This window comes from Pandoraea sp., from assembly GCF_004297875.1.
In the GTDB taxonomy this organism is placed as follows: Bacteria; Pseudomonadota; Gammaproteobacteria; order Burkholderiales; family Burkholderiaceae; genus Pandoraea.
In genome coordinates this window covers 57491-113938 of record NZ_SCSK01000010.1, presented here as the reverse complement: position 1 = coordinate 113938, position 56448 = coordinate 57491, and the positions used below count along the sequence as shown (strand labels likewise).

The window sequence follows — 56448 nt, the reverse complement described above, 5'->3', positions numbered from 1 at the left end:
CTGCATGGTCATGGAGTTCTCCTCCATCAGATAGGCGATGCACGGATTCGAGTTGATGACGATCTCGTAGGCGAGCCCCATTTGGCCGCGCTTGTAGCCCCGTTCCGACGCCAGGAAATGCTTGCCGAACGACCAATGGTGGTAACCGACCGGCAAACCTACCGTGGCGTAGGCGTCGAGCATTTGCTCGGCCGTGATGATCTCGATTTGATTGGGGTAGGTATCCAGCCCGAAATTGGCGGCAATGCGCGCAATTTCGCTTTCATAGCGCTGAATCAGTTCAAAGGTCCATTCCGAACCGGTCGATAGATAGGCCATGATGATGCATCCGTGCGTGAGTCGTCGGCTGCCAGCAAGCGACACAGTTGACTAGGTCGCCTTTTTCCTGAACAGGTCGTGCAATACGGGATAGATTTCGGCAGCTTCCATGATGCGCTGCATTGCGAAATTCGGGTAGGCCTCCTTGACCGCCAGGTATTCGTTCCAAAGGTTCTGCGGCTCGACGCTCGCCACCTCGACGTAGGCGAAATATTGCACCAGCGGCATGATCGAATCGTGCAACAGCTCCCGACAGATCGGCGAGTCGCCGTCCCAGTTGTCGCCGTCCGAGACCTGTGCGCCATAGATATTCCATTCGCTGACGGGATATCGGTCATGGATGACTTCGAGCATCAGCTTCAACGCGCTGGAGACCACCGTGCCACCCGATTCGCGCGCATAGAAGAAATCGTCTTCGTCGACTTCCTTGGCGGTCGTGTGATGCCGAATCAACACCAGGTCGATGCGCTCGTAGTGATGCCGCAGAAACAGGTACAGCAACATGAAGAATCGCTTGGCCAGATCCTTGCGGCTCTGATCCATCGAGCCCGACACGTCCATCAGGCAAAACATCACGGCCTGAGCCTGCGGGCGCGGCTGAAGAATGCGGTTGGCATAGCGCAGGTCGAGCTTCTCGATATAAGGAATGCCCTCCAGGCGCATGCGCAGGCGCGTCATTTCGCGCAACAGGGACTGTGCTTTTTCCGACTCGCCGCCGGCTTCGGCCACGGCGGCAAGATATGCCTCCTCCACTTCGCGCAGGCGCTTGCGATACGGTGCCGACAGGGCAATGCGCCGCCCGATCGAGCTGCGCATGGTGCGGATGACGCTCAGATTGGACGGCGTGCCGTCGATCGAGTAACCGGCACGCACCTTGCGGAATTCCGGAATCTGCGCGAGCCGGCGCTTGACCAGGTCAGGCAGCGCCATGTCCTCGAAGAAAAACTTGAGGAATTCCTCGCGCGAGAGCGTGAAGACGAAGTCGTCCTCACCCTCGCCGGAGTCGCTCGCCCGGCTGCCGTTGCCGCCACCCTGCGGTGGCGGCCGCTCGAAATTGTCGCCGACAACGAATTCCCGGTTGCCTGGGTGCACCATCTCGCGCCGCCCGCCCTGGCCGTGATGGAACATTGGCTCCGAGATGTCCTTCACCGGAATGGAGACCTGCCCGCTGCTGTCGACATCGGTGATCTTGCGCCCGGCCACAGCCTTCGCTACCGCGCGCTTGATTTGCTCGCGGTAGCGTCGGATGAAGCGTTGCTGATTGATGGCACTCTTGTTCTTGCCGTTTTCCCGCCGATCCAGTATTGCGGACATAGTTTCCTCGGCATGGCGCAGTCGTCAGGAGGATTTTCGTACGCGCAGGTACCATTCGACCAACAGGCGAACCTGCTTGGGCGTGTACCCTTTCTCAACCATGCGATTGACAAAGTTGGCGTGCTTTTCCTGATCTTCCTTGGACGACTTCGCATTGAAGGAAATCACCGGCAGCAAATCCTCGGTGGTCGAGAACATGCGCTTTTCGATCACCGCGCGCAGTTTCTCGTAGCTGGTCCACAAGGGATTCTTGCCGGCATTGTTCGCTCGTGCCCGCAGTACGAAGTTGACGATTTCGTTGCGGAAATCCTTTGGGTTGGTGATGCCCGCCGGCTTCTCCACTTTCTCGAGCTCGTCGTTGAGCGCCGTGCGATCGAGAATCTCACCGGTATTCGGATCGCGGTATTCCTGGTCCTGAATCCACAGGTCGGCGAAATTCACGTATCGGTCGAAGATATTCTGGCCATATTCGGAATACGACTCCAGATAGGCGGTCTGAATCTCCTTGCCGATGAATTCGACGAATGGCGCGGTCAGGTACTCCTTGATGTATGCCAGGTAGCGCTTCTCGATCTCGGGCGCATATTGCTCCCGCTCGATCTGCTGCTCGAGCACATAGAGCAGATGCACCGGATTGGCAGCGACCTCGGTGTTGTCGAAATTGAAGACCTTGGACAGGACCTTGAAGGCAAACCGTGTCGACAGTCCGGTCATGCCCTCGTCGACGCCCGCGTAATCGCGATACTCCTGATACGATTTCGCCTTTGGATCGATGTCCTTGAGGTTTTCGCCGTCATACACGCGCATCTTCGAGAACAGGTTCGAATTCTCCGGCTCCTTCAGGCGCGTTAGCACAGCGAACTGAGCCATCATCTTCAGCACATTGGGCGCACGCGGTGCGTTGGCCAGCGAACTGTTCTTAACCAGCTTCTCGTAGATCTTGACTTCATCCGTCACGCGCAGGCAGTACGGCACCTTGACGATGTAGATCCGATCGAGAAACGCCTCGTTGTTGCGGTTGCTCTTGAACGCCTGCCACTCCGCTTCGTTGGAGTGCGCCAGCACGATCCCGTCGAACGGAATCGCACCAAAGCCCTCCGTGCCCTTGTAGTTGCCTTCCTGGGTCGCCGTAAGCAGCGGGTGCAACACCTTGATCGGCGCCTTGAACATTTCGACGAATTCGAGCAAACCGCGATTGGCCAGACACAGGCCGCCGGAATACGAGTAGGCGTCCGGGTCATCCTGCGGGAAGTCCTCGAGCTTGCGAATATCGACCTTGCCGACCAGCGCGGAGATATCCTGGTTGTTCTCGTCGCCGGGTTCGGTCTTGGCGATCGACAGTTGGGCCAGCACCGACGGACGCAGCTTCACGACCCGGAACTGCGTGATGTCGCCATTGAACTCGTGCAACCGCTTGACCGCCCATGGCGACGCGATCGTGTTCAGGTACCGCGACGGAATCCCATAGTCTTCCTCGAGGATCTTGGCATCCTCGGCGGCGGAGAAAAGACCCAGGGGCGACTCATGCACCGGCGAGCCCTTCAGCGCGTAGATGGGGATTTCCTCCATCAGCGCCTTGAGCTTTTCCGCCAGCGAGGACTTGCCACCTCCCGGCGGCCCGAGCAAGTACAGGATCTGCTTGCGCTCCTCGAGCCCCTGCGCGGCGTGCTTGAAGAACGATACGATCTGCTCGATCGTATCCTCCATGCCGTAGAAGTCCCGGAAAGCCGGGTAGATCTTGATGATCTTGTTCGAGAAAATGCGCGACAGGCGGGGATCGTGATGTGTATCCACCAGCTCGGGCTCACCGATCGCCTTGAGCATGCGCTCGGCCGAAGTCGCGTAAGCCGTAGGGTCTTTCTTGCAGATCTCGAGGTATTCCTGGATGGTGAATTCCTCCTCTCTGCGAGCTTCGAAACGCGTCGTGTAATGGCTGAAAATATCCATATACGTCACCCCGCCTCTTTAGTAACCCGCCGCATGCGGCGCGTGTCATGCTAATAGACCCGGAATGCAATACATTGGTTTCGCAAAAGATCGCTAGCCGCAAACGCTTTGCTCGACCTGCACTCCATCACATGAACGACTGAAAACCGCTTTAGGTTGACTTTAAACTTGTGCCGCAAAAAATCAACACTTAACTTCATCATATGCGCAAAAAAAAATCTTGTCTCGCGCATTTTCATCAAATTACAAATGCATGCATGCCCGAGCGCGACACACGTCGAATCCGCTCCGGCGCAAGCGGCTGGGCGCCGGCCGCACGAGTCATTTGGTTAGTTCGCCGGCTTGACATTACAGTGCTACGAAGCACTTAGGAATGCAATATGTTTGTCGGAATTCGACTGCGCCGGATTTTAATCGAAGCACTCGGCGCGATGATCATCGAGTCGAATGAAATCATCATGGCATGGGTAGCGGCCGAGAAAAAACGAGGCCTGATCGCGGGCTGACCGAGTACATCGGATCAGACCGGTGGGACGTCGATTGCTTCGCGAAAAACACCACCTTCAGGACATCGGCAACCTCCTCGTCGGATGGCATGGACCGGCCGGCCCAGCGGCTCCCTATTGCAAACTATGTTACGCCCGCCAGAAAAAATGTGTTGCCGGCGCAACGCTCCAAAACCCTGATATGGACGCGCATGCGCGGACACGGCGGGCGCGGGGCCCGGATGACGGAAATCCGCGCGCAAATGCAACTTTGTTGCATATTAAACATCCCGGTGTGACAGCCCTGCCGCTCTCAAAACCCGCGTGCCGCCCGGAGTAAGGGTAACGCTGGACCCCATCGGATCTGCCAGCCGATCAGCCGCAATCACATACAACGCGTTGCGCTCGGCGCCTATGCCGCTAGGAGTGGCGCCCGGCCACCCAGGGACGAGGTAACGGACGCGTTGATTTGACACATTGATGGCAGCGACAATTTCCGGAGACGACAGCAAGCAGTGTTACTCTGTCATGCTTTGACCAATCGAAGCCCGCTCCGCGGCTGCATGGTCACGCCCCCCGCCCTCCCGTTGCCGACAATGGGCGCCGGCAGGTGCCCCGACGACCCGGGGCCTGGCCGGGCGCCGGCAGGCACACGGGACGGCAGTGCATCAGGATTGACAAGGAGAGCAAGATGCAGCGTTTTCTGAAGCCCTGGCTGGTGGCCTGTCTGGCCATGCTGACCAGCCTCGCCCACGCCCAGGACAGCAAACTCCCGGTGGTGGCGAGCTTCAGCATTCTCGGCGACATCGTGCATAACGTCGGCGGCGATCGCGTCGAGGTGAGCACGCTGGTCGGCCCGGACCGCGACAGCCGCACCTACCAGCCCACGCCTGCCGACGCCGACAAGCTGGACCACGCGCGCCTGCTGCTCGTCAACGGGCTCGGGCTGGAAAACTGGTTGCCGCACCTGCGGGCAATCAGTCACTATCAAGGCCCCATCGCAGTCGTCACCGAAGGCATCAGACCCCGCATGATCCGGGAGCACGGCAAACTGGTGCCCGATCCCAACGTATTCCAGGACCCCGTGCTGGTCAAAACCGTGGTATCGCGCATTCGCGACGCGCTGATCGCCGCCGACCCGGCCGGGCGGGCGTATTACAGCGAGCGGGCGCTCAATTACACATTGGCGCTCGACGATCTGGTCACCTGGGCCCATAAGCAGTTGGCGCCGATCCCGCCGACGCGCCGGGTCATTTTCACCGCCCATGACGACTTCGGATATCTTGGCGAGCGCTTCGACATCCGGTTCATCACGCCGCCCAGCCCGACACGCACCCGCGAACTCAGCGCCTGGGAAATCGGCCGTCTGGCACGTAAGCTTCGCTACCTCGGCACTCAGGCAATCTTTGCGGAAAACACCACCAACCCGCAGGTCGTCGAGCGGGTCGCCCGCGACGCACACCTGAAAGTCAGCGGCAAGCTATACGCGGATGCGCTCTCGCAGACCCAGGAAGCCGTCACCTATCTGCAGTTGTTCCAGCACAATATCCGCGTCGCAGTCAGCGCGATGAAAAGCAACCGCTAGTCCGACCGGCTATAATATCGGGCTTGACGCGCCCCCGATCTCGCTGCCGGCATTTTGCCAGCGCGTGTCGGCGGCTCGCGGCCCGTGTAGTCTGCGGCCATCCCCTGAGTTTTCTCCCAAACGCCCCCAGGTCAACCACTGCGATCGGCGCTCGAAATGGCAAAAAAGAAGCTTTACATCAAGACATTCGGCTGTCAGATGAATGAGTACGATTCCGACAAGATGGTCGACGTACTCGATGCGGCCGAGGGCATCGAAAAAACCGACAATCCCGAGGATGCGGACGTCATTCTTTTCAATACCTGCTCGGTGCGCGAAAAAGCCCAGGAAAAGGTGTTTTCCGATCTCGGCCGGGTACGCGCGCTCAAGGAAGCAAAGCCGGATCTGCTGATCGGCGTCGGCGGCTGCGTTGCCAGCCAGGAGGGTGCCGCCATTGTGCAGCGCGCCCCCTATGTCGATATCGTATTCGGCCCGCAAACGCTGCATCGGCTGCCGGAGATGATGGCCAAACGCCGGGCGCTGGGTCTCGCGCAGGTCGACATTTCCTTCCCGGAAATCGAAAAATTCGACCATTTGCCGCCAGCCAAGGTGGAAGGCGCCACCGCTTTCGTGTCGATTATGGAAGGCTGCAGTAAATATTGCAGCTATTGCGTTGTGCCATATACCCGCGGCGAAGAGGTTTCGCGCCCGTTCGACGACGTCCTGACCGAAGTCGCCGGCCTCGCCGACCAGGGCGTGCGCGAAGTCACGCTGCTCGGCCAGAACGTCAATGCCTATCGCGGCGCGATGGGCCAGCGCGAGATTGCCGATTTCGCGCTGCTCATCGAATACGTGGCGGAGATTCCCGGCATCGAGCGGATTCGCTACACGACCAGCCACCCGAAGGAATTCTTGTCACGACTGATCGAGACCTACGCCAAGGTGCCCAAGCTGGTGAATCATTTGCACCTGCCGGTGCAGCATGGCGCCGATCGCATTCTCTCGGCCATGAAACGCGGCTATACCGTGCTCGAATACAAATCGATCATCCGCCGTCTGCGGCAACTCCGTCCCGCAATGTCGATGTCATCCGACTTTATCGTCGGGTTTCCGGGCGAGACCGAGGCCGATTTCGACAAACTGATGGCGCTGGTCGAAGAGATCGGCTACGACACCAGCTTCTCGTTCATCTACAGCCCGCGGCCGGGCACGCCGGCCGCCAATCTCGAGGACGACACGCCACGCGAGGTCAAACTGCGCCGCTTGCAGACGCTGCAGGCTACCATCGAGGAAAACGTGCAGCGCATCAGCCAGGCGATGGTCGGCAGCACCCAACGCATCCTGGTTGAAGGCGTCTCGCGCAAGGACGCACAGGAAATGCAGGGCCGTACCGAAAACAACCGGGTGGTCAACTTCCCCGCGCCAGCCGACGAGCGTGCGCGGCTGCCGGGCCAGATGATCGATGTCACCATCACCCAGGCGTTTCCGCACTCGTTGCGCGGTGAAATCGCCGCCAGGCCCTGACCCCCTCCCCATCACACCGCTGCCCCCGACAAAAATATCTTGAAAGCGCCCACCCACGAATTTACCGCGCCACGGGACGACAACAAGCGACTGGCCAATCTGTGCGGGCCGCTCGATGAAAATCTGCGCCAGATCGAGCAGGCGCTCGACGTCGCGATCAACCGGCGCGGCCACCGCTTTACGGTGCGCGGCGAGGCGGCCGCGGCAACCGTCCAGGTGCTCGAGGTTTTCTATAACCGCGCGTCGGACCCGCTCACGGTCGACGATATCCAGTTGGGCCTGGTGGAAACCCGCCAGGGAAAACGCCCGGCGATTCGCCTGGGCGCCGACGACAACCCGTTCGTGAGCGGCGATCTCGACGAGGCCGACTCTCCGGTCCTGCACACGCGGCGCGCCGACCTGCACGGGCGCACGCCGACGCAACGCGAGTATCTCAAGCAGATCCTGTCGCACGACGTAACCTTCGGGATTGGCCCGGCCGGCACCGGCAAGACCTATCTGGCGGTCGCCTGTGCGGTCGATGCGCTCGAGCGCGACGCGGTCAAGCGCATCGTCCTGACCCGGCCGGCGGTCGAAGCCGGCGAGCGGTTGGGTTTCCTGCCCGGCGATCTGGCCCAGAAGGTCGACCCCTATCTGCGGCCGCTGTACGATGCCCTGTACGACCTGCTCGGCTTCGACAAGACCCAGAAGATGTTCGAGCGGCAAATGATCGAGATCGCGCCACTGGCCTACATGCGGGGTCGCACCCTGAATCACGCCTTCATTATTTTGGATGAAGCGCAAAATACCACGCCGGAACAGATGAAAATGTTCCTCACACGGATTGGTTTCGGCAGCAAGGCCGTCGTCACCGGAGACACCTCGCAGGTCGATCTGCCGCGCGGCCACAAAAGCGGCCTGATGGAAGCCCAGCACATTCTGAAGAACGTCCGCGGCATTGCGATGACGCGCTTCTCGAGCGTCGACGTCGTGCGCCACCCGCTGGTCGCCCGGATCGTCGAGGCGTATGACGAGCACGCCCGCCACGCCGAAGCCGGTCTCGATGTGCCCGACGGCGTGGGCGACACCAAGCGCAGCCGCTGATGACTCGCGCTCACGCCCTGAAGCTTACCGTGCAGTTCGCCACTGCGGATTGGCCCGCGCACAAGGCGATACTGCCGCGCGCGACGCTGAGCGGCTGGGTCAAGGCCGCCCTGTTTGCCGACGCCGCGCTGACGCTGCGCTTCGTCGACGCCGACGAGGGCCGAACGCTGAACCGAACCTATCGTGGCAAGGACTACGCCACCAATGTCCTGACCTTCGCCTACGCGGAATCCGAGAGCGACCCGGTCAGCGGCGATATCGTGCTGTGCTGCCCGGTGGTCGAGCGCGAAGCCCGGGAACAGGGCAAGGAATTGCGCGCGCACTACGCCCATCTGATCGTCCACGGCGTGCTGCACGCACAGGGCTATGACCACCAAACCGAGGCCGAGGCCGCTGAAATGGAAGGCATCGAAACCGAGCTGCTGACCGGCCTGGGTTTTCCCGCCCCCTACCTCGAACCCGCGCCCGCAGATCCGAAAGGCCCCCCCGCAATACAGTCATGAATCGCCCGGCCTACCCACCCGATCTCGGTATTGCGCGCCACCTGAGCCAGGAAGAAATGGCCGCTTCGCTCGATCAAGCGCTGAGGCATTGGGACGGCAAAGACGATATCTGGTTATTCGCCTACGGCTCGCTGATCTGGAATCCGGGCGTTCCCGTGGTCGAAACCCGCCGCGCCAAAGTCTTCGGCTACCACCGCGGCCTCTACCTGTGGTCGCGGGTCAATCGCGGCACGCCCGAACAGCCTGGCCTGGTGCTCGCGCTCGACCGGGGCGGCTCCTGCAATGGGCTGGCGATGCGCCTGAGCGCCGATCAGGCGCGCAGCCATCTGTCAACGCTGTGGTACCGCGAGATGGCCATGGGGTCGTACAACCCCGCCTGGCTGCGCTGCACGCTCGCCACCGGACACGCCACACGCGCCCTGGCCTTCGTGATGCGGCGCGACGTCAAGACTTACGCCGGCCGGCTCAACGACGACCTGATCCGTCACGTATTCCGCCGCGCGCAAGGGCGCTACGGCACCACCCACGATTACGTCGCCCGTACCGTACAGGCCCTGCGAGAGGCCGACATGCCCGACCGGGCACTCGAAGCCATCCTGCGACGCTGCCGCTAGCGATGCCGTGACATGTGATTAGTGTATCCTTGAGACTCTCTTGTTAACGCCCGCGCCCGGAAGTGATGGACGCACAGTCATGACCGACCCCTACCCCAGTCGCAAACCCGTGGACAAACCGCGCTCCCTGCTGGAGCGCTTGACCGACCTCATTTCTCCCGAACCCGAATCTCGCGCCGAATTGCTGGAAATTCTCCAGGACGCGCACGAGCGCAACCTGGTGGACGCCGACTCCCTGGCCATGATCGAGGGAGTGTTCCAGGTCGCCGAGTTGTGTGCCCGCGACATCATGGTGCCGCGCGCGCAAATGGATGCGGTCAACATCGCCGAGACGCCCGACCAGTTCCTGCCCTTCGTGCTGGAACAGGCGCACTCGCGCTATCCGGTCTACGAGGGCAACCGCGACAACATCATCGGCATCCTGCTGGCCAAGGACCTGCTGCGCTGCTACGTCAACCAGGACTTTGACGTGCGCGACATGCTGCGGCCGGCCGTGTTCATTCCCGAATCGAAACGTCTGAACGTGCTGCTGCACGACTTCCGCGTCAACCGTAACCACATCGCCATCGTGGTCGACGAATACGGCGGCGTGGCCGGATTGATCACCATCGAGGACGTCCTCGAGCAGATCGTCGGCGACATCGAGGACGAATACGATTTCGACGAGGAAGAAGACAACATCATTGCCGCGCCGGACGGCAGCTACCGCATCCGCGCCCTGACCGAAATCGAGCAGTTCAATGAAGCGTTCGGCACCCAGTTGCACGATGACGAAAACGATACGATCGGCGGCCTGGTGACGCACCAGTTCGGTCGGGTACCCCGGCGCGGCGAGCGCATCCGCATCAACAACCTGCTGTTCGAGGTGCTGCGCGCCGACGGCCGGCAAGTTCATGTCCTGCTGATCCGAAAGACCCCGCCGGCCCAACCCGTGACACAGGAATAAAACATGCGCGTGACGACGGCGACACTGCCGCGCACCCGGCAGGGCTGGTCGTATGCCACGATCGGCGCGGCGTGCGGCGTGCTTCACATGCTGGCCTTCGCGCCGCGCGACTGGTGGTGGCTGGAAATCGCCGCCCTGGCCGGCCTCTATGCGCTGATCGAGCGCGGCGCCAGCGTGCGCCAGGCCATCGTCAGCGGCTGGGCCTTCGGCCTGGGCTGGTTCCTGGCCGGCATCTGGTGGTTATACGTCAGCATGCACACGTATGGCGCCATGCCGGCGCCCATCGCCGGCCTGGCGGTGGTGCTGTTCGCAATTTACCTGGCACTCTTCCCCGCGTTGGCCGCTGGCCTGAGCAGAAGCCTTGCGCCGCGTCCGGGCGTGCGCCGCATCCTGTGTTTCGCTGCCGCATGGCTGTTATCGGAGTGGTTGCGCGGCACCCTGTTTACCGGCTTCCCGTGGCTTGCCAGCGGCTACGCGCATACCGACGGCCCGCTCGCCGGCTACGCACCGGTGGTCGGCATGTATGGCGTGAGCGCCGCCGCAGCCGGCAGTGCCGCGCTGCTCGCCACGTTATGCCGCCCCGGCATGCCGCTCGCGCGGCGCCTGATGCCTTTGCTGGCCCTGCTGGCCGTGGGCGGGCTCGGCTCGGGCCTGTCGCATGTTGCCTGGACGCATCCGAGCCACCAGCCGATCTCGGTGCGCCTGCTGCAAGGCGACGTCCCGCAGGAAATGAAATTCGAGCGCAGCGGCGTCGAGCAAGCCATGCGCCTCTACCGCGACATGATCGTGGCCAAGCCGGCCGACCTGATCGTCACCCCGGAAACCGCCTTCCCGGTGCTGCTGCAACAGATTCCCGACGATGTCGCCACGCCGATACGGACGTTTGCCGACGCCACCGGCTCGCACATCCTGCTGGGTGCGGTCGGCGACACGCTCACGCCGCAGGGCCCGACCGACTTCACCAACAGCCTGTTCGGACTCAACCCTGGCAGCCAGACGCTTTACCGCTACGACAAGCATCATCTGGTGCCATTCGGCGAATTCGTGCCCTTCGGCTTTCGCTGGTTCGTCGACCTGATGAAGATCCCGCTGGGCGACTTCCATCGCGGCGACGCGATCCAGCCCAGTTTTGCCGTCGGCCCGAACCGCATTGCCGGCGACATCTGCTATGAAGACCTGTTCGGTGAAGAGATCGCGCGCACCTTGCGACACCAGGCCGAGCCCGCCGACGTGCTGGTCAACGCATCGAATCTGGCCTGGTTCGGCAACACCATCGCGCTCGACCAGCATCTGCAGATCGCCCGCATGCGGTCGCTGGAGACCGGGCGCCCGATGCTGATGGCCACCAACACCGGCGCGACGGCCATCATCGAGGCCAGCGGCCAGATCCAGGCGGCTTTGCCGCGCGAGACGCCCGGCGTGCTCGAAGGTTCGGTGCAACCCTACGCCGGTCTCACGCCATACATCCGTTTGGGCAACTGGCCGGCGCTGATTCTGGCCGTGCTGGTGCTCGGCTGCGCCGCCGGCATCGCAAAACGTAGCAAAACCCGCTAAAATTCAATGTTTTAGCAACAGGCGCCAGCCCGCGACCGCGGCCGGGCGAGCGCGCCTGAATCGACTTGCCGCGCGAACTCATCATGCTCACCTTTCAACAGGTCATCCTGACCCTCCAGGATTACTGGGACAAACAGGGCTGCGCGCTGCTGCAACCCTATGACATGGAAGTCGGGGCCGGCACCTCCCATACTGCAACGTTCCTGCGAGCCATCGGCCCGGAACCCTGGCGTGCGGCCTACGTACAGCCGTCGCGCCGCCCCAAGGACGGCCGGTACGGCGAAAACCCCAATCGGCTGCAGCATTACTACCAGTATCAGGTCGTGCTCAAGCCGGCGCCGGAAAACATCCTCGATCTTTACCTGGGTTCGCTGCGGGCGCTCGGGCTCGACCTGACGCAAAACGACGTGCGCTTCGTCGAAGACGACTGGGAGAACCCGACGCTGGGCGCCTGGGGTCTTGGCTGGGAAGTGTGGCTCAACGGCATGGAAGTCACGCAATTCACCTATTTCCAGCAAGTCGGCGGCATCGACTGCAAGCCCGTGCTGGGCGAGATCACCTACGGCCTCGAACGGCTGGCCATGTATCTGCAGAAAGTCGAGAACGTCTACGACCTGGTCTGGACGCAATGGGAAGAGAACGGCCAGCAGCGCCGCCTGACCTATGGCGACGTATTTCATCAGAACGAGGTCGAGCAATCGACCTACAACTTCGAATTTTCGAATGCCGAACTGCAATTCGGCTTCTTCGACAACTACGAATCCGAGGCCAGGCGGCTCATCGAAGCGCAACTGGCCTTGCCCGCCTATGAAATGATTCTCAAGGCGGCACACGCCTTCAACCTGCTCGACGCGCGCGGCGCCATTTCGGTCACCGAGCGCGCGGCCTATATCGGCCGCATCCGCGCCCTGTCGCGCCTGGTGGCGCAAGCTTATTTCGACTCGCGCGCCAAACTCGGCTTCCCGATGTGGTCGTGGGACGGCGCCGACGCCGACACGCTCGCGAAAGAATACGGTGACATCTACACGGCGGCCATGACGGTGCGCTCCGGAGCTGCAGTCGCATGAGTCATAACACCCCCCTCCCGCTGCTGGTTGAATTATTGACCGAGGAACTGCCGCCCAAGGCGCTGGCCCGCCTGGGTGACGCCTTCGCGCAAGGCATCGAGCGCGGCCTGAAAGAGCGCGGCCTGTTGCCGCCCGAGGCGCTCGCAACACCATTCGCGACACCGCGGCGACTTGCCGTGAGTTTCGATGCCGTGCTGGGCAAGGCCCCCGATACGGCGATCCGCGCCAAGGTGCTGCCGGTGTCGGTGGCACTCGACAAGGACGGCAATCCGGCGCCGCCGCTGGCAAAAAAGCTGGCCGCCATGGGCTTTGCCGATCTGCCGCTCGACGCCCTCGAGCGCGCCAGCGACGGCAAGGCCGAAGCTTTCTTTTACACCTATACGGCCCCTGGCCTGGCGCTGGCCGAGGCGCTGCAAGCCGCGCTGGATGAAACGCTCGGCAAGTTGCCGATCCCGAAGGTCATGAATTACCAGCGCCCGGATGGCAAATCCGTGCAATTCGTGCGCCCGGTGCATGCGCTGGTGGCCCTGCACGGCAGCCACGTCGTGCCGGTGCAGGCACTCGGGCTCGCCGCCGGCAACACCACCCTGGGACACCGCTTTCTGTCACACGGCCCGATCTCGCTGGACACGGCACAGAACTATGCCGGCCTCCTCGCCGAACAGGGCAAGGTAATCGCCAGCTACGCCGAACGCAAGGAGACGATTCGCCGCGAACTGCTGGCCAAGGCGGGCGGCGATCACGTGGTCATGCCCGAAGGCCTGCTCGACGAGGTGTGCGCGCTGGTGGAGTGGCCTGTGGTCTATGAGTGTCACTTCGAGGCGGCATTCCTGGAGGTGCCGCAGGAGTGCCTGATCCTGACCATGCAGACCAACCAGAAATACTTTGCCGTGACCGATCGCCCGCTCGAGCAGGGAGGGCGCCTGCGCAACCGTTTTCTGATCGTCTCGAACGTCGCGACCGCCACGCCGCAGCAAATCGTCGAGGGCAACGAGCGCGTGGTGCGCCCGCGCCTGGCCGACGCCAGGTTCTTCTTCGCGCAGGACCAGAAAAAGACGCTGGCCCAGCGGGTGCCGCAATTGGCCCAGGTGGTCTATCACAACAAGCTCGGCACGCAGCTCGAACGCACCCGGCGGCTCGAGAAACTGGCCGGCGCGATCGCCGCCGAGCTGGGCGCGGACCCGTCTCGGTGCGAGCGCGCCGCGCACTTGTGCAAAGCCGACCTGCTCACCGACATGGTTGGCGAATTCCCGGAACTGCAGGGCACCATGGGCACCTACTATGCCCGCCATGACGGTGAACCTGAAGATGTCGCGCTGGCCTGCTCGGAGCACTACCAGCCGCGCTTTGCCGGCGACAACCTGCCGGCCTCGCTGACCGGTACCGTAGTGGCGCTGGCCGATAAGCTCGAGACGCTGGTCGGCATCTGGGGCATCGGCCTGCATCCGACCGGCGAAAAGGACCCGTTCGCGTTGCGCCGCCACGCGCTGGGCGTGTTGCGCATCCTGATCGAAAAGCCGCTGCCGCTATCGCTGCCCGCGCTGCTGGACGCCGCTTACGCGCAGTTCACCGGCGGCGTCAAGGCGCCCGATTATCTCGCCGACGTCTATCAGTTTTTGCTCGACCGGCTGCGTGGATACCTCAAGGACAAAGGGTATTCTGCCAATGAGATCGAAGCGGTACTCAGTCAGAACCCCGCTCGCATGGACGACGTACTGATGCGCCTGGAAGCCGTGCGCGCTTTCTCCGCGCTGCCAGAGGCCGAGGCCCTGGCGGCCGCCAACAAGCGGATCGGCAATATCCTCCGGAAAGCCGGCGAAGAGCGCGAGAGCGGCGGCATGGCGGCGATCGTGGACCCGGCGTTGCTCAACGAGGACGCCGAGCGAGCGCTGGCCGCGGACGTCGCCCGGATCGCACCGGTGGTCGGCGAGCGTCTGAGCGAGCGCGCCTACGGAGAGGCGCTGGCCGCATTGGCGCAACTGCGCACCGCCGTCGACGCCTTCTTCAATGACGTGATGGTGATGGCTGACGACAGCGCGCTGCGCAACAACCGGTTGGCACTGCTGGCGCAACTGCATGCGCAGATGAACTGCGTGGCCGATATTTCCAAACTCGCCGCGTAGCGCGCTGCCCATCCCCGGAATCGATAACGCCATGGAAGCCCGCAAGGAAAAGACGCTGCCGCCGCACTCCCGCAAGCTGGTCATTCTCGATCGGGACGGCGTCATCAACGCCGACTCGGATCAGTTCATCAAATCCCCCGACGAATGGATCGCCATTCCGGGGGCACTCGAGGCGATCGCCCGGCTCAATCAGGCCGGCTACCGCGTCGTGGTGGCCAGCAATCAATCCGGCATCGGCCGCGGGCTGTTCGACATGGTCGCGCTCAACGCCATACACAGCAAGATGTATCGCGCCGCGGCCGCCGCCGGCGCGCGCATCGACGCGGTCTTCTTCTGTCCGCACACCGCTGAAGATCGCTGCGAGTGCCGCAAGCCAAAGTCGGGCCTGCTCGAGGAGATCGCACGGCGCTACGAGCTCGGCTTGAGCGGCGTGCCGATCGTCGGGGACTCGCTGCGCGACCTGCAGGCCGGTGTGCCGCTGGGCTGCGACCCGCATTTGGTCCTCACCGGCAAGGGCCGTAAAACGCTGGCTCATGGCAACCTGCCGCCGAATACCCAGGTGCATGACAGCCTGCACGCTTTCGCCCTGGATTTTCTTGCCGCCGGGCAGGACTGATAGGGACGCCCGCATGCTCTTTTTTCGCTCCCTGCTGTTTTTTCTGTTCCAGATTTTTTGGACCATTCCCTACGCCGTGGCGTGCATGCTCGCCTTTCCTTTCATGCGGCCGCAAAACCGCTATTGGTTCGCGGTCGGCTGGTGCCGCACCATGCTCAAAGCCGCCGACGTGTTGTGCGGCATTCGGTATACGGTCATTGGTAAGGAAAATCTCCCCGACAAACCGGCGATCGTGCTGTCCAAACACCAGTCCGCGTGGGAAACCATCGCCTTGCCGGCGATCATGCCGCGCCCGCTGTGCTATGTCTTCAAGCGGGAGTTGCTCTACGTCCCCTTCTTTGGCTGGGCCCTGGGCCTGCTCAGCATGATCCATATCAACCGCAAGGACGGCATCAACGCGTTCAACTCGGTCGTCACGCAGGGGCAGGCGCGTCTGGCCGAAGGTTCGTGGATCATTATTTTCCCGGAAGGTACGCGCACGCCGACCGGAAGCCGGCGCAAATACAAGTCTGGCGGCGCGCGGCTGGCGACCTCGACACAGGTACCGGTCATCCCGATCGCTCATAACGCGGGCCGTGCCTGGCCGCGTCAATCGTTCCTCAAATACCCGAGTCTCATCACGGTGTCGATCGGACCGTTGATCGAAACGGCTGGCTTGACGCCGGAACAGGTCGGCGGCAAAGTGGAAGCCTGGATCGAGGCCGAAATGGAGCGTATCGATCCGCAAGCCTACCGTTCCTGATCGGTTGAACACCATGCGGCCCGCCCCTGCTGTGCGCCCTGCCCCGTCGCGACGCTCGTCGCGGCAAGCCGGGCCCCAGTCGCAACTGGAACTGCCCCTTTTCGGCGCTGATGAAAGCACACGCGACGCCACGCCGATGCCCTCTCAAAGCCGGCCGCCGGCGGCCGGCCCAAGCACGCCGAGCCGGCATCAGCGTGTCCTGGCGCTCGAAGGACACGTATTGAATTACCACTTCAAACGATCGTCCCGCCGGACCATCGGTTTTATCGTCGACGAATCCGGGCTCACCGTGACGGCGCCACGCTGGGTGACCATCGCAGATGTCGAGGCCGCCATCGCCGAAAAACAGCGCTGGATTTTCGCCAAGCTGGCCGAGTGGCAGGAACGGGCCGTGCGCCGCCGTGTGCCACGCGTGACGTGGGTCGACGGCGCCAGCCTGCCTTACCTGGGCCAACCGCTGGTGCTGCGGCTTGGCCGCCCGGACCGCCCCGGTGGCCCGGTTCATGACGCGGCAAGCGGCACGCTTTGGCTGGACCTGCCGCCCCAGGCGCAGGCCCAGCAAATGCGCGATCGCGTCCAGGGATGGCTCCAGCAGCAGGCGCGGCAACTTTTTATCGAGCGCCTCGAACTCTACGCGTCGCGCCTGGGTACGCGTTACACGGCGCTGGCGCTGTCGTCGGCCGCCACACGCTGGGGCAGTTGCAGCGCCGATGGCCGGATTCGACTCAACTGGCGGCTGATCCACTTTCCGTTGAGCGTGATCGACTACGTCGTCGCGCACGAACTGGCCCATCTCAAGGAAATGAATCATAGCCCGCGCTTCTGGCAAACCGTGGCCTCGGTCTTTCCGGATTTCGAAATCGCACGTGCCAGCCTCAAGGAGCACGCGCCGGAGCTCGTGCCCGAGTTCTGAGCGCGCCGCACCCGATTGCCGTGTCGCGCCTGGCGAGCGCTGCAAAACACGGGGCGGGCCATTACAATGACGCTTTCCCTTTAATTAAGAATTAACTTAATTCAATGAATATTCTTCATACCATGCTGCGCGTGGGTGACCTGCAACGCTCGATCGACTTCTACACAAAGATATTGGGTATGCGGTTACTGCGTCAAAGCGAGAATCCGGAATACAAATACACGCTGGCTTTCGTCGGCTATGGCGGTGAAGGAGCGGCCGAGTTGGAGCTGACCTACAACTGGGGCGTCTCGACCTATGAGCTCGGTACCGCTTTCGGTCATATCGCGGTTTCCGTCGACGATGCCTATGCGGCGTGCGATCGCATCAAGGCGGCCGGCGGCAAGGTGACGCGTGAAGCCGGCCCGGTCAAAGGCGGCACCACCGTTATCGCATTCGTCGAAGATCCCGACGGCTACAAGATTGAATTGATACAGAGAACGTCGCCCGCCGTGACGTTGTGAGGCGCCCGCCCGACGCACTGGCCGTCGGCCTGATGATCGTGCTTTGTGCGATCTGGGGTCTGCAGCAAGTCGCCATCAAGGTCGCCGTGCCGACCGTGCCCGCTGTTCTGCAAGCGGGTATTCGTTCGACCATCGCCACCGTGCTGGTGATGGTTTGGATGGCCTCGCGCGGTCAACCGGTATGGCAGCGCGATGGCACCCAAGGCGCGGGGTTGCTCGCCGGTCTTCTGTTTGCTGGCGAGTTCGCTTGCGTCTTCATCGGCTTGACCCATACCACGGCCTCACGCATGGCCGTGTTCCTATATACGGCGCCGTGCTTTACCGCGCTCGGCCTGCACTGGTTCGTGTCCGGCGAGCGACTGCGCAAATCGCAATGGGTGGGGATAGGTTTGGCGTTCAGCGGCATGCTGCTGGCCTTCGCCGACGGCTTGAGCGTATCGCATACCGGCCATAGCACCTGGTTAGGCGATAGCCTCGGCATTCTGGCGGGCATCCTTTGGGCCGCAACCACCGTGCTCGTGCGCGCCTCCTCGCTGGCAGACGCCAGCCCCAGCAGAACCTTGCTTTACCAATTGGCGGTTTCATCGATCGCCTTGCTGGCGCTCGCCGGCATCGGCGGCCACTGGCAGATTCATGCAATGCCGTCGTTGGTGGCCGCAAGCCTGCTCTACCAGGCCGTGGTGGTCGCGTTTGTCAGCTACCTGGCGTGGTTTTGGCTCCTGACCCGCTACATGGCCTCACGTCTGTCGGTCTTCTCATTCCTGACGCCGCTGTTCGGCGTGACCTTCGGCGTGCTATTGCTGGGCGATCAGATCGGCCCGCGCTTTTTGAGCGCCGCCGCGATGGTGCTGACGGGTATCGCGCTGGTCAACCTGCGGCGCTAGCCGGCGGCATGCTCGCGGCGACCGCCTGGGCCAGCGTGACATATTCGGCTACCGGCACATCCTCGGCGCGACGCGTCAGATCGAAAGCAAGCGCCGCGAAATCGACGCGCTCGAGATAGTCGGCCAGCGTGTTGCGCAGCATCTTGCGCCGTTGCGAGAACGCGCTGGCCACCACACTCCCGAGCACGGCCGGATCGATCGAGGGCAAATCCTTCTGTGGCAGCGGAATCATCCTTACCACAGCAGAATTGACCTTGGGGGGCGGGTTGAACGACGTCGGAGGCACGTCCAGCACCTTGTCCATCCAGTAGCGAAACTGCAGCATGACGGACAGGCGCCCATAGTCCTTGGTGCCTGGCTCGGCCACCATGCGATCGACGACTTCATCCTGCAGCATGAAGTGCTGGTCGCGCACGCGGTCGGCAAACTGCATCAAATGAAAGAGCAGCGGGCTGGAGATGTTGTACGGCAGGTTGCCGACGATGCGCAATCCGCCGGCCGGCGCCAGCTGGTTGAAGTCGAACGCCAGTGCGTCACCCGCGTGCAGCGTGAGCCGGGCGCCAAAGCGCTTTTCCAGACGTGCCAGCAGATCGCGGTCGAGTTCGACCGCGTGCAGATGGTCCAGGTGCTCGAGCAACGGCGCGGTCAACGCGCCGAGCCCGGGACCGATCTCGACCATCAGATCCTGGCGTTGCGGCGCAATGGCCGCAACGATGGCGTCGATGATGCCCAGATCGACGAGAAAGTTCTGTCCGAAGCGCTTGCGCGCGATATGACCCTGATGGGCCGCCGGCCGTTGCGGGGGTTTGACCATACTGCGAAATTCCTCAGGCGGCGGGTTCGATCCGACGCACGGTTCGCGCCATATGAGCCGCCGTGCGCAGCGCCTCGATGAGGCTGCCGCAATCGGCACGGCCAGAGCCGGCCAGATCGAGTGCCGTGCCGTGATCGACCGACGTGCGAATGATCGGCAAGCCGAGCGTGATATTGACGCCGCGCCCGAAGCTGGCGTACTTCAGAACCGGTAGGCCCTGGTCGTGATACATGGCCAGCACACAGTCGGCATCGGCCAAATAGCGCGGCTGAAACAGCGTGTCGGCCGGATACGGCCCCATCGCTTCGATGCCTTCGGCACGGGCATCGGCCAAGGCTGGCGCAATGACGTCGATTTCCTCGCGCCCGAGATAGCCGTGCTCGCCGGCATGCGGATTCAGCCCCGTAACCAGGATGCGCGGGCGACGCTTGCCGAAATAGCGCGCCAAATCCGCGTCGATGATGCGCAGCGTGGCCAGCAGATCACCGCGCTCGAGCGCCGCCGGCACGCGGGCGAGCGGCAGGTGCGTGGTCGCCAGCGCAACGCGCAGGCCGCCGCCGGCCAGCATCATCACCACTTTGGCAACACCGGTGCGCTGCGCCAGGTATTCCGTATGACCGGTGAACGGCACGCCGGCGTCGTTAATGGTGCTTTTCTGCAGCGGTGCGGTGATCAGTGCGTCGTAGCGTCCGTGCAGCGCGCCGTCGATCGCGTCGTCGAGCAGTGCCAGCACATATGGACCATTGCGGGCATCGAGCTGCCCGGGCCTGGCCGGTACGGCCAGCGCGTGATGTGCCATGACGACGCGGCCGCCGGCCAGCATGCCGGCCCACTCGGCCTGCAGGCCGACCGCGCCGGCCCGCTGCGCCAGTAACCCGGCATCGCCCAACACGTGGCAACGGACATCGGTCAACTCGTTCTGCGCGTCGAGTTGCGCGAGCGCCTGAACCGTCAGCTCCGGCCCCACCCCGGCCGGTTCGCCGGAGGTCACGGCCAGTTGGAGCGGTCGGGCGGCGCTATCGGTCAGCATGGGTTTACGCGGTCAGTTCGGCTGATGCAGCCGGTTATCGACGTAGGCGCTGTCACGCAATTGCAGCAGCCAGTTGCGATAAGCCGCCTCGGCTTTGCGCGCGCGGATCTCCTGCAGCGCCAGATTGCGCTCCTGGTCTCCCGTGACACGCTCTTCCCGGTGACCCAGCACCTGGATCAGGTGGTAGCCGAACTGCGTGCGGACCGGATCGCTGATCTGCCCGTCCTTGAGGGTACTGAGGGCACGCTCGAACGCCGGCACGGTCTCGCCGGGAGACAGCCAGCCGAGATCGCCGCCCTGCGATGCCGATCCGTCCGCGGAATATTTCTTCGCATATTCAGCAAAGGTTCCGTCGCCGGCCTCGATCTTGTGCTTGATCTCGAGCAGTTGCTCACGTGCCTGTTCTGCCGTCACGCCATTGCCGATCTTGATCAGGATGTGGCGTGCATGAATCTGCGGCACGAGCATACCGGTGGGTGCGCCACCCTGACGAACGTCGAGCAGTTTGACGACATGAAAGCCGTCCTTGCCCTGCAGCACTTGCGGCACGACTTCGCCGCCTTTCAGGTTCTTGACCGCATCGAGCAGCAGGTCGGGCAGGCGTTCCGCGATGCGATATCCCAGGTCACCGCCCTTGGCGGCGGCTTCGCCGTCAGAATACTTTTCCGCCAACGTGGCGAAGTCCGCGCCGCTCTTGACCTGCGCGAGCAGATCCTCGGCCTTGCGCTTGGCCTGGCTCATTTGTTCGGCAGTGGCGTTGGCCGGCACACCGATCACGATTTGCGCGACGTGATATTCAGTCGGCTTGTCATTGGCCTGGCCATTGTTCTGGCCCGCCAGATAGGCATCGATTTCGGATTGCGACACTTCCACCTTGCTGTCGACTTCCGCTTCGCGCACCCGCGCAATCAGCATCTGCTCGCGCACTTCATTGCGGAACACGGGCCAGGACACGCCCATCGACGCCAGCCGCTGCCGGTACTGGTCGACTGACATCTTGTTGTCGGCAGCCACCCGCTGAATCGCCTGAGAGAGATCGGCGTCACTGACCGTGATGCCGTCGTCCTTGGCGCGCTGCAGTTGCACGTCGATCAGGATCATCTGATCAAGCACCTGCTGCTGCAACGTCTCGTCATCCGGAACCGGGCGCCCTTGCAGCGTGAGCTGCCGCTTGGTTTCCTTGACGCGCGCATCGAGTTGATTGCGTGTAATCACGGCATCGTTGACCACTGCGACGATCGAATCGACCGGTTTCGAGGCCGACGGCTGGTCTGCGGACCCTGCGCCGACCGCTTGTGCAAACGCGCCGCCGGTAACCAGCCACAGGCCGAGGCACAAGCACGAGAGCAGCGAGGCCGGGGCCCACTGTGCACGAATACGCTTCATGATGACGTCATTCATAGTTGGTGAATCGGGAAGGAATCGGTGTCGGTGTCTGAGGCGTATAGCCTGGTATTGCCTGCTGGAAAGCCCGTGTCACACTGGTACCGGTCTTGGACAGGCCTTTGAGTTCGAGTTGAGCGAAAACCCCGGTATTCGATGTATTGAGACTCGTGGTGTAGCGCTGGAAAGCGATCCGGAACGCCCAGCAATCGGCATCATACTCGAAACCTGCCAGTGCATCGACGACGTTATGCGTGTTGGGTGCATAAGTGACGCTGCCGGCCAGGCCGATCCGGCGCGTGAGCGGCCACTGCGCCGAGAGTTGAATCTGATCGACCTCGGTGTTGTTGAGCAGCGGCGAGACCGGCAGATAGTGGTAGTACGCATTGAACACGCGGCGCCCGCCCGGACGCCAGGTCAGGCCGACGTCGGTCTGGTTGACCTGGCGGCTGTTCGGGCTGTACTGCAGGTCGGAGGTGAATTGCCAGTTATAGGGCAACTGCGTCGACGCGCCGACCACCACATCGGACATCGTCGAGTCGTCGGGCTCGCCGCCGGGCAGCAGCGTCACCCGCGACGGCCTGAAGTTATAGCGCTGCGCAATCACGAAGCGGGCCAACTCGGCGCCGGTATCGGCATTGATGAACCGCGACGTCACGCCCACCGTGATGCGGTTGGCATCGGCGATCCGGTCGTTGCCGACAAAGGAGTTCTCGCTGAAGATCTCCGCCATATTGAAATTGGCCGCGGACGTATCGAACAGCGGAATCGCGTCCTGGTTGCGGTATGGCGTATATACGTAGAACAGCCTCGGCTCGAGCGTCTGGATCAGGTTCAGGCCAAACCAGTGCAGATTACGTTCGAAGTCGAGTCCGGTGTCGAAACTCAACGTCGGCACCGTGCGGTTGATGTTGTCCGGCACGCCGGTCGCCAGATTGCTGATCTGATACGACGTCGCGTTGAAGATGACCTTCGGGATCGCGTAGTAACCCGGCGTCAGGAACGGGTAACTGACCGTCGCCTTCGAGTAGATCCGCTGCCCGTCCGGTTGCAAAGTGGACGGCGTCGGCATGCGGAAATTCGTGTAGTCGTTGACGACGTTGATGTCGAATCCATGCCAATCGTACTTGTTGTATGTCGCCTGCAGTTCCGGCTTCATGTCATACGGCGGCGCGTTCGGCGCGAGCGTCTGATAATCCAGCACCTGCGTCATGAACGTCCAGTCGCCGATACCCCAGGCCAGGCCGGCCTGCTGCGTGTATTGGCTGGTCACGCCATACTGGAAGTTATTGGCGCCAAAATCCTGCGGGTAGGTCGAATCGGAGACCTTGGTGTAATTGACGAAGGCCTGCACGCCGAACGGCAAGGTCTGATTGTGCTGCAACGAATACAGATACCGGTTGGTGCCGGTCAGATGGTCGTTATTCAGGTACTCGACATGCAATTTGCCCGAGTAGGTCGGCTCGAGATAGCGGAATTCGGTGTTCCATTGGATGCCGCGCTTGGTCAGGATGCGCGGCGCAAAGGTCAGATCGCGGTTGGGCGCGATATTGAAATAGTACGGCTGCATGAACTCGAACCCGCTGGTCGAGCTCTGCCCGAAAGTCGGTGGCAGCAAACCGGAACGACGCGCGCTGGTGAGCGGGAACGTCAGGTATGGGCTGGCGAGAATCGGGACGTGTTGAAAGAACAGCACGCCGTTGTATGCCGTGCCCACGCCTCGATCGGTATCGAAATCCATCTCCTTGGCGCGGAAATACCAGGCGGGATCCTTCTGGCAACTGCAGCCGGAATAGGTGCCGTCGGTCACCTTGATCTGAGTCTGATCGGCGATGTCGATGCGCTTGGCCTTGCCGCCGCCATTGGTCGCGCCGATATGGTACGAGGGCGTGAGCATGAAACCGTCGCCGGCTTCCAGGTGCAGGCTCGCCTGCGGCCCGATAAAGCGGCTGCCGTTGTCGGTCAGCCGCACGCTGCCGGTTGCGCTGACGACGTCGCTGTCTTCGTCGTAATGGATATGGTCGGCCTTGACCACCGAGCGATAGTGCCGCATCTCGGCGGCGCCTTTGAGCGTGACGTCGCGATCGACCTGTCCTTGGGCGCTGTCGCTCCTGGTGAAAATCGCCACGCCCTGGTTCGGCCCGAGGGAGAAGTCCTGCAACGCGGGCACGCTCTGCAATTGCAGGCCACCGGCACCGGCCAGCACAGGGGGCGAGATTTCCTGCCCAATGGCATGTCCGGCCCACCACCCCGGCAAGGACAGGAGCAGCACGAGCGGTTTCAGCCTGAGCCCCAAGGGCGAATAAATGGATCTAGGCGGCATGAATGCAAATGGCGAGACAACCAGGGCGCCACCTGCAGGCGGCCAAATTCGCGTCCGATACGGTCAGGGCCGTAACGGGCGAAGCGGTCGGTCGGGTTCGAGAAGTAGGGCGTTTGGAAAACATCATCGGGTATTATATGGCAAGACGTTTTCACCCCCACATCATGACCGCACTTCCTGCAACCGCAACCCCCGATCCGCTCGCGAAAGCCCACGCCGAAGCACGGCAGGCCGCTCTCGAGCACTGGCTGGCCGGGGTCGAGGCGTCTTTCGCGCTTGACCTCGCCACCATCGCGCCAGCCTCCGCCGACGCGAGTTTTCGTCGTTACTTCCGGGTCTGCAGCGCCTCACCCGCACATCCGACCCTGATCGTCATGGATGCGCCGCCGCCCCAGGAGGATTGCCGGCCGTTCGTACACGTGAGCGGGCTGTTGCACGAGGCCGGCCTGAACGCCCCCAGGATACTGGCGCAAGACCTGGCGCAAGGCTTCCTGCTCCTGAGCGATCTGGGGCGGGCCACCTACCTGGACGTGCTCGACCAGGATAATGCCACGCGGTTGTATCGTGCGGCCTTCGACGCGCTGATCGCCTGGCAGCTTGCCAGCCGGCCGGGTCAGCTGCCGCCATACGATAACGCGCTGCTGCAGCGCGAACTGGATCTGTTTCCGACCTGGTACATCGAGCGCCATCTGGATATGGCTTTGTCGCCATCGCAACAGGAAGTACTGGCCAAAACTGGCGCTTTGCTGATCGACAGCGCACTGGCGCAGCCGCAGGTCTATGTGCACCGGGACTACATGCCGCGCAACCTGATGGTGAGTGAACCGAACCCAGGCATCCTCGACTTCCAGGATGCCGTATACGGCCCGCTGACCTACGATGTCGTCTCGCTGCTGCGCGACGCCTTCATCAGCTGGGACGAGGAACTGCAACTCGATTGGCTGATTTACTATTGGGAAAACGCCAAACGCGCAGGTTTGCCGGTGCGGCAGGATTTCGGCGAGTTCTACCAGGAATGCGAATGGATGGGCCTGCAGCGTCATCTCAAGGTGCTGGGCATTTTCGCGCGCATCCAATACCGCGACGGCAAGCCCCGTTATCTGGCCGACACGCCGCGCTTCATGCAGTATGCCCACAAGGTGGCCGCGCGCTACAAACCACTGCATCCGCTCGCGCGACTGCTCGATGCGCTGGACGGCAAGAGTGCGGCGGTTGGCTATACGTTCTGACCGATGAAAGCGATGATTTTCGCAGCCGGGCGGGGCGATCGCATGCGCCCGCTCACCGACACCACGCCCAAGCCGTTGCTGTGCGCAGGTGGCAAACCGCTGATTGTCTGGCAGATCGAGCAATTGGCCGCTGCCGGGTTCGTTCGTATCGTGATCAATCACGCATGGCTCGGCCAGCAGATCGAGGATGTGCTGGGCGACGGTCGGCGCTTTGGCGTCCAAATCGACTATTCGCCGGAGGGCGAGGCACTCGAGACAGCCGGCGGCATCGCCCATGCGCGCGATCTGCTGACTGGCGATGGCAATATATTTCTTGCCGTCAGCGGCGACATCCACACCGATTATGATTATGCGGGCCTGCGCCGGCACGCCGAGCGCCTCGGCAGGTGCGCCGAACCCGGCATGCACCTGGTGATGGTGCCCAACCCGCCGTTTCATCCCGACGGTGACTTTGCGCTGTGCGACGGGCGCCTGTCGCTCGACCCCGCCCTGGCGTCGCAGCGACTGACCTTCGGCAACATCGGGCTGTATGACTTGCGCCTGTTCGACGCAATGGCGCCGGGCGCACGCCAGGCGATGACGCCGTTCTACCGTGCCAGCATTGCCGCCGGCACGGCCAGCGGCGAATGCTGGCATGGCGCCTGGGACAATATCGGTACGCCCGCGCAACTGGCCGCGCTCGACCGGCGCCTGAGCGCGGCCGGCAACGCATCGCCACCAGCGCTAGAATTGCCCTGAGCAGCAGCGCATCCCCTTTACGCACGCCAATCCAACGGACCTCTCATGGACGCCCTTCGATACCGGCAACGCCGCGAACAGATTTTCGACTACATGACGCGCCTGGGCGGCGGAATCGCCATCCTCCCGACAGCCCCGGAGGTCACCCGCAATCGCGACAGCGACTTCCCCTACCGGCACGACAGCTATTTTTACTACCTGAGCGGTTTTGGCGAACCCGAGTCGGTGCTGGTGCTCGATAGCCGCAATCGCACCGCGACGCTGTTCTGCCGGCCCAAAAACGAAGAGCGGGAAATTTGGGACGGCTTCCGCTACGGGCCCGACGCCGCGCGCGAGACCTTCGGCTTCGACACCGCCCATGCCATCGATACGCTCGACGAGCGCATCGCCGCCATGCTCGCGGATGCGCCGGCACTCTTTTATCCGCTCGGTGTTTCTGCCCGCTTCGACCGACAGGTGCGCCATTGGCTTGCCGCCGTGCGCGCCCAGGCCCGTGCCGGGGTCAGCGCCCCGTCCGCCGCGCACGACCTGTGCGCCGCGCTCGACGAAATGCGGCTGGTCAAGGATGCCGACGAACTGGCCATCATGCGCCGTGCCGGACAAATTTCCGCGCAGGCTCACGTGCGCGCGATGCAAGCCTGCCGACCAGGCATGCGCGAATATCAGCTTGAGGCCGAGCTGCTGTACGAATTCCGTCGGCACGGTTCACAGTCCCCCGCCTACACATCGATTGTCGCGACCGGCGCAAACGCGTGCGTGTTGCACTACCGCGCGGGCGATACCGAATGCCGCGACGGCGATCTGTGCCTGATCGACGCGGCCTGCGAACTCGACGGCTATGCGTCCGACATTACCCGGACCTTCCCCGTCAACGGCCGTTTCAGCGCGCCGCAGCGCGAACTCTACGATCTGGTGCTGGCCGCCCAGCAGGCCGCCATCGACGCCACGCGCGCGGGAGTCAGCTTCAACGATCCGCACGACGCCGCGGTGCGCGTGCTGACCCAGGGCATGCTCGACACCGGACTGCTGCCTCGCGACAAGCACGGCACGCTCGACGACGCGATCGCCAGCAAGGCCTACACGCGCTTTTACATGCACCGCACCGGCCATTGGATCGGCATGGACGTGCACGACTGCGGCGACTACCGGGAGCCTGCAAGCGCCGGTCAGGCCGGCAGCGAGCGGCCCTCGCGAATCCTCAGGGCCAACATGGCACTGACGGTCGAACCGGGCATCTACGTGCGGCCCGGGCCCGACGTGCCGGAGCGCTACTGGCACATCGGCATTCGCATCGAAGACGATGCGGTGGTCACCCCATCGGGCTGCGAACTGCTCACCCGCGACGTGCCCGTCAAGGCGGACGACATCGAGGCATTGATGCGGCAATGACACAGCCAGGCACGACTCACGCGCAACCCGGCACGTTCGATCTGGCGATCGTCGGCGCAGGCCCGGTCGGCGCCGCGCTGGCGCTGATGCTGGCGCAGCGCGCGCCCGCGCTGCGCATTGCGCTGATCGATGCGCGCCGGCCGCCGCTGCTGCAGTACGATGCCGATCCGCGGGCACTGGCCCTCTCGCACGGTAGCCGCCTGTCGCTCGAGCGGCTGGGCGCATGGCCGTCCGGCCCGCGGGAAACGACACCAATACAGCACATTCATGTATCGCAGCGTCGTCACTTCGGCCGCGTCGTGATCGACCATCGCGAGCACGGCGTGCCGGCATTGGGATACGTGGTGCGCTACGGCACCGTCATGCGCGCGCTGGACGCGCGGCTTGACGTATTACCGACCGAGACCTTCTCGCACCTGCGGCAAACGCGCGCCACGGCGCATCGGCAGGACAACGACGCCGTCACGCTCACGCTCGAGCAAGATGCCGGGACGACTACCTTGCGCGCCGCCCTGGCGATCAATGCCGAGGGCGGGCTTTTCTCGACCCAGCAGCAAAAGCCGCGCACACGGGACTACCGGCAAAGTGCGCTGGTGGCCTTCGTCACCTGTGATCGGCCGCTGCCATCCTGGGCCTGGGAGCGCTTTACCGCCGAGGGACCGCTCGCGTTGCTGCCGCTTGAAAACGGCTACTCGCTAGTCTGGTGCTGCCCGCCGGCGCTGGCCGAGCAGCGCCTGCAGTTGCCCGACGACGCCTTCCTGACGGCCCTGAACGACGCCTTCGGCACGCGCATGGGCCGCTTTACCAGCGTCAGCGGACGGGCGGTTTTTCCGCTCGGATTGAACGCCCTGCCACACCTGGTCGACGGCCGCATTGCCGCGATCGGTAACGCGGCGCAAACGCTGCACCCGGTGGCCGGACAAGGACTGAACCTCGGCTTGCGCGACGCCTTTGCGCTGACCGAGGCGATTTGCCGCACCTCGCCACCCGACGTGAGTCCGGCGGCATTGTCGCGCTTCGCGCGGCAGCGCGCCATCGACCGGCAACTGACGATTGGCCTGACCGATCTGCTGCCCCGGCTGTTTTCGAACGATGCCACTCCACTGGCGACCTTGCGCGGCCTGGCGCTGGCGGGGCTGGAACTTGTCCCGCCGCTCAAGACCGCCTTTGCGCGCCAGATGATGTTCGGCCAGCGTCGCTAGCCGCCCATACCGGACCGAGCGCGGCGGGTATCGCAAGCGGCCGGGTCGAGCTCGGTCAGGGTCCGCCGTCATTTTTCGTGCCAGGTAAAACCGTACATATCCCGCCAATTTGCCGGACGGGGGGTGTTTTTCGCAGTAAAATACAAACTTTTTCCCGGCTTTCTTCGCAACGTGCGCATCGGCTCCCACGAACTCCGCAACAACTTGTTCGTCGCCCCCATGGCGGGGGTGACGGATCGCCCTTTTCGTCAGTTGTGCAAGCGCCTGGGGGCGGGTTATGCCGTGTCCGAGATGGTCGCGTCGAACGCGCAATTGTGGAAAAGCGAAAAGACCCAGCGGCGCGCCAACCATGAAGGCGAGGTGGCGCCGATCGCCGTGCAGATCGCCGGCGCCGACCCGTCGATGCTGGCCGAGGCCGCGCGCTACAACGTCGATCGCGGCGCACAGATCATCGACATCAACATGGGGTGCCCGGCCAAGAAGGTCTGCAACGTGTATGCGGGCTCGGCGCTGCTGCAAAACGAGGAACTGGTCACGCGCATTCTCGAAGCGGTGGTCGGCGCGGTCGGTTGTGGGCCGAACGCCGTGCCGGTGACGCTGAAAATCCGTACCGGCTGGGACCGCGCGCACAGGAATGCGCTCAACATTGCGCATATCGCCGAAGCCAGCGGCATCAGCATGCTCACCGTGCATGGCCGCACGCGCGCCGATCTGTACCACGGCGAGGCCGAATATGAGACGATCGCCGCGGTCAAGGCCGCCGTGCGCATCCCGGTGGTCGCCAATGGCGATGTCGACTCGCCCGCCAAGGCCAGGCACGTGCTGAGCGTCACCGGCGCCGACGCGATCATGATCGGCCGGGCCGCGCAGGGTCGTCCCTGGCTTTTCCGCGAAATAGCTCATTACCTGGAAACCGGCGAGACCGGTCCGGCGCCGCGCGTCGATGAAATCCAGCAGATCATGAACGAGCACCTGCTCGATCATTACGCGTTTTATGGCGAATTCACCGGCGTGCGCACCGCACGCAAGCACATCGCCTGGTACACGCGCGGGCTGCCGGGCGCGAATCTGTTCCGGCATCACATGAACACGCTCGACTCGAGCCAGGAGCAGCTCGCCGCCGTCAACGAATTTTTCGAACAACAGAAGATGTACTCGGAGCATCTCTGTTACGAACAAGAATCTCCGAGGGAGCTTTTAGCCGCATGAGCAAACACAATATCGAACAATGTGTGCGCGACAGTCTGGATTCGTATTTCCGCGATCTCGACGGCGCACATCCGCACGGGGTGTATGAGATGGTGGTCTCGGTGGTCGAGAAGCCGCTGCTGGAATTCGTGCTGCACAAAGCCGACGGCAACCAGTCGCTGGCAGCCGAGTACCTGGGCATCAATCGCAACACGCTGCGCAAGAAGCTGCAACAGCACGGCTTGTTGTAATCCCGTTATCCCGTCTCCTCCATTCCCGCCATGATCAAGCAAGCCCTCATTTCCGTTTCCGATAAATCCGGCATTGTCGAATTTGCCAAGTCGCTTGCCGCGCTCGGCGTGTCGATCCTGTCCACCGGCGGCACCGCCAAACTGCTGTCCGAGGCTGGCCTCGCAGTCACCGAGGTGGCGGACTACACCGGCTTCCCGGAAATGCTCGACGGCCGCGTCAAGACCCTGCATCCGAAGGTGCACGGTGGCATTCTTGCGCGCCGCGACCTGCCCGAGCACATGGCGGCGCTGGCGCAGCACGGCATTCCGACCATCGATCTGCTGGTGGTCAATCTGTACCCGTTCCAGCAGACCATCGCGAAACAGGAATGCTCGCTCGAGGAAGCGATCGAGAACATCGATATCGGCGGCCCCACCATGCTGCGCTCGGCCGCCAAGAACCACCGCGACGTCACCGTGCTGGTCGATCCGGCCGATTACGCCGCCGTGCTCGACGAGATGCGCGCGGCCGGCAATACCGTCAGCTACGCCACCAATTTCCGCCTGGCGACCAAGGTATTCGCCCACACTGCGCAATACGACGGGGCGATTACGAATTACCTCACGAGCCTGGGCGAAGATCTGCAGCACACCCAGCGCCAAACCTACCCGGCCACCCTCAACCTGCATTACAGCAAGGTGCAGGATCTGCGTTACGGCGAGAATCCGCACCAAAGCGCGGCCTTCTATCGCGACTTGGCGGCACCGGCCGGCGCGCTGGCGAACTACCGGCAATTGCAGGGCAAGGAACTGTCGTACAACAACATTGCCGACTCGGACGCCGCCTGGGAATGCGTCAAGACCTTCGATCTGCCCGCCTGCGTGATCGTCAAGCATGCGAATCCGTGCGGCGTGGCGGTCGGTGCCAACGCAACCGAGGCCTACGGCAAGGCGCTGCAGACCGATCCCACCTCGGCCTTTGGCGGCATCATTGCCTTCAATGGCGAAGTCGACGAAGCGACGGCCCAGGCCGTCACTCAGCAGTTCGTCGAAGTGGTGCTCGCGCCGGCCTTCAGCGAGGCGGCGCGGCAGGTATTCGCCGCCAAGCAGAATGTGCGTTTGCTGGAAGTCCCGCTCGGCAGCGGCGCCAATTCGTTTGATTTCAAACGCGTCGGCGGCGGCTTGCTGGTGCAATCGCCCGACGCCAAGAATGTGCAGCCCCATGAATTGCGTGTGGTCACCAAGCGCCATCCGACGCCCAAGGAAATGGAGGATCTGCTGTTTGCCTGGCGCGTGGCCAAATTCGTCAAGTCGAACGCGATCGTGTTCTGCGGCAATGGTATGACGCTGGGGGTCGGCGCCGGTCAGATGAGCCGCGTGGATTCAGCCCGCATCGCCAGCATCAAGGCGCAGAATGCCGGACTGTCGCTGGCCGGGTCGGCGGTCGCATCCGATGCGTTCTTCCCGTTCCGTGATGGCCTGGACGTCGTGGTCGACGCGGGCGCGACGTGCGTGATCCAGCCCGGCGGCTCGATGCGCGATGACATCGTCATCGCTGCGGCCGACGAGCGCAATGTCGCGATGATCGTCACCGGCACACGGCACTTCCGTCACTGAACGCGGGGGTGCAATCATGCAAAAGGCCGCACGATGTGCGGCCTTTTGCGTTTCGGCATCTCGCTCGTGCATCGGCAGATGAGCCGGAGCCGGCTTTGCCTATTCGCGAACCTGCCCGCTGCCCAGCACGATGTATTTCAGACTGGTCAAGCCTTCCAGTCCGACCGGACCGCGCGCATGCAGTTTGTCGTTCGAGATGCCAATTTCCGCGCCCAGCCCATATTCGAAGCCGTCCGCAAAACGCGTGCTGGCATTGACCATCACACTGGCCGAATCGACTTCGCGCAAGAATCGCATCGCAGCCGGGTAATTCTCGGTGACGATGGCATCTGTGTGGGCCGAGCCGTGCGTGTTGATGTGTTCTATCGCTTCGTCGAGTCCGGCGACGATCTTGAGCGCCAGGACCGGCGCCAGATACTCCGTTTCCCAGTCCTCGTCGGTTGCGCTGACCAGCGCGCCGATGCCGGCTGCCTCGAGGACCGCCCGCGAGGCGGCGCAGCAGCGCAATTCGACCTGCTTGGCCTGGAAAGCGCGCGCCATTTCCGGCAGGAAGCGCGGTGCCACGCTGGCCGCCACCAGCAGGGTTTCCATCGTATTGCAGGTGCCGTACCGGTGTGTTTTGGCGTTATCGCAAATCACCCGCGCCTTGGCCAGGTCGGCCAGATCGTCGACATACACATGGCAGATGCCATCCAGGTGCTTGATCATCGGCACGCGCGCCTCGTCGATCAGGCGGGCAATCAGGCTCTTGCCGCCGCGCGGCACGATGACGTCGACGTATTCGGTCATGGTCACCAGCGCACCGACCGCGGCGCGGTCGGTGGTGCCGACCACCTGCACGGCGTCAGCCGGCAGGCCGGCCTCGGCGAGCCCTTGCTGTATCAATGCGGCCAGCGCGGTATTGCTTTCGATGGCCTCCGATCCGCCCCGCAAAATGGTGGCATTGCCCGACTTCAGGCATAGTGCAGCCGCATCGATCGTCACGTTCGGGCGCGACTCATAAATGATGCCGATCACGCCCAGCGGCACACGCATTTGTCCGACCTGGATGCCGGTGGGACGAAATTTCAGGTTGGAGATCTCTCCGATCGGATCGGCCAGCGCAGCGATCTGGCGCAGGCCTTCGATCATGGTGGCGATGGCCTTGTCGGATAACGTCAGGCGATCGATAAACGCCGGGTCCTGGCCATTGGCCTGGGCGCGCGCCACATCCCGGGCGTTGGCCGCCTGCAGCGCCGCCTTGTCGCGGGCGATGCCGGCGGCGACCGCCAGCAGCGCGGCGTTTTTGGTCGCGGTCGAGGCCCTCGCCATTTCGCGCGATGCCCCGCGCGCGCGGCGCCCGATGTCCTGCATATAGTGTTGGATATCCATCATGCCTCCTGCGGCAAATCCTCGCATCTGTCAGTGCTTGCGCGCCGGCGATATCTTCATGGCCAGTTGCAGCAAGCCGTCCCATGGGTCGCCCGGCAGGCCCGCGACACGCAGCCCCTTGACTTGGCGATCGAGCCGCGCGGCCAACATCAGCGCCGCCTCGAGTTCGGCCTCGCTCACGCGCTTGAGCGCCTGCTCCATGAGGCGCTCGCGCGGCCCCCACACGCGATGCTCGCGCAGCAGCGCGGCCATCGGCTTGCCGGCAGCCAAGCCGCGGCGCATTTTGGCCAGCGTGCGAATCTCCTCGGTCAGCGCCCACAGCACCAGTGGCGCAGCCTCGCCCTCCCCGCGCAAACCGTCGAGCATGCGCACCAGTCGTGGCACGTCGCCAGCGAGCAAAGCCTCGTTGAGCTTGAATACGTCGTAACGGGCGACGTTGAGCACGACATCCTGGATCTGTTCGAAACTCAGAACCCCTGCCGGATAGAGCAGGCCGAGCTTGAGAATCTCCTGATGCGCCGCCAGCAGGTTACCCTCGACACGGTCGGCCATGAACTGCAGCGCGCGCTTGCCGCTCTCGCCGTTCTCGACTCGCTGTCCCTGCAGGCTCAACCGCTGTCCGATCCAATCGGGCAAGCGATGCCGCTCGACCGCGTCGACGCGAACCGCCGCCCCATGCTGTTCCAGGGCACCGAACCACGCGGATTTCTGGGTTGCAGCATCGAGCCTGGGGAGCGTCACGATGGTCAGCAGCTCGTCGGAGCGCAGCGCCGCATGCCGGGATAGCGCCTCGGCGCCATCCTTGCCGGGCTTGCCGGTCGGGATGCGCATTTCCAGCACTTTGCGCTCCCCGAACAAAGACATGGACTGCCCGGCAGCGCCCAACACCCCCCAATCGAAGCCGCGCTCGCAGGTCAGCACTTCGCGCTCGGCATAGCCGGCAGCGCGCGCCGCCGCGCGAATGCGATCGACAGCCTCCTGTACCAGCAGCGCCTCGTCGCCATAGACGGTGTAAAGCGGCAACAGCGATTTACCGAGTTGGGCCTCGAGGGAGTCCGCGCGCAGTTGCATGATGTCAGCGCGATTTGACGGCTTCGAGCCGACGGATGATCTGCTCGACCGTGTCCTTGATCATGTCGTTTTGCAACAGCACCGATTCGGAAGCGAATGCCTGCGCCAACGAGACGTTGTACGGCAGGCTGCGCGACAGGCTGATACGGGTCGGTGGAATCAGTACTTTGCCGTGCGCGTCGACCAGTTGAAAGGTCGTCACCGTCGTGAGATCGTATTCACCTGGCTGCCCTTGCGGGTTGATGCCGATCGGCGTGCTGCCGGTGGCAATATTCAGGACCTGAAGCTGGACATCGGCCTGCGCCGGGCTGTCCACCACGGTCGCATTGCTGCCATAGCGAATGTAGCGCTTGAGCCCAACCGCCATCTGCTGGTTGGGCGCCTGGATATAGATGGTGCTGAACGGAAACTCACTTGTGCCGCGCAACTGGAAGCCGCAAGCGCCAAGCAGCAGCGTCAATGCCATCACGAAGAATCCACGACGCCTCATCCTCGACTCCTTGCTTGGCAATCCGTCATCACATCACCAGGTTGACCAGTCGGCCTGGCACAACGATGATTTTTTTGGGCGTCCCACCGGGCGCGAATTTCGCGGTCATTTCGTGCGCCAGCGCGGCTCGTTCGATCACCTCGCGCGGCGCATCCTTGGCGACCGTCACGCTGCCACGCACCTTGCCGTTGATCTGCAGTACCAGTTCGATTTCGCTTTGCACCAGCGCTGCCTCGTCGACCTTCGGCCAGGCGGCGTCGAGCAGGTCTGCCTGCTGGGCGGCGTAGCCGAGCTGCTGCCAGAGCACATGGGTGATATGCGGCACGACCGGGTACAGCACGCGTAGCAGAATCCCATAGCACTCGCGCACTGCGGCCGATCCGGCAGCGCCCTTGTCCGCTTCGATCGCGTTGAGCATTTTCATCGCGGCCGAAACCACGGTGTTGTATTGGACACGCTGATAATCGTAATCGGCCTGTTTGAGCACGCTGTGAATCTCGCGGCGCAGATTCTGGGCCGCCTGCGGATCCGACGGCGCCGTCTGCGCGCCAAGCAGCTCGGCGTGCGTGTGCCCGAACGCCCATAGCCGCCGCAGGAAGCGGCTGGCACCCTCGACGCCTGAGCCGGACCATTCGAGCTGTTGCTCGGGCGGCGCCGCGAACATGGTGAACAGTCGCGCCGTATCGGCGCCGTGCAGGTCAATCAGCGCCTGCGGATCGACGCCATTGTTCTTCGACTTGGACATCTTCTCGATGCCGCCCAGCACGACCTCTTGTCCGTCGCTCTTCAGGGTCGCGCCCTGCGGCCGGCCCTTGTCGTCGAACTGCACCTGGACGTCGGCCGGGTTGTACCACGCTTTCTTGCCCTGGGCGTCTTCGCGGTAGAACGTCTCGTTGAGCACCATGCCCTGCGTCAGCAGATTCTGAGCGGGCTCGGAGAAGCGCACCAGCCCGAGATCGCGCATCGCCTTGGTCCAGAAGCGCGAGTACAGCAGGTGCAGGATCGCGTGTTCGATGCCGCCGATGTACTGATCCATCGGCATCCAGTAATCGGTGCGCGCATCGACCATGGTGTCGGCGTCGGGGCAGGCGTATCGCGAGAAATACCAGGACGAGTCGACGAAGGTGTCCATCGTGTCCGTCTCGCGGCGCGCGGGCTTGCCGCAGCTCGGGCATTGACAGGCAAGAAATGCCTGCGATTTTGCCAGCGGATTGCCGGTGCCGTCCGGCACCAGGTCTTCCGGCAACACGACCGGCAGATCCTTTTCGGGGACCGGCACCGCACCGCAATCGTCGCAATGAATGATGGGAATCGGCGTGCCCCAGTACCGCTGCCGGGAAATTCCCCAGTCGCGCAGCCGATAGGTCACTTGCTTGTCACCCACGCCGATCGCCTTGAGATCGGCGGCGATGGCGTCGACCGCCGCCCCATAGGCCAGCCCGTCGTATTTGCCGCTGTGCACGCAAGTGCAGTTTTCCTTGTCGGCGTACCAGTCCTGCCATGCTTGATCAGAGAACGTTTGGCCAGAGACGGCGACGACCTGCTTGATGGGCAATCCGTATTTTCGGGCGAACGCGAAATCACGCTCGTCGTGCGCCGGCACGCCCATCACTGCGCCTTCGCCGTAGCTCATCAACACATAATTGCCGATCCAGACTTCCACGGCCTCGCCGCTGAGCGGATGCTTGACGAAAAAGCCGGTGGGCACGCCCTTCTTTTCCATGGTGGCGACATCGGCTTCGGCCACGCCGCCGCGCTTGCACTCGTCGATAAACGACTGCAGTTGCGGATTGTCCCGCGCGAGCCGGGTCGCCAGTGGGTGCTCGGCCGCAATGGCGCAGAAGGTCACGCCCATGACGGTGTCGGCCCGCGTGGTGAACACGCGCAGCAGTTTTTGTTCGCCGTCGAGCTCGTAGGGAAACCCGAAGTTCACGCCGAAGCTTTTGCCGATCCAGTTCTGCTGCATCACCTTGACGCGCTCGGGCCATCCCAGCGCATCGAGGTCGCCCAGCAGCTCGTCGGCGTATTGCGTGATCCGCATGTAATACATCGGAATTTCACGCTTCTGGACCAGTGCGCCGGAGCGCCAGCCGCGCCCGTCGATCACCTGCTCGTTGGCCAGTACGGTTTGATCGACCGGGTCCCAGTTCACGGTGCCGGTCTTCAGGTAGACGATGCCTTTTTCCAGCAGCTTGAGAAACAGCCACTGGTTCCATTTGTAGTACTCGGGCTTGCAGGTCGCCACCTCGCGCGACCAGTCGATCGCCAATCCCATCGCCTGCATCTGCTTCTTCATATAGGCGATGTTGTCGTAGGTCCAGCGAGCCGGCGGCACGCCGTTGGCCATCGCCGCGTTCTCGGCCGGCATGCCGAAGGCATCCCATCCCATCGGCATCAGCACGTTGTAGCCGTTCATCCGCAAATAGCGATACATCACATCGTTGATGGTGTAATTGCGGACATGCCCCATATGCAATTTGCCGGACGGATAAGGCAGCATCGAGACGCAATAGAATTTCTTCTTGTCCTGGCGCTCGGTGGTCTTATAGGCGTCGATCGCCTGCCAATGCGCCTGGGCTGCGGACTCGACGTCGGCTGGAACGTATTTTTCTTGCATCATGGATCGGGTCGGATCTGGCAAATCGGATCGGAGTGAATCGCTGCTTCGCCACACTGTGCGGTGCGGCGAGCGAACGTCGATTTCCGGGGAAAGCGAAGATTATAACGCTGCGCACGGCGCTTGCCGCGCTGCAACGGAAGCAAAATCGTCAGCGCCGCGGCGCTGACTTGCGTCGGCCTCGCTCAGCGCAAGCCGAGGACGTCCTGCATGTCGAACAGGCCCTGCGTCTTGCCTTGCAGGAAACGGGCGGCTCGGATGGAGCCTTGCGCGTAGGACAGTCGGCTCGATGATTTATGCGTGATTTCGATACGCTCTCCGATACCGGCGAACAGTACCGTGTGGTCGCCCACGATATCGCCGCCACGGATGGTCGAGAAGCCGATGGTCGACGGGTCGCGCTCTCCGGTGACGCCTTCGCGGCCGTAGATCGCGCACGCCTGCAGATCGCGGCCAAGCGCCTCGGCGACGACTTCGCCCATGCGCAGTGCGGTGCCCGAAGGCGCATCCACCTTGTGGCGGTGGTGGGCCTCGATGATTTCGATGTCGTAGCCGGTATTGAGTATCTTGGCCGCCACTTCGAGGAGCTTGAACGTGGCATTGACTCCCACGCTCATGTTCGGCGCGAAGACGATCGGCAACCCCTGGCTCGCTTCGCGCAGCACCAGCTTCTGCGCCTCGGAGAACCCGGTGGTGCCGATGATCATCTTGACACCCGTGCGGCGCGCAACCGCCAGGTGCTCGAGCGTGCCCTCCGGACGGGTAAAGTCGATCAGGAACTCGGCGCCCGACAGGCCGCTCCGGATGTCGTCGGTGATCCTGACTCCGGTTTCCCGCCCGAGGAACGCACCCGCGTCCTGGCCAAGCGCGGTGCTGCCGGCGCGATCCAATGCGCCCGCCAGCGTGGCGTCGGCCGTGTTCAGCACGGTCTCGATCAACATGCGGCCCATGCGGCCGGAAGCTCCTGCAATAGCGATCTTCATCCTCAGCCTTACTTCGGAAGTGCGAACATACCCGATTGGGACGTGATCGGCGGCGTAGGCACGGTCGATTGCCCGGACGCGTCGGGTTGCGACGCAGGGGCGGACGCTGCGGAGGCCGCCGCGGGGGCACTGGCCTGCGCGGGCTCGGCGGGCGCCACGGTTGCCGCAGACGCGACCACAGGGCTCGCGACTGCCGCGGAGGCCGACTTGGGCGCCTCCGGCTTACCCTTCTGGCCGTCGATCTCCCGCACCAGTTCGTTCTCGGACGGCAAATTCTCGCCGCCGCTCCAGCTCGCCAGCTGATCGCCGTCGAAATTGAGGGTCAGCCGTCGTTCCTGCACCACCTCGGTGTTGCCGCGCTTGAAATAGAAAATGTAGTCCCACCGGTTATCGTGGAATATGTCCGTGAGCAGCGGCGTCCCAAGCAGCAGGCGCACTTGCTCGCGCGTCATCCCCTTGTGCAGTTGGGAATAGGCCTCCTTGGAGACGAAGTTACCTTGCACGATGTTGATGCGGTACGGGGTAATGTGATCAGCAATCGTGCTGGTCACGCTGTTGTAAGTCGAGCAGCCTGCCAGTGTCAGCAAAGCTCCGGCCACGCATAAGGTAAGGGAACGACGCAAATCGGACTCTCTTCTAAAATGTGACTTCATGACAAACCGCGAGATGCAGCGGATTCCGTTTCGGCTGTCCGCCGATGACAAAAGGCATTATTATTGGGGCTATATTGTACTCTAGGGACGTCCAGCAATGCCGAATCCCGCCGATCTGAAAAACATCGGTCTGAAAGCCACGCTGCCGCGCCTCAAAATTCTGGAAATTTTCCAGAACAGCGAGGTCAGGCATCTGACTGCCGAAGATGTCTATCGACATCTGCTCAATGAACAGCTCGATATCGGATTGGCCACCGTATACCGCGTCCTGACCCAGTTCGAGCAGGCCGGTCTGCTCTCGCGCAGCAACTTCGAATCCGGCAAGGCTGTTTTCGAGCTGAACGAGGGACATCACCATGATCACCTCGTATGTCTCGATTGCGGTCGCGTCGAGGAATTTTTCGACTCGGAAATCGAACGGCGCCAGAAGCTGATCGCCAAGGAGCGCGGCTTCGCGCTGCAGGAACATTCCCTGGCCATGTACGGCAGTTGCACGAAGACCGATTGCCCTTATCGCCATCGCACCTGACGCAGCCCCGCGCCAGCCAATCACTCTCTCAAAATGCGAAGCCGCCGGAAATCTCCAGCGGCTTCGTCGCTAATGCCGGCCAGGTCCCGCAAATACGGGACGCACCAGTCTACTTCGCGTTCATCAAGGCAACCGTGGTGTCGAGCATGCGGTTGCTGAAACCCCACTCGTTGTCGTACCACGACGACACCTTGACGAGATTGCCGGACACTTTGGTCAGCGTCGCGTCGAAAGTCGACGATGCCGGATTGTGGTTGAAGTCGACGGACACCAGCGGCGCGGTGTTGTAATCGAGGATGCCCTTGAGTTCGCCCTCGGAAGCCGCCTTGAGAATCGCGTTGACTTCATCGACGGTCGTTTCGCGCTTGGCGATAAAGGACAGATCGACCAGCGACACGTTGATGGTAGGTACACGAATCGCGAAACCGTCCAGCTTGCCGTTGAGTTCCGGCAGCACCAGGCCGACTGCGGAGGCAGCGCCGGTCTTCGTCGGAATCATGCTCATCGTTGCCGAGCGCGCGCGGCGCAGATCTTCATGGTAGACGTCGGTCAGCACCTGGTCGTTGGTGTAGGCATGGACCGTGGTCATCAGGCCCGACACGACGCCCAGCTTGTCGTGTAGCGGCTTGACCAGCGGCGCCAGGCAGTTGGTGGTGCAGGAAGCGTTCGAGATGACCGTGTGTGCGGCCTTCAGGACATTGTGATTGACGCCATACACGATGGTCGCGTCGACGTCCTTGCCGCCCGGCGCCGAGATGATGACTTTCTTTGCGCCGCCCTTCAAATGGGCGCTGGCCTTTTCCTTGCTGGTGAAAAAGCCCGTGCACTCGAGCACCACGTCGACGCCCAGTTCGCCCCACGGCAGCTCAGCCGGATTGCGGTTGGCCAGCACGCGAATCTTGTCGCCATTGACCACCATGTAATCGCCGTCGACCGCGACCGTGCCGGGGAACTTGCCATGCGCGGTATCGTACTGCGTCAGGTGAGCGTTGGTCTGAGCGTTGCCCAGATCGTTGATGGCGACAATCTGGATGTCGTGCTTCTTGCCGCCTTCGTAGTGGGCGCGCAGCACATTGCGTCCAATTCGGCCGTAGCCGTTAATAGCAACGCGAATCGTCATGGAAGTTCTCCGTGGTAGGTTGAAATCGGGAATCAGGCAATCACCGCCTTGACCGTGGCCACTACCTTCTCCACGGTAAAGCCGAAATGTTTGAACAGCGCGCCCGCGGGGGCCGACTCGCCGAACGTATCGATACCGACGACGCCGCCCTCGAGTCCGACATATTTGTGCCAGAAATCGCTCACGCCGGCTTCGATCGCCACGCGCGGCATCCCCTTGGGCAGGACGCTGGCGCGGTAGGCCGCTTCCTGGCGATCGAACACGGTGGTCGCCGGCATCGAGACCACGCGCGCGGCGATGCCTTCATCGGCCAGCGCGGCGGCCGCCTTGAGCGCCAGGTCGACCTCGGAGCCGGTGGCCAGCAGGGCGACCTTGGCATTGGCCGCATCGCGCAGCACGTAGCCGCCGCGACGAATCGCCGCGATCTGGTCAGGCTCGCGCGCCACGAACGGCAGGTTCTGGCGGCTCAAGACCAGGCAACTGGGCCCGCTCTGGTGAGCGCCATGGCGCTCGATCGCGGCGATCCATGCGACGGCCGACTCGACCGTGTCGCACGGACGCCAGACATCCATGTGCGGAATCAGACGCAGGCTCGACACATGTTCGATCGATTGGTGGGTCGGGCCGTCCTCGCCAAGCCCGATCGAATCGTGGGTGAACACGAAGATCGAGCGGATTTTCATCAACGCCGCCATGCGCAGCGCGTTTCGGCTGTAATCGGAGAACGTCAGGAAAGTGCCGCCGAACGGGATATAGCCGCCATGCAGCGCAATGCCGTTGAGGATCGCGCTCATGCCGAACTCGCGCACGCCGTAGTTGACGTGATTGCCCCACTGCAGCCCTTCGTTGGACATGCGCACGGCCTTGCTGGCCTTCCAGTTCGTCAGATTGGAGCCGGTCAGATCGGCCGAGCCGCCCAGAAACTCGGGCAACACCGCAGCCAGACCTTCGATCGCCTGCTGGGACGCCTTGCGGGTGGCGACCGTCTCTGCCTTTTCATTGGTGCGGGTGATCAGCGCTGCGGTCGCGGCTTGCCAATCAGCCGGCAGTTCGCCCTTCATGCGGCGCGCGAACTCCCCTGCCTCGGTCGGATAATGCTTGCGGTAGGTCTCGAACGCTTCGCTCCAGGCGGCCTCCCGCGCTGCGCCAGCGGCCTTGGCGTCCCATGCCGCGTAGACGTCGGCGGGAATCTCGAACGGCGCCGCCTGCCACCCCAGCGCCTCGCGCGTGGCGGCGATTTCTTCCGCGCCGAGCGCCGCGCCGTGCACGTCGTGGGTACCCTGCTTGTGAGGCGACCCTTTGCCGATGGTGGTCTTGCAGCAAATCAGCGTCGGCCGGTCGGACCGCTTGGCAGCCGCAATCGCCGCATCGACCGCGTCGACGTCGTGCCCGTCGACGGCATGGATCACGTGCCAGCCGTAGGCCTCGAAACGCTTGGGCGTATCGTCGCCGAACCAGTGAATGACCTCGCCATCGATCGAGATGCCATTGTCGTCATACAGCGCGATCAGCTTGTTCAGGCGCAGCGTGCCGGCCAGCGAACAGGCCTCATGGGAGATGCCCTCCATCAAGCAGCCATCGCCGAGGAACACATAGGTGTAGTGGTCGACGATACTCGCCTCGGGCTTGTTGAATTCCTTTGCCAGCAAGGCTTCGGCCAGGGCCATGCCGACCGCGTTGGCCAGGCCCTGCCCCAGTGGGCCGGTGGTCGTCTCGACGCCGGGCGTCATGCCATACTCCGGGTGCCCCGGGGTCTTGCTGTGCAGTTGCCGGAAGTTCCTGAGCTCGCTCATCGGCAAATCGTAGCCGCTCAGGTGCAACAGCGAGTACAGCAACATCGAGCCGTGGCCATTGGACAGCACGAACCGATCGCGGTCGGCCCAGAGCGGATTGGCGGGGTTGTGCCGCAAGTGCCGCCCCCACAGGGCGACGGCGATCTCGGCCATGCCCATCGGCATGCCCGGATGGCCAGAGTTGGCCTGCTGCACGGCGTCCATGGCCAAAGCGCGGATCGCGTTGGCCATCAACGCATTTTTCGGATTTGAAAGATTCATCATGGGACCGACCGGAAGAGCGGGACTCCCCGCCGTTTTGGGCGGACGAGCTGCGCAAGAACCCCTGCTTGGAAAACTTCAGATTTTAACAGATGCGGGGTACCGTCGGGCATCTGGCCGCGCCGCTATAATTTTCGGCACGCTGCCCCAAAACACTCTCATGTCAGGCTTCCAATCGTCCACTGCCGCCACACCGTCGACCGACACAGAGGATCACGCTGCCGGCCTCCTGCTCGAATGGCTGGCGCCGGACACTGCGCTCGGGCTCAAGAACGCCACACTGGTGGAGTCGATTCAGTCTCCCTACCAGCGCATCGATGTGTATGACACCCCGCAATTCGGCAGGGCCTATCGCCTGGACGGGCGGTTCATGGCCTCCGAGGGGGATGAATATTTCTATCACGAGTGCATCGTCCACCCCGCGGCGCTGGGCCTGCCCGCATTGCGCTCGGCGCTCATCGTCGGCGGCGGCGACGGCGGCTCCGCGCGGGAAATCCTCAAATATCCCGGGGTGGAGCGTGTCGTCGTCGCCGAACTCGATGCTCAGGTCATCGAAGTCACGCGCCGTCATCTCCCCGGGATTGCCTGCGGCGCCTTCGACGATCCACGCCTGCGCATCTGCGTTGGCGATGGTCGTGACTACGTCGCTAAGGCAAATGCTCGGGGCGAGCAGTTCGACATGGTTGTGTTCGACCTCACCGAGGCCGATGGTTCGGCCAGCGCACTGCATGCCCCGGCGTTCTTCGAGCAGATCAAACAACTGCTGGGACCGCACGGCGTGCTTTGCCTGCATCTGGGCGCCCCGCTGTTCCAGGCCGAGCTGGTTCGCCGCTTGCTGCGCGACCTGGGCGCCTGCTTCAAGCACGTACGCCCCGGGACCCTGTACATTCCGCTGTATGGGACGCTTTGGGCTTTCGCCTGCGCCAGCGACACGTACGATCCAGCGACCGTGTCCTGCGCGACAATCGATGGGCGCTTGCACCAATTCGGGATGACCGGCTTGCGGTATTACAATGCTCAGCTTCATCCGGCGCTATTCGCACTGCCAACCGCGCTCAGGCGCAGCCTGTTGCCATGACCGCGGCGCCTTGGTCTCACTGACAGGCGCAGCGTATCGCGCCGAGTATCCGAGTACAGGAGAATCTCCATGACCGACCCCCGCCCGGCGCATGCCCCCTGGCTCACGCCGTACCTGACGGTGCGCGACGCCAAGGCCAGCGCCGCATTCTATCGAGACGCATTCGGTTTCGCCGTGCGTGATCAGATCGACGACGATGGCGTCGTCATGCATGTGGAAATGACCTATCACGACGACCTGATCGTCATGTTCGCGCCCGAGGGTGCGTTCGGTACGACGGCCAAGGCACCCCGGTCGGCGGGCATCGAAGCACCGCAGAGCTTTTATGTGTATTGCGACGATGTCGACGAGTCGTACGCCAGAGCAGTTGCTGCCGGCGCGACCGGCATCATGCCGCCTGAGGATCAATTCTGGGGGGATCGTTTCTGTCAACTGGAGGATCTCGATGGCTATCGCTGGGGGTTCGCCAAGCCGCTGGCCCGCCAATCATGACGACGACTGCCGGCGCGCCGCGCTTCTTCATCCCCGGTTCGCTGCAACCCGACTCGTCCATATCACTGCCCGTCGACGTGATTCGCCACCTGCAAGTCCTGCGAATCAAGCCGGGTGACAGCATCACGCTCTTTAACGGCCTGGGCGGCGAATTCCCCGCACGTCTGGAAGACCTGGCGAAGAAGCACGCGATCGCGACCGTGCTCGCGCATGTTCCGCGCGAGGTCGAGCCGCCCTACCGCGTCGTGTTGGCCCAGGGCGTCGCCGGCGGCGACAAAATGGATTGGCTGATCGAGAAAAGCGTTGAACTGGGCGTGCATGCCATCCAGCCGCTGACGACGGAAAGATGTGTGACCCGCCTCGGCGGCGAGCGCGCCGAACGGCGCGTAGCACACTGGCAAGCGGTGGTGAGCGCCGCCTGCGAGCAATGCGGGCGCAACAGCGTGCCGGCCGTCGCGCCAATCATGGCGTTTTCGGATTGGATTTCGAGCGTGCGCGACGAACGTCAAATTCGTGTGCTATTGTCTCCGCGAGCGTCCGAGGGGTTCGAATCTTTACCGGCAACGGCGCCTGCCGAGCCGGTCGTGTTGCTGATCGGCCCCGAGGGCGGTTTGTCGAACCAAGAGGAAGAGCAGGCCGGCGAAGCCGGGTTTGCCCCGCTGAACCTGGGTCAGCGAGTGCTTCGAACGGAGACCGCCGGCATTGCGACGCTCGCCGCGCTGGCCACACGCTGGCACGGCTGGTAGCACATCGTACGTCCGTAAATGCTGTGGGCGCTTTTGCCTCGATAGGAGACTGTTATGGGTTTGCTCGATTCAATTCTGGGTGCGGCAGATGGCGCCACATCCAGCGGTAACGATAGCCCCGCAGCGGGTGGCAGCGATCCGAAAATGATGTTGCTCATGGGCGTGCTCAGCATGATCGCCAGCCATCAGGGGAATCAGGGGAGCACCCAACCAGGGCAGAGCGGCCTGCTCGGATCATTGGGTGGATTGCTTGGCGGCGCGGGCAGCGGCGGCGGTCTGGCCGGCATGCTCGAGGGTGCATTGAACAGCGCTCAAGGCAATGGCGCAGCAGGCGCAACCCCGCAAATGGCGGGTGGGCTCGGCGGGTTGACCGAATTGCTGCGTAACAGCGGCCTGGGCGACGCCGTCGAATCCTGGATTGGCACGGGCGCCAATCAGTCCGTTTCGGCCGAGCAGATCGGACAGGCGCTCGACCAGAGCGGTCACCTTCAGCAACTGGCGGATGCCGCCGGCATTTCGAAGGATCAGGCCGCGCAGCACCTGTCGGAGTTGTTGCCGGAGATCATCAATCGATTGACGCCCAATGGCAGCTTGCCGGAAGGCCAACTCAATCTCGGCAGTCTGGCAGCGCAGCTTCTGAACCGATGAGAGTCACGCAGGGGACGGCGGGAGCGCGACGAAGCGCCCCCGCCATCAGGCGAACGAATAGAAAACGCGGAAGTTGATTTTGCGCTCCGCCCAGAACTCAGCGGCGTCACGGAATACGTCCAGCAATGTCTCGCGCGCCTCCTTGTCGAACTTCGGCGTTGCGGGAAGACCCTCGAGCACGATCACGAAACCGGGTTGCGGCCCTGCCTTCCAAACCAGATCCGTCACGCTGTCGTGCAGCGCATCGAAATTCTTGCCGAAGTGCTTCGGAAACATGAACGAACTGGCGATGACGTCGAGTACCTCGCCCTTGGTTTGCGCGTGCGCACAATTGGCGTAGAGGAAATGCTGCCCCAGCCGCTCGGCTTCGGCCGCCAGCTCGGGCACCCGGAAGGCGCGGATCGACTGCACGATGTTCGGTCTGACGGTCTTGAAAAGACTCATATCTCCCTCGTCGGACAACAAATGACGGCGCTGCGCCCGCTCGGTGCTTTGCAGGTGCACCACTTGTCTGAACAAGTTATTTTCACCCGCACCGAATTGATCCGTCAAAACACGCTCCTGTGCGAAAACCTGCTCGTTCATCCTGCTGTCATTCCTCGATAAATTGGAAACTGTTGTAGTGGTCGCCAGTGTAGTAACAATTCCGTGCGGCGCGCTGGTCGCCGCCGCAAACGATGCGGCGTGCGCCACGATTGTGCGCGCTTCGCGTCGGGACGGTGTACTCGTGGTAATACCCCCGAGGCCGTCTGGGCAGTCGCTTCTCGTAATTGCCGAATACCACGCCGTCCTTGGCATACGGAAACGGGCCACCGCGGCGAATCGTCGCAAGCGTTCGCTGCGCAGCGCGAGGCAATTGACTCTCGGCGACAGTGCCCAGATGACCCGTCATCGCCGGTTCGGCCCACGCCTTCGGTGCACGGGCCTGCGCGTTGGCCATGCCAAACGCAAGGCTCGCCGCGACCCCCAATGCCAACAACCCGCGATAGAGCCACCGGCCTGATTTCATATTTTGCAATGCGCTGCGGCGAATGCTGAGTGATTTCGCCTGATTGGGTGAAGGTGCAAGGGTATCGCTATATGAACCGATAATCAATGTCGGTTTACATTTTGAAATCATTCCCTGCGCCCGCAAGCGAATGCAATCTGATTATTAATGGTAGTGTGTGCTCACACTCAATTTTCAAGAAACCCCAATGAAAACGCCGGCTCGAGGCCGGCGTTTTCGATCTCACGTCAATGTCGAGGCATTATCTATGCTGCGCCGCAGCATCCGCAACGACCAGCGCGACCATATTGATGATCCGCCGAACCGTGGCAGATTCGGTCAAAATGTGCACCGGTTTGGCCGCGCCCAGCAAGATCGGCCCGATAGCAACATTGTTGCCCGCCGCGGTCTTGAGCAAGTTGTAGGCGATGTTGGCGGCATCGATATTCGGCAGCACCAACAGGTTCGCCGGACCATGCAGGGTCGAATCCGGCATGATTCGAGCGCGCAACGCGGGATCAAGTGCGCAATCGCCGTGCATTTCGCCGTCGACCTCCAGCTCGGGCGCCCGCTCATGCAGGATCGCCAGTGTTTCCCGTAACTTGCACGCGCTGGGCGCGTCACTGGTGCCGAAATTCGAGTGAGACACCAGCGCCACCTTGGGCTCGATGCCAAAGCGCCGGATCTCTTCGGCCGCCATCAGCGTGATGTCAGCCAAATCCTCGGCACTGGGATCTTGATTGATATGCGTGTCGACGAGGAAAATTTGCCGATCCGGTAATACCAACGCATTCATGGCGCCGTAGACTTTTCCTCCCGGACGCTTGCCGATCACCCGATCGATGAAATGCAAATGGCGGCCCGGCGTGCTGACCGTGCCGCAAATCATGCCGTCGGCCTCGCCCTTGGAGAGCAGCATCGCGCCGATCAGGGTGGTACGGCGACGCATTTCGACGCGGGCATAAGAGGACGTCACCCCCTTGCGCGCGGTCAGGCTATGGTAGGTCTGCCAGTAGTCGCGATAGCGCTCGTCGTGCTCCGGATTGACAACGGTATAGTCGACGCCCTCATGCAGACGCAGGCCGTAGCGTTCGATGCGCTTTTCAATCACAGCGGGCCGCCCGATCAGGATCGGCTTGGCGATACGCTCGTCGATCACGATTTGCACGGCGCGCAGCACGCGCTCTTCCTCGCCCTCGCAGAACACAATGCGCTTTTGCTCCGGCGGCGTCTGGCGCGCAATCGCAAACAACGGTTTCATCAGCGAGCCGCTTTGATAAACGAATTGCTGAAGTTGCTGCGAATAGGCGTCCATGTCCGCCAACGGCCGGGTGGCGACGCCGGCATCCATGGCCGCCTGGGCAACCGCCGGTGCGACCTTGACGATCAAGCGCGGATCGAAAGGCTTCGGAATCAGGTATTCGGGGCCGAACGAGAGATTCTCGATGCCGTATGCCGTGGCCACGATGTCGCTCTGCTCCTGCCGCGCCAGCTCGGCCAGGGCATTGACCGCGGCGATTTCCATCGAGCGGGTAATGGTGGTCGCGCCGACGTCGAGGGCGCCGCGGAAAATGAACGGAAAACACAGGACATTATTGACCTGGTTCGGATAGTCGGTGCGACCGGTCGCCATGATGGCATCCGGCCGCGCGGCCTTTGCCAGTTCCGGGGTGATTTCCGGATTGGGATTGGCCAGCGCGAAAATCAGCGGCGATGGCGCCATTTCCTTGACCATCTCCGGCTTGAGCACGCCGGCGGCCGACAGGCCGAGAAACACATCGGCGCCGCCGATCACGTCGCCGAGCTTGCGCGCATCGGTTTTTTGGGCGAAACGCGCCTTTTCCTCGTCCATCAGCTCGGTGCGGCCCTCGTAGACGACGCCGACGATATCCGACACCCAGATATTCTTCAGCGGCAGACCGATATCGACCAGCAGATCCAGGCAGGCCAGGGCTGCCGCACCGGCGCCGGAGCACACCAGTTTGACCTCGCCGATATCCTTGCCGACGACCTTCAGGCCGTTCAACACAGCGGCGGCAACCACGATGGCCGTGCCGTGCTGGTCATCGTGGAACACGGGAATCTTCATGCGCTCGCGCAGCTTGCGCTCGACGATAAAGCATTCCGGGGCCTTGATATCCTCGAGATTGATCGCGCCGAAAGTGGGCTCGAGTGCCGCAATGATATCGACCAGCTTTTCGGGGTCTTTCTCATTGATTTCAATATCGAACACGTCGATATTGGCGAATTTCTTGAACAGCACGCCCTTGCCTTCCATCACCGGCTTGGACGCCAGCGGCCCGATGTCACCCAGCCCCAGGACAGCCGTGCCGTTGGTGACGACGCCGACCAGGTGGCCACGCGCGGTATAGCGCGCGGCGTTGACCGGATCCGCGACGATTTCCTCGCATGCCGCCGCCACGCCGGGCGAATACGCCAGCGCCAGATCGCGCTGGTTCACCAATTGCTTGGTCGGCGCGATCGCGATCTTTCCTGTGGTGGGAAATTCGTGGTATTCGAGCGCGGCGTCGCGCAGTTTTTTATCAATAGGTGTGGACATGAAAGCAGCCTGCGTTCAATAAGAAAAAACTACCCTGAGTGCATTGTATCGCCAATCCACCCCGCGATTTACCGCAAAAAAGGATAAGGCGAAGAACTTTTTAAGGCGGAAACCCGCTTGACGGCACGCATCGATTCCAAACGCACCTCCCCAAACGTGACAAATTGACGTCCGCCGGGCGTTACCCGTCGATATGAGGTGACGACGGATTTACAATGTCGCCTTACCTCCACTCATCCAGACCGTGCTGAACGAATTCACCCTCATCGAGCGCTATTTCGCCCATGCGACCACAGCCGCCGACCACGTGCGGCTGGGCATCGGCGACGATTGCGCGTTGATAGCGCCGCCCGTCGGCAGCCTGCTGGCGGTATCGACCGACATGCTGGTCGAGGGCCGCCATTTCTTCGCCGATATGGCGCCGCGCGCGCTCGGACACAAAACGCTGGCCGTCAATTTGTCCGATCTGGCGGCCATGGGCGCCCGCCCGCTGGGCTTTACGCTGGCACTGGCGTTGCCCGACGCCGACCCCGACTGGCTCGCGCCGTTCAGCGAAGGGCTGGCCGCACTGGCCAATCGGCACGCATGCCCGTTGATCGGCGGCGACACCACCCGTGGCCCCCGCAACCTTTGCGTCACCATCTTCGGGGAAGTTCCCGACCGGCAAGCACTGCGCCGAGACGCTGCGATCGTCGGCGACGATATCTGGGTATCCGGCGCGCTCGGCGATGCGCGTCTGGCGCTGGGCGCGCTTCGTGACGAATGGGCACTGTCCGATGAAGCGCTGACCCGAAGCCGCCGCGCACTCGAGTGGCCCGAGCCACGCATAGAACTCGGCATGGCCTTGCGAGGCATCGCTCATGCCGCGCTGGACATCTCGGACGGCCTGCTCGGCGATCTTCGCCATATCCTGGAGCGCTCGCAAGTCGCAGCGCGCGTGAATGTCGACGCCGTGCCGCACTCCCGCTGGGTGGCCGCTCAAAGCGAAGCGGTCCGCCGCACCTGCACGCTCGCTGGAGGGGACGACTACGAGCTTTGCTTTACGGTGCCGCCCGCCGCGCGCCCGACGGTCGAGCGGATCGCCCAGAGCCTGGCCCTGCCGCTCACGCGCATTGGCGAAATCGTGCCGCTCGAGCGCCCCGGCAGCGCCGCCCTGACGCTGCATGACAACGCCGGACAACCGGTCTGCCTCGCATACCAGAGCTTCGATCATTTTCGATGAATTCCACCCCTTCTCCCGATCAGCCCAACCCACCGCACGACAAAACGTTGCACGGCGGGGCCACCGCACGACGGCCGGTCACCGTGGGCTTCATGTTCTCCCACCCGGTCCACTTCATCGCGCTGGGTTTCGGCAGCGGCCTGTCGCCGATGGGCCCCGGTACTGTCGGCACGCTGTTCGGCTGGGCCTCCTACCTGGTATTGAATCTTTACCTCACGGTATCGGATTGGGCCGTGCTGCTGGCGTTGAGCATCGTCGGCGGGGTCTGGATATGCGGCCGCACCGCCCGCGCCCTGGGCACGTCCGACCCGGGTTCGGTCGTATGGGATGAAATCGTTGCCTTCTGGCTGGTATTGCTGGTGGTGACTCCGGCATCGTTTTGGGGACAATGCGTCGCGTTTTTGCTGTTCCGCTTCTTCGACGCAGTCAAGCCGCCGCCAGTGCGCTATTTCGACCGCACCGTCAAGGGCGGCTTGGGTATCATGCTGGACGATCTGGTCGCCGCTTTTTGCACTTTGCTGGTGATCGCCCTGTGGCATGCCCTTTGAAGGGTGCCGCGCACGTAATGAAGCAGCATGACAAATACCTTATTGCATCAACTGGCGGTCAAGGCCGGCAATCGTCTGCGCGAGGAGCGCCTGCTGCTGGCCACGGCCGAGTCCTGTACCGGCGGCATGGTGGCGGCGGCAATGACCGACATCTCCGGCAGCAGCAATTGGTTCGAACGGGGATTCGTTACCTATTCCAATCAAGCCAAGATCGACATGATCGGCGTTCCGGCTGAACTCATCGACAAGCACGGCGCGGTCAGTGAGCAGGTCGCGCGTGCCATGGCGGAGGGCGCGCTGCGAAACAGCCGCGCGCAATTGTCGCTGGCGATTACCGGCGTTGCCGGACCGGGCGGCGGCACCGCCGAAAAGCCCGTAGGAATGGTGTGTTTTGCCTGGACCAACCGTCTAACGACGGTCGTTGAGACGCAGCATTTCAAGGGCGACCGGGCCCAGGTACGCAATCAGGCGGCGCAGCACGCCTTGCGCGGCCTGCTCAAGCTGATCGACACCGCCGAGGCATAGCCCGCCGCCGGCGCATCCCGGCAGGACGGCAGCACCGTTACCGGGGCGCCGAGCGATGCTCGTTGATGGCATCCCGAGTTTGGCAAGCCGCCTGCGCGGCCGCCTGCCCAAAATCTACGCCGCTGCCGGCGTAGATAATGGCGCGCGACGAATTGATCATCATGCCGCTGCCGTCGGCCGTGCGGCCTGCCTTGACGGTCGCCGCCACGTCCCCGCCCTGAGCGCCGACCCCCGGAATCAGCAGCGGCATGTCGCCGACGATCGCGCGCACTGCCGCGATTTCGTTCGGGAACGTCGCGCCGACCACCAGACCGATCTGGCCGCTGGTGTTCCAGGGGCCGGCTGCCAGCCGCGCGACGACCTCATACAGCGGCTGGCCGTCGGCCGTGCGCAGGAACTGAAGATCGCTGCCGCCCGGATTCGAGGTGCGGCACAATACGATCACGCCTTTGTTCTCGTATCCGAGATAGGGCGCAATCGAGTCGAAACCCATGTACGGATTGACCGTGACGGCATCGGCCTGGTAACGCTCGAACGCCTCTTTCGCATATTGTTCGGCGGTGCTGCCGATGTCGCCCCGTTTGGCATCGAGCACTACCGGCAGGCCAGGATGGCGCTCGTGAATGTGGGCAATCAGCCGCTCCAGTTGAATTTCGGCGCGCTGCGCCGAAAAATAGGCGATCTGCGGCTTGAACGCACAGGCATAGGGTGCGGTTGCATCGACGATGGTCCGGCAAAACTCGAAGATCGCATCGGGATTGCCCCGCAGATGCGCCGGCAGTCGTGACGGCTCCGGATCGAGCCCCACACACAGCAGAGAGTCTCGGTCATGCCAGGCGGCACGCAGTTGATCGATGAATGTCATGGTGGTTGCGCGATGAAAACGTGCGCCATTTTAACTCACCGCATCCGGCGTCAACCCCGTCCATGTGCATGTGCCGCGCGGCGAGCCGCATGCGCGGCGCACGCTAGGTGTCGAAGCGCGGATCTGCACACTTATTGGCATAACTAATCATCGGTTTATGCTAGATTGGCGAAGAACCCTGTTGGCAAGGCGCCGCCGGATCTCCCTGGACAGAACATTCAATAGGAGAAGATAACCCATGAATCATGCTTCCATCGCTGCCGCAACCGACGCTGTGTGGACCGCCGTGACACAAAACGCGCTGCATTACGGCATCACCGCACTCCAGGCCATCGTGATCCTGTTGGTCGGCTGGTGGCTCTCCAATTTGCTCACGCGTATCGTGCGACGCGGGCTGGACCGCTCGCCTCAGTTCGACAAGACGCTCAAGCCGCTCACCTATTCGATCGTGCAATGGTCGGTACGAGGCATCACGATCGTCGCGGTGCTGGCGCAATGCGGCGTCCAGACGGCCAGCATCATCGCCGTGCTGGGTGCCGCCGGCCTGGCTATTGGCCTAGCGCTGCAAGGCACCCTGCAGAACATCGCGGCCGGCACGATGCTATTGGTGCTGCGTCCTTTCAAGGCTGGCGACTACATCTCGGCCGGCAGCAATCTCGGCGGGACCGTCGAAGAGATCGGCCTGTTTACTTCGACGCTGACCACGGCCGACGGCATTTACATGTCGGTACCCAACAACCAGATCTGGGGCAGCGCGATCACCAACTACAGCCGCAATCCGAGCCGGCGCATGGAAATCACCGTGAATATCGATCTGCGCGACGACCTGGACAGCGCCATCGCGGCGCTGAGCTCGCTCGTGGCAGCGCACGAGCATGTGTTGCGCGCCCCCGCACCGGAAGTCATGGTCAAGGAAATCCATGAACAGGCCGTCGTCATCAACGTGCGGCTGTGGACCTTGAGCGAATACTATTGGGCGGTGTACTGGGAGTTGCAACGCGCCGTGAAGAAAACCGTCGAGGCCGCGGGTTGCTCGCTGCCATACCCGACCCGCACGATTGTCATGACACCGGCGCCGACCACGCCGCAATAATCGCTACGGCGGTAATTCGGCCGCGCCCATGCGGCGCGCAATGATGCGGGTTCGGCGCGCCAGGTAAGCGGAGTTGCGGTGCGCGTCGTAGTAGCGGGGACGGGGCAGCATCACTGCCAGTCGCGCCGCTTGCCAAGGCGACAATTGGGCAGCCGAGACATGATAGTAGTGTTCGGCCGCGGCCTGCGCGCCAAAAATGCCTTCGCCCCATTCGACCGAATTCAGATAGATCTCAAAGATGCGCTCCTTGCTCATCCAGAATTCGAGCATCCAGGTGATGCACAATTCCTCGGCCTTGCGAATGTAGCTGCGCTCGCCGGACAGAAACAGATTCTTGGCAAGCTGCTGGGTAATGGTCGAGCCACCGGCCACGATATGGCCTCTCTTCTCGTTCTTCTCCCATGCATCGAGCATTGCGTCGATTTCAAAACCATTGTTATTGACGAAATCGGCATCCTCGCTGGCGATGATGGCCCGTTTCAGGTTGTGGGATATCCGATCGTATGGTACCCAGATGCGCTCGATTTTCGCCCGCGGATCGGTTTGGTGAAGCCGCGCTTGAGCAGCGCGCATGAACGCTGTCGAGCCCGGATTGAAGCGTGTCCACCAGGCGATCTGCAAGAAGTAGTAGCACTGCGTCGCCAGCACGGCGGCGGCGAAAACCATGACGACGTAGCGGCACCAGCGCCACACACTCCATCGCGCTTGCGCCCCGTGCCGGTGACCCATCAGTTGCCGCTGTCCGTCTGGTGGGCATAGCGCTCGCGCAGCAGTTGCAGCACCGGCGCGGTTCGGGGTCTCACGCCCCGCCAGCGAGCAAACGACTCCGCGGCCTGCTCGACCAGCATGCCCAGGCCATCGGCCGTAAGCGCCGCACCATGGGCACTGGCAAAGCGCAGAAATATCGTGGGTTGCTTGCCGTACATCATGTCGTAGGCCAGCGCATCGTGCCCGAACACATTGGCAGGCAATGGCGGCAAATCGCCCTGCAGGCTGCTGGCCGTGCCGTTGATCACCACGTCGAACCCGCCGGCAATGTCGTGCCATGAGCCGGCCGCAAGCCTGACACCCAGCGCCTGGGCTTGCGCACCGAAGTGCGCCGCCAGCGCCCGGGCCTTGTCGGGCGTCCGGTTGGCGATGAAAATTTCCGCCGGCACGCTTTGCAGCAACGGCAGCAGCACACCGCGTGCCGCGCCGCCGGCGCCCAGCAGCAGCACACGGCGGCCTCGCAGCGGCCGCGCCAGATTGACTTCGATATCGCGTACCAACCCCACCCCGTCGGTGTTGTCTCCCTCGATTTCCCCGCCCGCGAAACATAGCGTATTGACCGCACCCGCGGCGCTGGCCCGGGGGCTCAGGCGCGTGGCCAGCGCGTGGGCCTCGAGCTTGAAAGGCACCGTGACGTTAAGACCTTTGCCGCCTTGCGCGGCAAAATCGCGCACTGTCGCGGCAAACCCGTCGAGCGGCGCCAACAGGCGCTCATACACCAGGTGCTGGCCGGTCTGCGCGGCAAATTGCGCATGAATAAACGGCGATTGACTATGTTCGACCGGATGGCCGACCACCGCGTAGCGGTCGGGCTGCGCAGCGGCAGCATTGGCAATGTCCCCGTGATTTTCGCGTGTCATGTCAGTCAGGCTCGGGCCGCATTTCGCGGCTGAAATTCAAAGCGCCGGACGCTGCGCCTTATGCTACCGCGACCCGGCAGGGCTCCAGTATACGCATCCTCCCGGTACCGGCAATGCGCGACTCAGCGGGCCGGGCCCTGGATCGCCTCGGCATGCACGCCATGGTGGCTGAAGGTCATGCGCGTTACGATCTGCAGAATGTCATAGCGCGCGCGCATGGCTTTGGTGAATTTGCCAAAAGGTGCGCTGGCCCGCACGATTGCAACCGCGCGGCGATCCAGTTCGCGATCGCCCGAACCGCGCTCGATCTCGACGCCGATCACGTGGTAGCCGTTGCGGTCATAGCCCAATTGACCATCCTGGCTGACATTCAGAGTCACGATCAGCTGACCGTAGAGCCTGCGCCCGCCGACCTCGGGAAAATGCTCGGTGCCCAGCCGCTCGATCCTGCGTCGCAACGCGTCGTAGTATTCCGCGTAAATGACTTCCCGCGTGTTGGCCGTGATTTGACCGCGCTTGGGGCGCTCCTCGTAGGCGCGCACGTTCTGCGCAATCACGGCCTGCAACCTGGCGATCTGCTGATCGATCTCCCGTTGCTCCTTGCCGTTCTCACGCTGCGCCGGCAGCGTTCTGGGCCGCTGCTTCGAAAGCGAGCGCATCTGCGTCAGCAACTGCTCCTGCATGGCCTCCAGCGAACTCACCTGGTGCTCGGCCCGCGCGACCTGGTTGCCCGGCTGCTGCACATCACGCGCGGGCAACGGGGTTGTCGCGTGAACCTTCTCCTGCTCGCCGCCGCCGAGCAGGTTGGCTTGCGCAACCAGTTTGGCGTTGACCGGCGCATTATCCGACTTTGCGTTGACCAGCACGACGTCGAGCGGCGTATCGGTCGAGTGAAGCCGAAAGGCGTCGGGCGCGACAAAATGCACCGCTAGCACCAGGGCATGGAGCAGCACGGAAAAGCTCAATCCCGCCGCCAGCGGGTTTTCGCGGACCCACTTGCCAAGCGCGGCGAATTGCGTGCGGGCATATGGAACGACCGCGACCCGCGTACGGCTAACGCGCTTCATGCGACATGCTCACCCGCCAGTTCCATCGCCCCGGCTCGCCATGGCGTCGTTTTCATTGTCGCCGGACTCCGTCTCGCCGCCCTCGGCAAAATCGCGCCCGGCGTCGGCCACGTCGCCCTGGCCGTCCTGGCTGCCATCGCCGTTTTCCGCGCCCTCGTCGATTCCGCCGGATTCGTCCGTTTCATCATCCGACGTTTCAGTGGGCAACGCGGCGCCCTCACCCAGCACCTGCGACAGACGGCATGAGACGTCGAGCG

The 56448-nt window shown here is 63.0% G+C and carries 54 protein-coding genes (2 of these 54 only partly in view); 31 read left to right on the top strand and 23 right to left on the bottom strand.

What is annotated here, in order from left to right; genetic code table 11:
• The 3 genes in view from EPN80_RS05160 to EPN80_RS05150 are tightly spaced (at most 51 nt apart) and all read right to left on the bottom strand, a layout consistent with a single transcriptional unit that may run on beyond the window.
• Positions 1 to 318: the 5' portion of a SpoVR family protein gene (locus EPN80_RS05160; protein ID WP_293024499.1), read on the bottom strand. Its footprint begins 1224 nt before the window's first position; the window shows 318 of its 1542 coding nt (coding positions 1-318); the start codon lies at positions 316 to 318; its stop codon lies beyond the left edge, outside the window.
• Between the two features lie 51 nt (positions 319 to 369).
• On the bottom strand, positions 370 to 1632 hold the full coding sequence (locus EPN80_RS05155; RefSeq protein ID WP_293024497.1) for a YeaH/YhbH family protein: 1263 nt from the start codon (positions 1630 to 1632) through the stop codon (positions 370 to 372).
• 24 nt (positions 1633 to 1656) lie between these two features.
• Entirely contained in the window at positions 1657 to 3579 is a 1923-nt protein-coding gene (locus tag EPN80_RS05150; RefSeq protein WP_293024495.1) for a PrkA family serine protein kinase, read from the bottom strand.
• A 380-nt stretch (positions 3580 to 3959) separates the two neighbouring features.
• On the opposite strand from EPN80_RS05150, the gene EPN80_RS05145 reads away from it, so the two are divergent.
• From EPN80_RS05145 to EPN80_RS05075, 15 genes are all read left to right on the top strand, one after another.
• Entirely contained in the window at positions 3960 to 4085 is a 126-nt protein-coding gene (locus EPN80_RS05145) for a hypothetical protein (RefSeq protein WP_293024493.1), read from the top strand.
• A 670-nt stretch (positions 4086 to 4755) separates the two neighbouring features.
• Complete coding sequence (locus EPN80_RS05140; protein WP_293024491.1) at positions 4756 to 5649, top strand: zinc ABC transporter substrate-binding protein; 894 nt, start codon at positions 4756 to 4758, stop codon at positions 5647 to 5649.
• A 156-nt stretch (positions 5650 to 5805) separates the two neighbouring features.
• A complete protein-coding gene (gene miaB / locus EPN80_RS05135; RefSeq protein ID WP_293024489.1) occupies positions 5806 to 7152 on the top strand; it encodes a tRNA (N6-isopentenyl adenosine(37)-C2)-methylthiotransferase MiaB in 1347 nt (448 codons plus the stop codon).
• Between the two features lie 36 nt (positions 7153 to 7188).
• The gene (locus EPN80_RS05130) at positions 7189 to 8235 is read left to right on the top strand and encodes a PhoH family protein (RefSeq protein WP_293024523.1); all 1047 of its coding nucleotides are present in this window, start codon (positions 7189 to 7191) and stop codon (positions 8233 to 8235) included.
• On the top strand, positions 8235 to 8738 hold the full coding sequence (gene ybeY / locus EPN80_RS05125; protein WP_293024487.1) for an rRNA maturation RNase YbeY: 504 nt from the start codon (positions 8235 to 8237) through the stop codon (positions 8736 to 8738). Before EPN80_RS05130 ends, ybeY begins: the two co-directional genes overlap by 1 nt.
• Positions 8735 to 9352 (top strand): gamma-glutamylcyclotransferase, encoded by a 618-nt coding sequence (locus tag EPN80_RS05120; protein ID WP_293024485.1) that lies wholly within the window; start codon positions 8735 to 8737, stop codon positions 9350 to 9352. The genes ybeY and EPN80_RS05120 overlap by 4 nt, the downstream gene beginning before the upstream one ends.
• Positions 9353 to 9431: 79 nt before the next feature.
• Positions 9432 to 10298: a transporter associated domain-containing protein gene (locus tag EPN80_RS05115; protein WP_293024483.1), complete on the top strand. Its 867-nt coding sequence runs from the start codon at positions 9432 to 9434 to the stop codon at positions 10296 to 10298.
• A gap of 3 nt (positions 10299 to 10301) precedes the next feature.
• The gene (lnt, locus tag EPN80_RS05110; RefSeq protein WP_293024481.1) at positions 10302 to 11852 is read left to right on the top strand and encodes an apolipoprotein N-acyltransferase; all 1551 of its coding nucleotides are present in this window, start codon (positions 10302 to 10304) and stop codon (positions 11850 to 11852) included.
• A gap of 83 nt (positions 11853 to 11935) precedes the next feature.
• Positions 11936 to 12919 (top strand): glycine--tRNA ligase subunit alpha, encoded by a 984-nt coding sequence (gene glyQ, locus EPN80_RS05105; RefSeq protein ID WP_293024479.1) that lies wholly within the window; start codon positions 11936 to 11938, stop codon positions 12917 to 12919.
• A complete protein-coding gene (gene glyS / locus EPN80_RS05100; protein ID WP_293024477.1) occupies positions 12916 to 15042 on the top strand; it encodes a glycine--tRNA ligase subunit beta in 2127 nt (708 codons plus the stop codon). Before glyQ ends, glyS begins: the two co-directional genes overlap by 4 nt.
• Before the next feature lie 31 nt (positions 15043 to 15073).
• Positions 15074 to 15658 (top strand): D-glycero-beta-D-manno-heptose 1,7-bisphosphate 7-phosphatase, encoded by a 585-nt coding sequence (gmhB, locus tag EPN80_RS05095; RefSeq protein WP_293024475.1) that lies wholly within the window; start codon positions 15074 to 15076, stop codon positions 15656 to 15658.
• 13 nt (positions 15659 to 15671) lie between these two features.
• Positions 15672 to 16400, top strand: coding sequence for a 1-acyl-sn-glycerol-3-phosphate acyltransferase (locus EPN80_RS05090; protein ID WP_293024473.1), 729 nt, complete (start codon positions 15672 to 15674; stop codon positions 16398 to 16400).
• A 136-nt stretch (positions 16401 to 16536) separates the two neighbouring features.
• Entirely contained in the window at positions 16537 to 17313 is a 777-nt protein-coding gene (locus EPN80_RS05085; RefSeq protein ID WP_293024471.1) for a SprT family zinc-dependent metalloprotease, read from the top strand.
• Between the two features lie 104 nt (positions 17314 to 17417).
• Positions 17418 to 17816, top strand: a complete 399-nt coding sequence (gloA, locus tag EPN80_RS05080; protein WP_293024469.1) for a lactoylglutathione lyase — start codon at positions 17418 to 17420, stop codon at positions 17814 to 17816.
• Positions 17817 to 17848: 32 nt separating this feature from the next.
• Positions 17849 to 18700, top strand: a complete 852-nt coding sequence (locus EPN80_RS05075; protein ID WP_293024521.1) for a DMT family transporter — start codon at positions 17849 to 17851, stop codon at positions 18698 to 18700.
• On the opposite strand, the gene rsmA is transcribed toward EPN80_RS05075, so the two are convergent.
• The 4 genes from rsmA to EPN80_RS05055 are packed head-to-tail and all read right to left on the bottom strand — an operon-like array spanning position 18684 to position 24199.
• Positions 18684 to 19514, bottom strand: a complete 831-nt coding sequence (rsmA, locus tag EPN80_RS05070; RefSeq protein ID WP_293024467.1) for a 16S rRNA (adenine(1518)-N(6)/adenine(1519)-N(6))-dimethyltransferase RsmA — start codon at positions 19512 to 19514, stop codon at positions 18684 to 18686. The genes EPN80_RS05075 and rsmA overlap by 17 nt on opposite strands.
• A 13-nt stretch (positions 19515 to 19527) precedes the next feature.
• Positions 19528 to 20544, bottom strand: a complete 1017-nt coding sequence (gene pdxA, locus EPN80_RS05065) for a 4-hydroxythreonine-4-phosphate dehydrogenase PdxA (protein ID WP_293024465.1) — start codon at positions 20542 to 20544, stop codon at positions 19528 to 19530.
• A gap of 12 nt (positions 20545 to 20556) precedes the next feature.
• Positions 20557 to 21930, bottom strand: a complete 1374-nt coding sequence (locus EPN80_RS05060; protein WP_293024463.1) for a peptidylprolyl isomerase — start codon at positions 21928 to 21930, stop codon at positions 20557 to 20559.
• Between the two features lie 7 nt (positions 21931 to 21937).
• Complete coding sequence (locus EPN80_RS05055) at positions 21938 to 24199, bottom strand: LPS-assembly protein LptD (RefSeq protein WP_293024461.1); 2262 nt, start codon at positions 24197 to 24199, stop codon at positions 21938 to 21940.
• Between the two features lie 215 nt (positions 24200 to 24414).
• Here EPN80_RS05055 and EPN80_RS05050 point away from each other — a divergent pair, with 215 nt between their 5' ends.
• The 7 genes from EPN80_RS05050 (at position 24415) to purH (ending at position 31843) form a co-directional block, all read left to right on the top strand.
• Entirely contained in the window at positions 24415 to 25479 is a 1065-nt protein-coding gene (locus EPN80_RS05050) for a phosphotransferase (protein ID WP_293024459.1), read from the top strand.
• Positions 25480 to 25482: 3 nt separating this feature from the next.
• Positions 25483 to 26217, top strand: coding sequence for an N-acetylmuramate alpha-1-phosphate uridylyltransferase MurU (gene murU, locus EPN80_RS05045; RefSeq protein ID WP_293024458.1), 735 nt, complete (start codon positions 25483 to 25485; stop codon positions 26215 to 26217).
• Between the two features lie 45 nt (positions 26218 to 26262).
• Positions 26263 to 27606 (top strand): aminopeptidase P N-terminal domain-containing protein, encoded by a 1344-nt coding sequence (locus EPN80_RS05040; RefSeq protein ID WP_293024457.1) that lies wholly within the window; start codon positions 26263 to 26265, stop codon positions 27604 to 27606.
• The gene (locus EPN80_RS05035) at positions 27603 to 28808 is read left to right on the top strand and encodes a UbiH/UbiF/VisC/COQ6 family ubiquinone biosynthesis hydroxylase (protein WP_293024455.1); all 1206 of its coding nucleotides are present in this window, start codon (positions 27603 to 27605) and stop codon (positions 28806 to 28808) included. The genes EPN80_RS05040 and EPN80_RS05035 overlap by 4 nt, the downstream gene beginning before the upstream one ends.
• A 171-nt stretch (positions 28809 to 28979) precedes the next feature.
• Complete coding sequence (gene dusB, locus EPN80_RS05030) at positions 28980 to 30017, top strand: tRNA dihydrouridine synthase DusB (protein ID WP_293024519.1); 1038 nt, start codon at positions 28980 to 28982, stop codon at positions 30015 to 30017.
• Complete coding sequence (locus tag EPN80_RS05025; protein ID WP_047214979.1) at positions 30014 to 30247, top strand: Fis family transcriptional regulator; 234 nt, start codon at positions 30014 to 30016, stop codon at positions 30245 to 30247. Before dusB ends, EPN80_RS05025 begins: the two co-directional genes overlap by 4 nt.
• Before the next feature lie 30 nt (positions 30248 to 30277).
• Positions 30278 to 31843, top strand: a complete 1566-nt coding sequence (purH, locus tag EPN80_RS05020) for a bifunctional phosphoribosylaminoimidazolecarboxamide formyltransferase/IMP cyclohydrolase (protein ID WP_293024452.1) — start codon at positions 30278 to 30280, stop codon at positions 31841 to 31843.
• Between the two features lie 99 nt (positions 31844 to 31942).
• On the opposite strand, the gene EPN80_RS05015 is transcribed toward purH, so the two are convergent.
• From EPN80_RS05015 to EPN80_RS04990, 6 genes are all read right to left on the bottom strand, one after another.
• Positions 31943 to 33214, bottom strand: a complete 1272-nt coding sequence (locus tag EPN80_RS05015; protein ID WP_293024517.1) for a glutamate-5-semialdehyde dehydrogenase — start codon at positions 33212 to 33214, stop codon at positions 31943 to 31945.
• 30 nt (positions 33215 to 33244) lie between these two features.
• Positions 33245 to 34285, bottom strand: a complete 1041-nt coding sequence (gene holA, locus EPN80_RS05010) for a DNA polymerase III subunit delta (RefSeq protein WP_293024450.1) — start codon at positions 34283 to 34285, stop codon at positions 33245 to 33247.
• A gap of 4 nt (positions 34286 to 34289) precedes the next feature.
• Positions 34290 to 34775 carry an LPS assembly lipoprotein LptE gene (lptE, locus tag EPN80_RS05005; RefSeq protein ID WP_293024448.1) on the bottom strand — a complete coding sequence of 162 codons (486 nt, stop codon included), beginning with the start codon at positions 34773 to 34775 and terminating at the stop codon, positions 34290 to 34292.
• Between the two features lie 28 nt (positions 34776 to 34803).
• Entirely contained in the window at positions 34804 to 37392 is a 2589-nt protein-coding gene (gene leuS, locus EPN80_RS05000) for a leucine--tRNA ligase (protein WP_293024515.1), read from the bottom strand.
• A gap of 185 nt (positions 37393 to 37577) precedes the next feature.
• Positions 37578 to 38375: a 4-hydroxy-tetrahydrodipicolinate reductase gene (gene dapB, locus EPN80_RS04995; RefSeq protein ID WP_293024446.1), complete on the bottom strand. Its 798-nt coding sequence runs from the start codon at positions 38373 to 38375 to the stop codon at positions 37578 to 37580.
• Positions 38376 to 38383: 8 nt separating this feature from the next.
• The gene (locus tag EPN80_RS04990; RefSeq protein WP_293024444.1) at positions 38384 to 38998 is read right to left on the bottom strand and encodes an outer membrane protein assembly factor BamE; all 615 of its coding nucleotides are present in this window, start codon (positions 38996 to 38998) and stop codon (positions 38384 to 38386) included.
• Between the two features lie 127 nt (positions 38999 to 39125).
• Here EPN80_RS04990 and fur point away from each other — a divergent pair, with 127 nt between their 5' ends.
• The gene (fur, locus tag EPN80_RS04985; RefSeq protein ID WP_047214986.1) at positions 39126 to 39557 is read left to right on the top strand and encodes a ferric iron uptake transcriptional regulator; all 432 of its coding nucleotides are present in this window, start codon (positions 39126 to 39128) and stop codon (positions 39555 to 39557) included.
• Between the two features lie 109 nt (positions 39558 to 39666).
• Here fur and gap read toward each other — a convergent pair whose 3' ends face one another.
• Together gap and tkt are read right to left on the bottom strand one after the other, a co-directional pair.
• Entirely contained in the window at positions 39667 to 40677 is a 1011-nt protein-coding gene (gene gap / locus EPN80_RS04980) for a type I glyceraldehyde-3-phosphate dehydrogenase (protein WP_293024441.1), read from the bottom strand.
• Between the two features lie 32 nt (positions 40678 to 40709).
• Positions 40710 to 42734 carry a transketolase gene (tkt, locus tag EPN80_RS04975; protein WP_293024439.1) on the bottom strand — a complete coding sequence of 675 codons (2025 nt, stop codon included), beginning with the start codon at positions 42732 to 42734 and terminating at the stop codon, positions 40710 to 40712.
• Positions 42735 to 42891: 157 nt separating this feature from the next.
• Here tkt and speE point away from each other — a divergent pair, with 157 nt between their 5' ends.
• From speE to EPN80_RS04955, 4 genes are all read left to right on the top strand, one after another.
• Entirely contained in the window at positions 42892 to 43809 is a 918-nt protein-coding gene (gene speE, locus EPN80_RS04970) for a polyamine aminopropyltransferase (protein WP_293024437.1), read from the top strand.
• A gap of 69 nt (positions 43810 to 43878) precedes the next feature.
• Positions 43879 to 44301, top strand: coding sequence for a glyoxalase/bleomycin resistance/extradiol dioxygenase family protein (locus EPN80_RS04965; RefSeq protein ID WP_293024435.1), 423 nt, complete (start codon positions 43879 to 43881; stop codon positions 44299 to 44301).
• Positions 44298 to 45047, top strand: coding sequence for a 16S rRNA (uracil(1498)-N(3))-methyltransferase (locus EPN80_RS04960; RefSeq protein ID WP_293024433.1), 750 nt, complete (start codon positions 44298 to 44300; stop codon positions 45045 to 45047). Before EPN80_RS04965 ends, EPN80_RS04960 begins: the two co-directional genes overlap by 4 nt.
• Positions 45048 to 45101: 54 nt before the next feature.
• The gene (locus EPN80_RS04955; RefSeq protein ID WP_293024432.1) at positions 45102 to 45695 is read left to right on the top strand and encodes a YidB family protein; all 594 of its coding nucleotides are present in this window, start codon (positions 45102 to 45104) and stop codon (positions 45693 to 45695) included.
• Between the two features lie 45 nt (positions 45696 to 45740).
• On the opposite strand, the gene EPN80_RS04950 is transcribed toward EPN80_RS04955, so the two are convergent.
• The 3 genes from EPN80_RS04950 to EPN80_RS04940 form a co-directional block, all read right to left on the bottom strand.
• A complete protein-coding gene (locus tag EPN80_RS04950) occupies positions 45741 to 46280 on the bottom strand; it encodes a barstar family protein (RefSeq protein ID WP_293024430.1) in 540 nt (179 codons plus the stop codon).
• A gap of 7 nt (positions 46281 to 46287) precedes the next feature.
• Positions 46288 to 46704 carry a ribonuclease gene (locus tag EPN80_RS04945; RefSeq protein ID WP_293024429.1) on the bottom strand — a complete coding sequence of 139 codons (417 nt, stop codon included), beginning with the start codon at positions 46702 to 46704 and terminating at the stop codon, positions 46288 to 46290.
• 241 nt (positions 46705 to 46945) lie between these two features.
• Entirely contained in the window at positions 46946 to 49243 is a 2298-nt protein-coding gene (locus EPN80_RS04940; RefSeq protein ID WP_293024427.1) for an NADP-dependent malic enzyme, read from the bottom strand.
• Between the two features lie 244 nt (positions 49244 to 49487).
• Here EPN80_RS04940 and thiL point away from each other — a divergent pair, with 244 nt between their 5' ends.
• The 3 genes from thiL to EPN80_RS04925 are packed head-to-tail and all read left to right on the top strand — an operon-like array spanning position 49488 to position 51538.
• A complete protein-coding gene (thiL, locus tag EPN80_RS04935) occupies positions 49488 to 50465 on the top strand; it encodes a thiamine-phosphate kinase (protein ID WP_293024425.1) in 978 nt (325 codons plus the stop codon).
• Complete coding sequence (locus EPN80_RS04930) at positions 50462 to 51013, top strand: phosphatidylglycerophosphatase A (RefSeq protein ID WP_293024423.1); 552 nt, start codon at positions 50462 to 50464, stop codon at positions 51011 to 51013. The genes thiL and EPN80_RS04930 overlap by 4 nt, the downstream gene beginning before the upstream one ends.
• A gap of 27 nt (positions 51014 to 51040) precedes the next feature.
• Positions 51041 to 51538: a CinA family protein gene (locus tag EPN80_RS04925; protein ID WP_047214996.1), complete on the top strand. Its 498-nt coding sequence runs from the start codon at positions 51041 to 51043 to the stop codon at positions 51536 to 51538.
• A 37-nt stretch (positions 51539 to 51575) separates the two neighbouring features.
• Here EPN80_RS04925 and pyrF read toward each other — a convergent pair whose 3' ends face one another.
• Positions 51576 to 52403, bottom strand: coding sequence for an orotidine-5'-phosphate decarboxylase (gene pyrF, locus EPN80_RS04920; RefSeq protein ID WP_293024419.1), 828 nt, complete (start codon positions 52401 to 52403; stop codon positions 51576 to 51578).
• Positions 52404 to 52641: 238 nt separating this feature from the next.
• On the opposite strand from pyrF, the gene EPN80_RS04915 reads away from it, so the two are divergent.
• A complete protein-coding gene (locus EPN80_RS04915) occupies positions 52642 to 53496 on the top strand; it encodes a mechanosensitive ion channel family protein (RefSeq protein WP_293024418.1) in 855 nt (284 codons plus the stop codon).
• Positions 53497 to 53499: 3 nt separating this feature from the next.
• Here the strand turns inward: EPN80_RS04915 and mtgA are convergent, their stop codons facing one another.
• The 4 genes from mtgA to EPN80_RS04895 form a co-directional block, all read right to left on the bottom strand.
• Positions 53500 to 54225, bottom strand: coding sequence for a monofunctional biosynthetic peptidoglycan transglycosylase (gene mtgA, locus EPN80_RS04910; RefSeq protein ID WP_293024417.1), 726 nt, complete (start codon positions 54223 to 54225; stop codon positions 53500 to 53502).
• Positions 54225 to 55124 (bottom strand): shikimate dehydrogenase, encoded by a 900-nt coding sequence (gene aroE, locus EPN80_RS04905; protein WP_293024416.1) that lies wholly within the window; start codon positions 55122 to 55124, stop codon positions 54225 to 54227. Before aroE ends, mtgA begins: the two co-directional genes overlap by 1 nt.
• A gap of 122 nt (positions 55125 to 55246) precedes the next feature.
• Entirely contained in the window at positions 55247 to 56191 is a 945-nt protein-coding gene (locus tag EPN80_RS04900) for an energy transducer TonB (RefSeq protein WP_293024415.1), read from the bottom strand.
• A 9-nt stretch (positions 56192 to 56200) separates the two neighbouring features.
• Positions 56201 to 56448, bottom strand: the final stretch of a protein-coding gene (locus EPN80_RS04895) for an RNB domain-containing ribonuclease (RefSeq protein ID WP_293024413.1). 1849 nt of this gene lie beyond the right edge of the window; 248 of the gene's 2097 nt are visible here — the last part of the coding sequence; the start codon falls outside the window, past its right edge; it ends in the stop codon at positions 56201 to 56203.

What these genes read in the sequence shown, in the direction of transcription:
- rsmA (WP_293024467.1), bottom strand. Translation starts at nt 19,514, where the DNA reads ATGGTCAAACCCCCGCAACGGCCGGCGGCCCATCAGGGTCATATCGCG.
- tkt (WP_293024439.1), bottom strand. Translation starts at nt 42,734, where the DNA reads ATGATGAATCTTTCAAATCCGAAAAATGCGTTGATGGCCAACGCGATC.
- EPN80_RS05145 (WP_293024493.1), top strand. Translation starts at nt 3,960, where the DNA reads ATGTTTGTCGGAATTCGACTGCGCCGGATTTTAATCGAAGCACTCGGC.
- EPN80_RS04960 (WP_293024433.1), top strand. Translation starts at nt 44,298, where the DNA reads ATGACGACGACTGCCGGCGCGCCGCGCTTCTTCATCCCCGGTTCGCTG.
- EPN80_RS04925 (WP_047214996.1), top strand. Translation starts at nt 51,041, where the DNA reads ATGACAAATACCTTATTGCATCAACTGGCGGTCAAGGCCGGCAATCGT.
- EPN80_RS05075 (WP_293024521.1), top strand. Translation starts at nt 17,849, where the DNA reads ATGATCGTGCTTTGTGCGATCTGGGGTCTGCAGCAAGTCGCCATCAAG.
- gmhB (WP_293024475.1), top strand. Translation starts at nt 15,074, where the DNA reads ATGGAAGCCCGCAAGGAAAAGACGCTGCCGCCGCACTCCCGCAAGCTG.
- lnt (WP_293024481.1), top strand. Translation starts at nt 10,302, where the DNA reads ATGCGCGTGACGACGGCGACACTGCCGCGCACCCGGCAGGGCTGGTCG.
- EPN80_RS05035 (WP_293024455.1), top strand. Translation starts at nt 27,603, where the DNA reads ATGACACAGCCAGGCACGACTCACGCGCAACCCGGCACGTTCGATCTG.
- gap (WP_293024441.1), bottom strand. Translation starts at nt 40,677, where the DNA reads ATGACGATTCGCGTTGCTATTAACGGCTACGGCCGAATTGGACGCAAT.
- EPN80_RS05015 (WP_293024517.1), bottom strand. Translation starts at nt 33,214, where the DNA reads ATGGATATCCAACACTATATGCAGGACATCGGGCGCCGCGCGCGCGGG.
- EPN80_RS05155 (WP_293024497.1), bottom strand. Translation starts at nt 1,632, where the DNA reads ATGTCCGCAATACTGGATCGGCGGGAAAACGGCAAGAACAAGAGTGCC.
- EPN80_RS05115 (WP_293024483.1), top strand. Translation starts at nt 9,432, where the DNA reads ATGACCGACCCCTACCCCAGTCGCAAACCCGTGGACAAACCGCGCTCC.
- dapB (WP_293024446.1), bottom strand. Translation starts at nt 38,375, where the DNA reads ATGAAGATCGCTATTGCAGGAGCTTCCGGCCGCATGGGCCGCATGTTG.
- pdxA (WP_293024465.1), bottom strand. Translation starts at nt 20,544, where the DNA reads ATGCTGACCGATAGCGCCGCCCGACCGCTCCAACTGGCCGTGACCTCC.
- EPN80_RS04900 (WP_293024415.1), bottom strand. Translation starts at nt 56,191, where the DNA reads ATGAAGCGCGTTAGCCGTACGCGGGTCGCGGTCGTTCCATATGCCCGC.
- EPN80_RS05060 (WP_293024463.1), bottom strand. Translation starts at nt 21,930, where the DNA reads ATGAAGCGTATTCGTGCACAGTGGGCCCCGGCCTCGCTGCTCTCGTGC.
- purH (WP_293024452.1), top strand. Translation starts at nt 30,278, where the DNA reads ATGATCAAGCAAGCCCTCATTTCCGTTTCCGATAAATCCGGCATTGTC.
- mtgA (WP_293024417.1), bottom strand. Translation starts at nt 54,225, where the DNA reads ATGGGTCACCGGCACGGGGCGCAAGCGCGATGGAGTGTGTGGCGCTGG.
- aroE (WP_293024416.1), bottom strand. Translation starts at nt 55,124, where the DNA reads ATGACACGCGAAAATCACGGGGACATTGCCAATGCTGCCGCTGCGCAG.
- fur (WP_047214986.1), top strand. Translation starts at nt 39,126, where the DNA reads ATGCCGAATCCCGCCGATCTGAAAAACATCGGTCTGAAAGCCACGCTG.
- ybeY (WP_293024487.1), top strand. Translation starts at nt 8,235, where the DNA reads ATGACTCGCGCTCACGCCCTGAAGCTTACCGTGCAGTTCGCCACTGCG.
- murU (WP_293024458.1), top strand. Translation starts at nt 25,483, where the DNA reads ATGAAAGCGATGATTTTCGCAGCCGGGCGGGGCGATCGCATGCGCCCG.
- EPN80_RS05150 (WP_293024495.1), bottom strand. Translation starts at nt 3,579, where the DNA reads ATGGATATTTTCAGCCATTACACGACGCGTTTCGAAGCTCGCAGAGAG.
- leuS (WP_293024515.1), bottom strand. Translation starts at nt 37,392, where the DNA reads ATGCAAGAAAAATACGTTCCAGCCGACGTCGAGTCCGCAGCCCAGGCG.
- miaB (WP_293024489.1), top strand. Translation starts at nt 5,806, where the DNA reads ATGGCAAAAAAGAAGCTTTACATCAAGACATTCGGCTGTCAGATGAAT.
- EPN80_RS05120 (WP_293024485.1), top strand. Translation starts at nt 8,735, where the DNA reads ATGAATCGCCCGGCCTACCCACCCGATCTCGGTATTGCGCGCCACCTG.
- EPN80_RS04915 (WP_293024418.1), top strand. Translation starts at nt 52,642, where the DNA reads ATGAATCATGCTTCCATCGCTGCCGCAACCGACGCTGTGTGGACCGCC.
- holA (WP_293024450.1), bottom strand. Translation starts at nt 34,285, where the DNA reads ATGCAACTGCGCGCGGACTCCCTCGAGGCCCAACTCGGTAAATCGCTG.
- pyrF (WP_293024419.1), bottom strand. Translation starts at nt 52,403, where the DNA reads ATGACATTCATCGATCAACTGCGTGCCGCCTGGCATGACCGAGACTCT.
- EPN80_RS05090 (WP_293024473.1), top strand. Translation starts at nt 15,672, where the DNA reads ATGCTCTTTTTTCGCTCCCTGCTGTTTTTTCTGTTCCAGATTTTTTGG.
- glyQ (WP_293024479.1), top strand. Translation starts at nt 11,936, where the DNA reads ATGCTCACCTTTCAACAGGTCATCCTGACCCTCCAGGATTACTGGGAC.
- EPN80_RS04930 (WP_293024423.1), top strand. Translation starts at nt 50,462, where the DNA reads ATGAATTCCACCCCTTCTCCCGATCAGCCCAACCCACCGCACGACAAA.
- EPN80_RS05040 (WP_293024457.1), top strand. Translation starts at nt 26,263, where the DNA reads ATGGACGCCCTTCGATACCGGCAACGCCGCGAACAGATTTTCGACTAC.
- EPN80_RS04965 (WP_293024435.1), top strand. Translation starts at nt 43,879, where the DNA reads ATGACCGACCCCCGCCCGGCGCATGCCCCCTGGCTCACGCCGTACCTG.
- EPN80_RS04945 (WP_293024429.1), bottom strand. Translation starts at nt 46,704, where the DNA reads ATGAAATCAGGCCGGTGGCTCTATCGCGGGTTGTTGGCATTGGGGGTC.
- EPN80_RS04955 (WP_293024432.1), top strand. Translation starts at nt 45,102, where the DNA reads ATGGGTTTGCTCGATTCAATTCTGGGTGCGGCAGATGGCGCCACATCC.
- EPN80_RS05140 (WP_293024491.1), top strand. Translation starts at nt 4,756, where the DNA reads ATGCAGCGTTTTCTGAAGCCCTGGCTGGTGGCCTGTCTGGCCATGCTG.
- EPN80_RS04940 (WP_293024427.1), bottom strand. Translation starts at nt 49,243, where the DNA reads ATGTCCACACCTATTGATAAAAAACTGCGCGACGCCGCGCTCGAATAC.
- gloA (WP_293024469.1), top strand. Translation starts at nt 17,418, where the DNA reads ATGAATATTCTTCATACCATGCTGCGCGTGGGTGACCTGCAACGCTCG.
- EPN80_RS05050 (WP_293024459.1), top strand. Translation starts at nt 24,415, where the DNA reads ATGACCGCACTTCCTGCAACCGCAACCCCCGATCCGCTCGCGAAAGCC.
- speE (WP_293024437.1), top strand. Translation starts at nt 42,892, where the DNA reads ATGTCAGGCTTCCAATCGTCCACTGCCGCCACACCGTCGACCGACACA.
- lptE (WP_293024448.1), bottom strand. Translation starts at nt 34,775, where the DNA reads ATGAGGCGTCGTGGATTCTTCGTGATGGCATTGACGCTGCTGCTTGGC.
- EPN80_RS05085 (WP_293024471.1), top strand. Translation starts at nt 16,537, where the DNA reads ATGCCCTCTCAAAGCCGGCCGCCGGCGGCCGGCCCAAGCACGCCGAGC.
- EPN80_RS05025 (WP_047214979.1), top strand. Translation starts at nt 30,014, where the DNA reads ATGAGCAAACACAATATCGAACAATGTGTGCGCGACAGTCTGGATTCG.
- EPN80_RS04950 (WP_293024430.1), bottom strand. Translation starts at nt 46,280, where the DNA reads ATGAACGAGCAGGTTTTCGCACAGGAGCGTGTTTTGACGGATCAATTC.
- glyS (WP_293024477.1), top strand. Translation starts at nt 12,916, where the DNA reads ATGAGTCATAACACCCCCCTCCCGCTGCTGGTTGAATTATTGACCGAG.